Origin of the sequence: Kribbella sp. NPDC051137, from assembly GCF_040682535.1 — a bacterium.
In the GTDB taxonomy this organism is placed as follows: domain Bacteria; phylum Actinomycetota; class Actinomycetes; order Propionibacteriales; family Kribbellaceae; genus Kribbella; species Kribbella karoonensis.
The window spans coordinates 869,233-923,153 of the sequence record NZ_JBFBBI010000002.1 but is presented as its reverse complement, the minus strand read 5'-3'; the positions used below and the strand labels follow the sequence as shown (position 1 = coordinate 923,153).

59 protein-coding genes and 1 pseudogene (1 of these 60 running past the window's edge) are annotated in these 53,921 nt (G+C 67.6%); 30 read left to right on the top strand and 30 right to left on the bottom strand.

Annotation, left to right across the window (positions count from 1 at the left end; genetic code table 11):
- Positions 1-1,714, bottom strand: the 5' portion of a protein-coding gene (locus AB0M51_RS11945) for a DUF4838 domain-containing protein (RefSeq protein WP_344187821.1). 581 nt of this gene lie to the left of the window's left edge; the window shows 1,714 of its 2,295 coding nt (coding positions 1-1,714); its start codon is at positions 1,712-1,714; the stop codon falls past the left edge of the window.
- Positions 1,715-1,879: 165 nt separating this feature from the next.
- Between AB0M51_RS11945 and AB0M51_RS11940 the strand changes: the two genes are divergently transcribed.
- Positions 1,880-2,749: a MurR/RpiR family transcriptional regulator gene (locus AB0M51_RS11940; protein WP_344187822.1), complete on the top strand. Its 870-nt coding sequence runs from the start codon at positions 1,880-1,882 to the stop codon at positions 2,747-2,749.
- Positions 2,750-2,772: 23 nt separating this feature from the next.
- On the opposite strand, the gene AB0M51_RS11935 is transcribed toward AB0M51_RS11940, so the two are convergent.
- The 5 genes from AB0M51_RS11935 to AB0M51_RS11915 are packed head-to-tail and all read right to left on the bottom strand — an operon-like array spanning position 2,773 to position 10,761.
- Positions 2,773-6,594, bottom strand: a complete 3,822-nt coding sequence (locus tag AB0M51_RS11935) for a polysaccharide lyase family 8 super-sandwich domain-containing protein (protein WP_344187823.1) — start codon at positions 6,592-6,594, stop codon at positions 2,773-2,775.
- On the bottom strand, positions 6,591-7,682 hold the full coding sequence (locus tag AB0M51_RS11930) for a glycosidase (RefSeq protein ID WP_344187824.1): 1,092 nt from the start codon (positions 7,680-7,682) through the stop codon (positions 6,591-6,593). Before AB0M51_RS11930 ends, AB0M51_RS11935 begins: the two co-directional genes overlap by 4 nt.
- A 20-nt stretch (positions 7,683-7,702) precedes the next feature.
- On the bottom strand, positions 7,703-8,518 hold the full coding sequence (locus AB0M51_RS11925; protein WP_344187825.1) for a carbohydrate ABC transporter permease: 816 nt from the start codon (positions 8,516-8,518) through the stop codon (positions 7,703-7,705).
- A gap of 34 nt (positions 8,519-8,552) precedes the next feature.
- Positions 8,553-9,458 (bottom strand): sugar ABC transporter permease, encoded by a 906-nt coding sequence (locus tag AB0M51_RS11920; RefSeq protein ID WP_344187826.1) that lies wholly within the window; start codon positions 9,456-9,458, stop codon positions 8,553-8,555.
- A gap of 4 nt (positions 9,459-9,462) precedes the next feature.
- On the bottom strand, positions 9,463-10,761 hold the full coding sequence (locus AB0M51_RS11915; RefSeq protein WP_344187827.1) for a sugar ABC transporter substrate-binding protein: 1,299 nt from the start codon (positions 10,759-10,761) through the stop codon (positions 9,463-9,465).
- A gap of 65 nt (positions 10,762-10,826) precedes the next feature.
- Here AB0M51_RS11915 and AB0M51_RS11910 point away from each other — a divergent pair, with 65 nt between their 5' ends.
- A complete protein-coding gene (locus AB0M51_RS11910; protein ID WP_363749187.1) occupies positions 10,827-12,014 on the top strand; it encodes a LacI family DNA-binding transcriptional regulator in 1,188 nt (395 codons plus the stop codon).
- A 128-nt stretch (positions 12,015-12,142) separates the two neighbouring features.
- Complete coding sequence (locus tag AB0M51_RS11905; RefSeq protein WP_344187828.1) at positions 12,143-13,930, top strand: ABC transporter substrate-binding protein; 1,788 nt, start codon at positions 12,143-12,145, stop codon at positions 13,928-13,930.
- Positions 13,931-13,945: 15 nt separating this feature from the next.
- Here AB0M51_RS11905 and AB0M51_RS11900 read toward each other — a convergent pair whose 3' ends face one another.
- Together AB0M51_RS11900 and AB0M51_RS11895 are read right to left on the bottom strand one after the other, a co-directional pair.
- Positions 13,946-14,260 carry a chorismate mutase gene (locus AB0M51_RS11900; protein WP_344187829.1) on the bottom strand — a complete coding sequence of 105 codons (315 nt, stop codon included), beginning with the start codon at positions 14,258-14,260 and terminating at the stop codon, positions 13,946-13,948.
- Positions 14,247-15,260 (bottom strand): WYL domain-containing protein, encoded by a 1,014-nt coding sequence (locus AB0M51_RS11895; protein WP_344187830.1) that lies wholly within the window; start codon positions 15,258-15,260, stop codon positions 14,247-14,249. Before AB0M51_RS11895 ends, AB0M51_RS11900 begins: the two co-directional genes overlap by 14 nt.
- Before the next feature lie 63 nt (positions 15,261-15,323).
- On the opposite strand from AB0M51_RS11895, the gene AB0M51_RS11890 reads away from it, so the two are divergent.
- The 4 genes and pseudogenes from AB0M51_RS11890 (at position 15,324) to AB0M51_RS11875 (ending at position 19,077) form a co-directional block, all read left to right on the top strand.
- Entirely contained in the window at positions 15,324-16,046 is a 723-nt protein-coding gene (locus tag AB0M51_RS11890) for a 4a-hydroxytetrahydrobiopterin dehydratase (RefSeq protein ID WP_344187831.1), read from the top strand.
- A 95-nt stretch (positions 16,047-16,141) separates the two neighbouring features.
- A complete protein-coding gene (locus tag AB0M51_RS11885; RefSeq protein WP_344187832.1) occupies positions 16,142-17,749 on the top strand; it encodes a hypothetical protein in 1,608 nt (535 codons plus the stop codon).
- Positions 17,750-17,804: 55 nt separating this feature from the next.
- Positions 17,805-18,395: pseudogene (locus AB0M51_RS11880) on the top strand (alpha/beta hydrolase); the annotation flags it as partial.
- Position 18,396: 1 nt separating this feature from the next.
- Positions 18,397-19,077: a winged helix-turn-helix transcriptional regulator gene (locus AB0M51_RS11875; protein ID WP_344187833.1), complete on the top strand. Its 681-nt coding sequence runs from the start codon at positions 18,397-18,399 to the stop codon at positions 19,075-19,077.
- A gap of 16 nt (positions 19,078-19,093) precedes the next feature.
- Here AB0M51_RS11875 and AB0M51_RS11870 read toward each other — a convergent pair whose 3' ends face one another.
- Positions 19,094-19,798 carry an NUDIX domain-containing protein gene (locus AB0M51_RS11870; RefSeq protein ID WP_344187834.1) on the bottom strand — a complete coding sequence of 235 codons (705 nt, stop codon included), beginning with the start codon at positions 19,796-19,798 and terminating at the stop codon, positions 19,094-19,096.
- Positions 19,799-19,865: 67 nt separating this feature from the next.
- Here AB0M51_RS11870 and nadA point away from each other — a divergent pair, with 67 nt between their 5' ends.
- Genes nadA through AB0M51_RS11855 form a run of 3 tightly spaced genes read left to right on the top strand, consistent with a single transcriptional unit; the run spans position 19,866 to position 22,685 of the window.
- A complete protein-coding gene (gene nadA, locus AB0M51_RS11865) occupies positions 19,866-20,846 on the top strand; it encodes a quinolinate synthase NadA (protein WP_344187835.1) in 981 nt (326 codons plus the stop codon).
- Positions 20,843-22,354: an L-aspartate oxidase gene (nadB, locus tag AB0M51_RS11860; RefSeq protein ID WP_344187836.1), complete on the top strand. Its 1,512-nt coding sequence runs from the start codon at positions 20,843-20,845 to the stop codon at positions 22,352-22,354. The genes nadA and nadB overlap by 4 nt, the downstream gene beginning before the upstream one ends.
- A gap of 40 nt (positions 22,355-22,394) precedes the next feature.
- Positions 22,395-22,685 carry a DUF1330 domain-containing protein gene (locus AB0M51_RS11855; protein WP_344187837.1) on the top strand — a complete coding sequence of 97 codons (291 nt, stop codon included), beginning with the start codon at positions 22,395-22,397 and terminating at the stop codon, positions 22,683-22,685.
- On the opposite strand, the gene AB0M51_RS11850 is transcribed toward AB0M51_RS11855, so the two are convergent.
- Genes AB0M51_RS11850 through AB0M51_RS11840 form a run of 3 tightly spaced genes read right to left on the bottom strand, consistent with a single transcriptional unit; the run spans position 22,682 to position 26,041 of the window.
- Positions 22,682-23,416: a succinate dehydrogenase/fumarate reductase iron-sulfur subunit gene (locus tag AB0M51_RS11850; RefSeq protein ID WP_344187838.1), complete on the bottom strand. Its 735-nt coding sequence runs from the start codon at positions 23,414-23,416 to the stop codon at positions 22,682-22,684. The two genes, AB0M51_RS11855 and AB0M51_RS11850, sit on opposite strands and share 4 nt — an antisense overlap.
- Positions 23,413-25,341: a fumarate reductase/succinate dehydrogenase flavoprotein subunit gene (locus AB0M51_RS11845; RefSeq protein ID WP_344187839.1), complete on the bottom strand. Its 1,929-nt coding sequence runs from the start codon at positions 25,339-25,341 to the stop codon at positions 23,413-23,415. The genes AB0M51_RS11850 and AB0M51_RS11845 overlap by 4 nt, the downstream gene beginning before the upstream one ends.
- A 1-nt stretch (position 25,342) precedes the next feature.
- Positions 25,343-26,041: a succinate dehydrogenase cytochrome b subunit gene (locus AB0M51_RS11840; RefSeq protein ID WP_344187840.1), complete on the bottom strand. Its 699-nt coding sequence runs from the start codon at positions 26,039-26,041 to the stop codon at positions 25,343-25,345.
- 83 nt (positions 26,042-26,124) lie between these two features.
- Here AB0M51_RS11840 and AB0M51_RS11835 point away from each other — a divergent pair, with 83 nt between their 5' ends.
- On the top strand, positions 26,125-27,054 hold the full coding sequence (locus AB0M51_RS11835) for a LysR family transcriptional regulator (protein WP_344187841.1): 930 nt from the start codon (positions 26,125-26,127) through the stop codon (positions 27,052-27,054).
- 13 nt (positions 27,055-27,067) lie between these two features.
- On the opposite strand, the gene AB0M51_RS11830 is transcribed toward AB0M51_RS11835, so the two are convergent.
- Complete coding sequence (locus AB0M51_RS11830; protein ID WP_344187842.1) at positions 27,068-28,120, bottom strand: LacI family DNA-binding transcriptional regulator; 1,053 nt, start codon at positions 28,118-28,120, stop codon at positions 27,068-27,070.
- Between the two features lie 114 nt (positions 28,121-28,234).
- Between AB0M51_RS11830 and AB0M51_RS11825 the strand changes: the two genes are divergently transcribed.
- From AB0M51_RS11825 to AB0M51_RS11810, 4 genes are read left to right on the top strand one after another with little or no spacing between them, the layout of a single operon-like run.
- Entirely contained in the window at positions 28,235-29,611 is a 1,377-nt protein-coding gene (locus AB0M51_RS11825) for an extracellular solute-binding protein (RefSeq protein WP_344187843.1), read from the top strand.
- Complete coding sequence (locus AB0M51_RS11820) at positions 29,589-30,464, top strand: sugar ABC transporter permease (protein WP_344187844.1); 876 nt, start codon at positions 29,589-29,591, stop codon at positions 30,462-30,464. The genes AB0M51_RS11825 and AB0M51_RS11820 overlap by 23 nt, the downstream gene beginning before the upstream one ends.
- On the top strand, positions 30,461-31,285 hold the full coding sequence (locus AB0M51_RS11815) for a carbohydrate ABC transporter permease (protein WP_344187845.1): 825 nt from the start codon (positions 30,461-30,463) through the stop codon (positions 31,283-31,285). Before AB0M51_RS11820 ends, AB0M51_RS11815 begins: the two co-directional genes overlap by 4 nt.
- A gap of 5 nt (positions 31,286-31,290) precedes the next feature.
- Positions 31,291-32,202: a zinc-binding dehydrogenase gene (locus AB0M51_RS11810; RefSeq protein WP_344187846.1), complete on the top strand. Its 912-nt coding sequence runs from the start codon at positions 31,291-31,293 to the stop codon at positions 32,200-32,202.
- A 113-nt stretch (positions 32,203-32,315) separates the two neighbouring features.
- On the opposite strand, the gene AB0M51_RS11805 is transcribed toward AB0M51_RS11810, so the two are convergent.
- Together AB0M51_RS11805 and AB0M51_RS11800 are read right to left on the bottom strand one after the other, a co-directional pair.
- Positions 32,316-32,852, bottom strand: coding sequence for a GNAT family N-acetyltransferase (locus tag AB0M51_RS11805; protein WP_344187847.1), 537 nt, complete (start codon positions 32,850-32,852; stop codon positions 32,316-32,318).
- Between the two features lie 55 nt (positions 32,853-32,907).
- Positions 32,908-33,567 (bottom strand): hypothetical protein, encoded by a 660-nt coding sequence (locus tag AB0M51_RS11800; RefSeq protein ID WP_363749178.1) that lies wholly within the window; start codon positions 33,565-33,567, stop codon positions 32,908-32,910.
- A gap of 98 nt (positions 33,568-33,665) precedes the next feature.
- Between AB0M51_RS11800 and AB0M51_RS11795 the strand changes: the two genes are divergently transcribed.
- Together AB0M51_RS11795 and AB0M51_RS11790 are read left to right on the top strand one after the other, a co-directional pair.
- On the top strand, positions 33,666-34,445 hold the full coding sequence (locus tag AB0M51_RS11795; RefSeq protein WP_344187849.1) for a GNAT family N-acetyltransferase: 780 nt from the start codon (positions 33,666-33,668) through the stop codon (positions 34,443-34,445).
- Positions 34,446-34,449: 4 nt separating this feature from the next.
- Positions 34,450-35,088, top strand: a complete 639-nt coding sequence (locus tag AB0M51_RS11790) for a TetR/AcrR family transcriptional regulator (RefSeq protein WP_344187850.1) — start codon at positions 34,450-34,452, stop codon at positions 35,086-35,088.
- Between the two features lie 27 nt (positions 35,089-35,115).
- Here the strand turns inward: AB0M51_RS11790 and AB0M51_RS11785 are convergent, their stop codons facing one another.
- A complete protein-coding gene (locus tag AB0M51_RS11785) occupies positions 35,116-35,742 on the bottom strand; it encodes a TetR/AcrR family transcriptional regulator (RefSeq protein WP_344187851.1) in 627 nt (208 codons plus the stop codon).
- A gap of 131 nt (positions 35,743-35,873) precedes the next feature.
- Between AB0M51_RS11785 and AB0M51_RS11780 the strand changes: the two genes are divergently transcribed.
- Genes AB0M51_RS11780 through AB0M51_RS11765 form a run of 4 tightly spaced genes read left to right on the top strand, consistent with a single transcriptional unit; the run spans position 35,874 to position 38,438 of the window.
- Positions 35,874-36,317 carry a DUF5709 domain-containing protein gene (locus AB0M51_RS11780; protein ID WP_344187852.1) on the top strand — a complete coding sequence of 148 codons (444 nt, stop codon included), beginning with the start codon at positions 35,874-35,876 and terminating at the stop codon, positions 36,315-36,317.
- The gene (locus tag AB0M51_RS11775; RefSeq protein WP_344187853.1) at positions 36,314-37,309 is read left to right on the top strand and encodes a GNAT family N-acetyltransferase; all 996 of its coding nucleotides are present in this window, start codon (positions 36,314-36,316) and stop codon (positions 37,307-37,309) included. Before AB0M51_RS11780 ends, AB0M51_RS11775 begins: the two co-directional genes overlap by 4 nt.
- Positions 37,302-38,075 carry an SDR family oxidoreductase gene (locus AB0M51_RS11770; RefSeq protein WP_344187854.1) on the top strand — a complete coding sequence of 258 codons (774 nt, stop codon included), beginning with the start codon at positions 37,302-37,304 and terminating at the stop codon, positions 38,073-38,075. Before AB0M51_RS11775 ends, AB0M51_RS11770 begins: the two co-directional genes overlap by 8 nt.
- A gap of 60 nt (positions 38,076-38,135) precedes the next feature.
- Positions 38,136-38,438 carry a DUF427 domain-containing protein gene (locus AB0M51_RS11765; protein ID WP_344187855.1) on the top strand — a complete coding sequence of 101 codons (303 nt, stop codon included), beginning with the start codon at positions 38,136-38,138 and terminating at the stop codon, positions 38,436-38,438.
- Between the two features lie 21 nt (positions 38,439-38,459).
- On the opposite strand, the gene AB0M51_RS11760 is transcribed toward AB0M51_RS11765, so the two are convergent.
- From AB0M51_RS11760 to AB0M51_RS11750, 3 genes are all read right to left on the bottom strand, one after another.
- Positions 38,460-39,128 carry a sigma-70 family RNA polymerase sigma factor gene (locus AB0M51_RS11760; RefSeq protein ID WP_344187857.1) on the bottom strand — a complete coding sequence of 223 codons (669 nt, stop codon included), beginning with the start codon at positions 39,126-39,128 and terminating at the stop codon, positions 38,460-38,462.
- Positions 39,129-39,273: 145 nt separating this feature from the next.
- Complete coding sequence (locus AB0M51_RS11755; protein WP_363749173.1) at positions 39,274-39,894, bottom strand: NAD(P)-binding domain-containing protein; 621 nt, start codon at positions 39,892-39,894, stop codon at positions 39,274-39,276.
- 47 nt (positions 39,895-39,941) lie between these two features.
- A complete protein-coding gene (locus AB0M51_RS11750; protein ID WP_344187859.1) occupies positions 39,942-40,271 on the bottom strand; it encodes a hypothetical protein in 330 nt (109 codons plus the stop codon).
- A 336-nt stretch (positions 40,272-40,607) separates the two neighbouring features.
- Here AB0M51_RS11750 and AB0M51_RS11745 point away from each other — a divergent pair, with 336 nt between their 5' ends.
- A complete protein-coding gene (locus tag AB0M51_RS11745) occupies positions 40,608-41,033 on the top strand; it encodes a hypothetical protein (protein ID WP_344187860.1) in 426 nt (141 codons plus the stop codon).
- A gap of 49 nt (positions 41,034-41,082) precedes the next feature.
- Here the strand turns inward: AB0M51_RS11745 and msrA are convergent, their stop codons facing one another.
- From msrA to AB0M51_RS11710, 7 genes are all read right to left on the bottom strand, one after another.
- Entirely contained in the window at positions 41,083-41,544 is a 462-nt protein-coding gene (gene msrA, locus AB0M51_RS11740) for a peptide-methionine (S)-S-oxide reductase MsrA (RefSeq protein WP_363749476.1), read from the bottom strand.
- Positions 41,545-41,627: 83 nt separating this feature from the next.
- Positions 41,628-42,098, bottom strand: a complete 471-nt coding sequence (gene msrB / locus AB0M51_RS11735; protein ID WP_344187862.1) for a peptide-methionine (R)-S-oxide reductase MsrB — start codon at positions 42,096-42,098, stop codon at positions 41,628-41,630.
- A 103-nt stretch (positions 42,099-42,201) separates the two neighbouring features.
- Positions 42,202-42,435: a hypothetical protein gene (locus AB0M51_RS11730; protein ID WP_344187863.1), complete on the bottom strand. Its 234-nt coding sequence runs from the start codon at positions 42,433-42,435 to the stop codon at positions 42,202-42,204.
- Positions 42,436-42,520: 85 nt separating this feature from the next.
- Positions 42,521-42,901 (bottom strand): nuclear transport factor 2 family protein, encoded by a 381-nt coding sequence (locus AB0M51_RS11725; RefSeq protein WP_344187864.1) that lies wholly within the window; start codon positions 42,899-42,901, stop codon positions 42,521-42,523.
- A 174-nt stretch (positions 42,902-43,075) separates the two neighbouring features.
- Positions 43,076-43,768, bottom strand: coding sequence for a ferredoxin reductase (locus AB0M51_RS11720; protein ID WP_344187865.1), 693 nt, complete (start codon positions 43,766-43,768; stop codon positions 43,076-43,078).
- A gap of 26 nt (positions 43,769-43,794) precedes the next feature.
- Positions 43,795-44,391 (bottom strand): sulfite oxidase-like oxidoreductase, encoded by a 597-nt coding sequence (locus AB0M51_RS11715; protein ID WP_344187866.1) that lies wholly within the window; start codon positions 44,389-44,391, stop codon positions 43,795-43,797.
- Positions 44,391-44,888 carry a DNA starvation/stationary phase protection protein gene (locus AB0M51_RS11710; protein ID WP_344187867.1) on the bottom strand — a complete coding sequence of 166 codons (498 nt, stop codon included), beginning with the start codon at positions 44,886-44,888 and terminating at the stop codon, positions 44,391-44,393. Before AB0M51_RS11710 ends, AB0M51_RS11715 begins: the two co-directional genes overlap by 1 nt.
- A gap of 136 nt (positions 44,889-45,024) precedes the next feature.
- Between AB0M51_RS11710 and AB0M51_RS11705 the strand changes: the two genes are divergently transcribed.
- Positions 45,025-45,435, top strand: a complete 411-nt coding sequence (locus AB0M51_RS11705; protein ID WP_363749475.1) for a nitroreductase family protein — start codon at positions 45,025-45,027, stop codon at positions 45,433-45,435.
- A 14-nt stretch (positions 45,436-45,449) separates the two neighbouring features.
- Complete coding sequence (locus AB0M51_RS11700; RefSeq protein WP_344187868.1) at positions 45,450-46,580, top strand: beta-propeller fold lactonase family protein; 1,131 nt, start codon at positions 45,450-45,452, stop codon at positions 46,578-46,580.
- Positions 46,581-46,674: 94 nt separating this feature from the next.
- On the opposite strand, the gene AB0M51_RS11695 is transcribed toward AB0M51_RS11700, so the two are convergent.
- Entirely contained in the window at positions 46,675-47,124 is a 450-nt protein-coding gene (locus AB0M51_RS11695) for a hypothetical protein (RefSeq protein WP_344187869.1), read from the bottom strand.
- Between the two features lie 36 nt (positions 47,125-47,160).
- Positions 47,161-47,472 carry an STAS domain-containing protein gene (locus tag AB0M51_RS11690; protein WP_344187870.1) on the bottom strand — a complete coding sequence of 104 codons (312 nt, stop codon included), beginning with the start codon at positions 47,470-47,472 and terminating at the stop codon, positions 47,161-47,163.
- Between the two features lie 179 nt (positions 47,473-47,651).
- Here AB0M51_RS11690 and AB0M51_RS11685 point away from each other — a divergent pair, with 179 nt between their 5' ends.
- The 4 genes from AB0M51_RS11685 (at position 47,652) to AB0M51_RS11670 (ending at position 50,877) form a co-directional block, all read left to right on the top strand.
- Positions 47,652-48,353 carry a response regulator transcription factor gene (locus AB0M51_RS11685; RefSeq protein WP_344187871.1) on the top strand — a complete coding sequence of 234 codons (702 nt, stop codon included), beginning with the start codon at positions 47,652-47,654 and terminating at the stop codon, positions 48,351-48,353.
- On the top strand, positions 48,350-49,717 hold the full coding sequence (locus tag AB0M51_RS11680) for a HAMP domain-containing sensor histidine kinase (protein WP_344187872.1): 1,368 nt from the start codon (positions 48,350-48,352) through the stop codon (positions 49,715-49,717). The genes AB0M51_RS11685 and AB0M51_RS11680 overlap by 4 nt, the downstream gene beginning before the upstream one ends.
- Positions 49,714-50,307, top strand: coding sequence for a GerMN domain-containing protein (locus tag AB0M51_RS11675; protein WP_344187873.1), 594 nt, complete (start codon positions 49,714-49,716; stop codon positions 50,305-50,307). The genes AB0M51_RS11680 and AB0M51_RS11675 overlap by 4 nt, the downstream gene beginning before the upstream one ends.
- Positions 50,308-50,544: 237 nt before the next feature.
- Entirely contained in the window at positions 50,545-50,877 is a 333-nt protein-coding gene (locus tag AB0M51_RS11670; protein ID WP_344187874.1) for a hypothetical protein, read from the top strand.
- A 21-nt stretch (positions 50,878-50,898) separates the two neighbouring features.
- Here AB0M51_RS11670 and AB0M51_RS11665 read toward each other — a convergent pair whose 3' ends face one another.
- Positions 50,899-51,474 carry a hypothetical protein gene (locus AB0M51_RS11665; protein ID WP_344187875.1) on the bottom strand — a complete coding sequence of 192 codons (576 nt, stop codon included), beginning with the start codon at positions 51,472-51,474 and terminating at the stop codon, positions 50,899-50,901.
- Positions 51,475-51,759: 285 nt separating this feature from the next.
- Between AB0M51_RS11665 and AB0M51_RS11660 the strand changes: the two genes are divergently transcribed.
- Positions 51,760-51,927: a hypothetical protein gene (locus AB0M51_RS11660; protein WP_344187876.1), complete on the top strand. Its 168-nt coding sequence runs from the start codon at positions 51,760-51,762 to the stop codon at positions 51,925-51,927.
- A gap of 89 nt (positions 51,928-52,016) precedes the next feature.
- Here AB0M51_RS11660 and AB0M51_RS11655 read toward each other — a convergent pair whose 3' ends face one another.
- Positions 52,017-52,778: an SDR family oxidoreductase gene (locus tag AB0M51_RS11655; protein WP_344187877.1), complete on the bottom strand. Its 762-nt coding sequence runs from the start codon at positions 52,776-52,778 to the stop codon at positions 52,017-52,019.
- A 101-nt stretch (positions 52,779-52,879) separates the two neighbouring features.
- Between AB0M51_RS11655 and AB0M51_RS11650 the strand changes: the two genes are divergently transcribed.
- Positions 52,880-53,710, top strand: a complete 831-nt coding sequence (locus AB0M51_RS11650; protein WP_344187878.1) for a helix-turn-helix transcriptional regulator — start codon at positions 52,880-52,882, stop codon at positions 53,708-53,710.
- Positions 53,711-53,921 lie beyond the last annotated feature (211 nt).

The window sequence follows — 53,921 nt, the reverse complement described above, 5'->3', positions numbered from 1 at the left end:
GGGCCAGCCGGTGCGTGGTGTCCGGGTCCCAGTCGATCCCGTGCGCCTTCGCGTACCGGCCGAACTCGTCCCGCCGGATCAGGATCTGGAAGTCGACCCCGAGCCGTACGCCGGCCAGGTGCGCGGACAGCACCCGGTCGTCCTGCACCAGCGCCTGCGCCTTGTCCAGCAGTACGTCGGCCGCGGTCAGCGACTCGAAGTTCAGGTACGGCGAGTTCTCCGGCACGAAGCACGTCAGCCGGGTGTTGGTGGAGGCGACGGCATCGACCATCAGCTTCATGTAGTCGTACAGCGGCCCGGCCGCGGGACCGTAGTACCCCTGGAGGAACTCGCGGATCAGCGCGTCCGGGTCCTCGGCCGGGTTCCACATCAGCCGGGACAGCACCCAGATCCGCAGATGCGCGAACTCGGCGCCGCGGACGTTCCACGCGCCTTCGCCGAAGTACCCCTGGATCGACGGGATCTTGGCGAACTCCGGGAACGACTCGCACATCGCCCACCAGTTCGGGAACGGCTGCGGGTAGGCGTGGAAGTCGCAGAGGTAGTCCCAGATCACGATGTTCTTCGCGATCCGGCCCCACTCGCGGATCCCGGCGTCGACATCGGCGTTGCCCGGGCCCATCAGCGACCTGCCGAAGTCGGCGAGGATCGGCGCGACCGTCATCACCACCGCGTCGTGCACCTTCATCCCGGTGGGCGGCGTGAAGCTCCAGGTGTACGCCTCGGTCTCGAGCATCGCGTCCGGGATCTGCTTGGTGACCCGGGTCGCCAGGTCGTTCATCATGTCGACGAGCGGCGCCGACCAGGCACCGCCGTGCAGATCGGCGAACTCCTTGCTGGCCGGGTCGATCGTCCACGGCTGGTCGTTCTGCGCGAACGCCGCGGTCGGCGGCTCGCCGTTGGCCGTCCGCTGCCGGATACCCGCGATCAGCCGGTCGGCCGCGGTCGCCCGGGTGGTGCCGTCCATCATCGCGAGCTGCCCGCCGGACGCCCACTTCGACTCGGGCAGGATCGTGTTGAAGAACTCCGGCTTGTCCTCCGGCCAGTACCGCGACCAGGTGTCGATCCCCGGCGTCCGTGGCAACGTGTCGAACTCGTCCTGGCCGCGCAACCCGTTCAGCAGGTTGTGCTGCCGGTACGCCGCGTCCTTGCCGTCGCCGGCGGCGTACTCCCGGAACCGGAACCGCGGGACCTGGTCCCCGTTCAGCGCACTCACCGCGAGCGCGAGCGTCGGCGACTTCGGGATGCTGGTGAAGTCCGGTGACCACCAGCGCACGCCGCACAACCGGTCGAGCACCCAGTAGACGCCGTACAACGTGCCACGCGGGATCGGCCCGGTGAGGTAGATGGTCTGGCCAACGGTCCGGAGCGCGAAGCCGTCGTCGCCGAGCTTCTCGTAGTCGAGGCGCAGCCCGGCGGTCAGTGGGTTCTCCCGGCCGAGCACGATCAGCCGGTCGCCGCCACCCGGAGGCTGCGCGCCGACCAGGATCGGCAGACTGACACCGGTGATCGCACCGATCGTCTCCGCCAACTCCCGCGCCGCCTGCCGAGTGACCGGTCCCTCCCCCGGCCCGTGGTAGATCTTGTACTTCGGCGCCCCCTTGTGCACCAGTTCCAGCGTGGGCGATCCGGCGTACGCCGTCCTGGGCACCATCGTCGCGGCGGCAGCGACGCCGCCTGCGGCCAGCACGGTGCGACGTGAGATGTTCGACATCACAGGTCCTTTCTGAGCGGACAGTCCATCGCAGGCCGCCGGTTCGCCTCCCGCGAATGTATGAGACAGAATCATTCATCTCAGACCATGAGTGTCAAGATCATGAGTGAAAATTTTCACTCAGCGCGCTTGACGGACCGTCTCATCCGCCGACACGATGACGACGTGAGCGTTCTGTCCCAGCTGGCCACCGCCGCCGACGACCTCCCCGAGGGGATGCGCCGGATCGCGTCGTACATCGTCTCCGACCCGGCCGGTGCCGTCGGCGCGACGATCAACGAACTGGCCGATCTCAGCCACACGTCCCCGGCGACTGTGAACCGGTTCTGCCGGCGGCTCGGCTACACCGGGTACGCCGAACTGAAGGTCGCCGTCGCCACGGACAACGGCCGCGCCGAACAGGCCAACTGGCAGCAGGCGATCGGCTCCGAGGTTCAGCCCGGCGACTCCCTCGAACGCACCGCCGCGGTGATCGCGGGCGGCGACATGCTGGCGATCCAGCAGACCGTCGACCAACTCGACGTCAAGACCCTCGCCGCCGTCGTCCACGCCCTTGCCGCGGCCCGCCGCATCCACCTGTACGGCGTCTCCGGCAGCTCACTGGCCGCCGCCGAGATGCGGCACCGCCTGAACGTGATCGGCCTGCCCGCCTGGTCCTGGTCCGACGTCCACGACGGCCTCGGCGCCGCCGCCGCACTCGAACCCGGCGACGTCCTGGTCGCCTTCTCGCACAGCGGCCGCACGCACGAAGCCGTCCAGGTCCTGCAGACCGCGGCGGCCGCCGGAGCCGTCACCGTCGCCATTACGAACTCCACCGACAGCCCCTTGGCGGCCGCCGCCGACCATTGCCTCCTCACGGCCGTCAACGAGGGCTCCCTCTTCCGCTCCCAAGCCCTCGCCGCCGGCCACTCCCAACTATTCCTGGTCGACCTGATCTTCGTCGCCGTGGCCAACCACAGCTTCGAGCGCTCCCTCGCCACCTTCGAAAAGGTCGCCCACGCGGTCCAGCCCCATCTGGTCGACCGCCGCCGCTGACTGCGTCCAGCGCACGGCCGCAGTCAGGAGTTGTGTTGTCTGGCCAGGTGCCGCATCGCTGCGGCAAGCGACGCGGTGGCGTTCTCGACCTCCGCCTGTGTCGAGTCCGTCGAGCGCAGTGTCGTCTTGGCGGCCTCCAGTGCCGGGAGCAGCGGCCGCCAACTCGCCGGTGTGTAGAGCTCGCTGTCGAGAGTGTTCGCGCGGTCGATCAGGTGCTCGAGCTTCGACGTCGCGACGGTGAACGTCACCGGGCACAGGACGTACTCGTCGCCCTTGGCGTGGGTGAACAGGAGCGAGGTCGACCCCGAGTCTCCGGTGGTGAGGTCGACGGCGATGCCGCCGTCGGCGCCGACGCGGGGAGTGCCGGAGACCGACGCCACGGTCTCGTCCAGCGAGGTGACACCGACTTCGTCGTCAGGATCCCGGGGCGAGATGGTGCCCGTGACAACTGTCTTCCGGCGCGGGTCCACCCTGAACGGCGTTGCCCCGCAGCGCAGGGTGTACCCGCCGTACACCTCGAACTCGAAGATCGACAGCCCGTACTGCGTGGCCGGCAGGCCGACGATGCGAACGTAGCGGGCCACCGACTGGCCGAAGTCGACGACGTTCCGCAACTCCGCCGACGACTTCTGCACCCGCGCCAGCACAGTCCAGTCCTGGCCGTTGACCGATCCCTCGATGCGATAGTCGTTCGAGGTCGCCGCTTCCCAGGCGACGACGACCTGGTTGACCGGTTGCTCCTTCCCGAGATCGACCTGGAGCCATCGTTCGGTGGTGTACGGCGCTGCCTGCCGTTGCGACGCCCACCGCGTGGTCGGGTTCCCGTCGTTCGCATTGGCCGCGTTCAGACTGGCGTTGTAGGTCGAGTCGGCGCTGACCGGCCGGTGCAGCGCGAGGTTCTCACGGCCGCCGGACGAGGGTGGTGCGTCGGTGATCCGCTCGTCGTCGAACACTTCCAGTTCCCACAGCGACACGCCGTACTGGCTGGTGCTGCGCTGACGCGACTGCATGCGGACGTACCGTGCGGTCTCGTCGACCTTGACGAGATCCGTCCCCCCGTCGGAGCCCGCGCCGCTGGTGGCGTACGCGTCCCGCCAGGTCTGACCGTCGTCGGACACCTGGATCGCGTACTGCTTGGCGTACGACGCCTCCCACCACAGCCGGACCGTACGGATCCGTTGCACCGAGCCGAGATCCACCTGTACCCACGCGGTGACGGACGAGTTCGCACTCCACCGCGTGTCCATGCTTCCGTCGGTGACGCTTCCAGCGGTGCCGCCCGACGAACCAGAAGCCTGGACGGGCTTGCCCAGCGCGCGGTTGATGCTGGTCTCGGTCCCGAACTCCTTCACGGAGTACCCGCGGCCCGTCGTGCTGTCGATCATCAGCAGCCGGACGTAGGTGGCCGGCGTCGGCGCCGTCGTCAGGTCGACCCGTCCGCCGCTGCCGTCCCGGACGAACCGTTGGTCGGTCCACGTCTTGCCGTCCAGGGAGGTCTGGAGCAGATAGCGCTTCGCGGCATCGTCACCCCAGGAGATCGATACGCCGGTCAGGAACGATCCGGATTCGAGCTCTTTGCTCAGCCACGCCGACCCGTCTCCCGCCGAGTGCCAGGCCGTCCCTTCGTCCTGGTCGCCGGCCAGGGCGGCCTTGCCATCGGCCGTCGACGTGCTCGCGGTGTAGTCGGAGTTCTCCCCCGGCACCAATGCCGCGGTGACGGTCCGGCCGAGGTTCGGACCGGAGCCGAGCGCGAAGCTGCCGTGCGCGGTCTGCTTCGTGTCGTGGAGAGTGACGTTGACGATGAGTCCTGGCCGGCTGGGGTTCGCGACGCTGACGACCGGAGTTGCACCGGACTCGTCGAGGATCACGATGCTCGGTTGGCTCACCTCGAGGCTTCGCCCCGCCCCTAGCTCCAGCCGTCCCGGACGGTAGAACGTCGCCATGGTCCGATGCAGCCCGGAATGCTGGACAGCCTGGACGTCGGTGTCGTTGCGCAGCACCTTCACCGCCGGGTTCGCGGCGTACGCCTGCACCTGGTCGGGCTTCTTCCCGGGCAGTACGACGTACTCGTAGCCGGCGTCCTGCGGTTTGACCCCGTGATCGACGTACAGCGTGAACGCCTGCCGGCTGACGGGGTCCTGGTCGAGCCAGCTGCCCGTTTGGTTCTTGTTCGCGACGTGCACGCCCTGCTTGGCCGGGAACACGTACCCGACCTCGTCGTTGTAGGCCCAGGAAAGGTTCTCGACGGAGTCGGTCCCGGCCGGCACCGGCTTGCCGTCGGCCGACGCGTTGCCCTTCGCGACGGCCTGGTTCACGGTGGTGTGGATCGGCGCGCCGGAGGTCGACGTGATGCCTGAGCCGAGCGCGACCATCTCGTCGTCGAAGTAGTAGTAGCTCTTGTTCGCCTTCGTGGCGGCGCGATCGAGGCTGTACACGCTTGCGCCGTAGGTTCCGTCGGAAACTCCTCCGGTGAAGGCTCCTCCGTTCCCCGTCGAGCCCTGGGTCTGCTCCTTGACGTACGGCGCGGTCACTCCGGGATAGTGGAACCAGTCGAAGGCCGGTGCGAGGCCGGAGTACTCGTGGTTGTTGACCTGGATCGCGGTCGCGCCGGCGCTGTTCCAGACGATCTCGTTCCCGACCTCCGGACGGAACGTGGAGCGGTACTCGCTGCCGACGGTCCGGCTGGAGTTCAGCCGGGTGAAGATTCCGTAGCCGTCACGCAGGTGGGACGAGAACTCCGAGCGCCAGAAGTACTTGTCCCCCACCAGCCCGTTCGACCGGGTCTTGCCGAGGATACTGTCCAGCAGTCCGCGGTACGCGCTCGCGTACAACGGATCGGTGCGGACCATCTTGGTCAGCGGCTCGATGAACTCCGAGCTCTGGCTCGTCACGCCGGCGATGGTCTTCGGCGGCCGGTAGCCCAGGTACAGCATGCCGATCTCGCCGCGGATCATCCACCGCGTCCCGTTGACGATGTAGTTGGCGATCGTGTCCAGGTTGTCCCGGCTGAACGCGAACCCGGTGCCGCGCGCCGCGTCGGCCCAGAGCGCGACGTTGACGAACAGGATCATCCCGTAGCCCTCGCTGTACAGCTGGGCGCCGTGGGCCCAGAAGCTGGCGTCAGGCTGAACCGCCTCGTGGACAGCGCCGGAGTTGTCGACGGTCACGGTCTGCACCATGGTGTCGAATCCGGCGCGGATGTTCGCGTCGTTGTGGGTGGCGAGTGCCTCGAAGAGGTAGTTGGTGGTCCGCCAGGCACCGTTCGCGCCGACCGGATCCAGCTTGCCGGTGTTGTGCCGCAGCGCGACGTCCAGCGCCTCCGGGGTCAGCACGTCGCCGACGAAGATGGAGATCCGGCCCATGGCGATCGACTCGCCGATCTCGGTCTCCCACCAGTTCTTGTTCTTCGGGTCGGCGACGTCCCAGTACTTCAGTGCACGCTCGAGCGCGTTCAGCACGACGGGGCTCTGATACCCGCTGGCCTTCGGGTCACGGTAGGCCTGGGCCATGGCGAGCATCCGGTACAGCGCGATGTACGCCGACCACACCGCCCCGTTCGCCGAGCTCGTCGTGTCCGTGTAGTCGACATCGGACCACGAGCCGTCGGCTGCCATGGATTCCGCGTACTGCACGGCCTCGGACATCCGGCCGAGGTAGATCCCGTTGGCGATCCTGATCTCGTCACCCTGGTCCAGGTAGTACTCCTGGAGGCGCGAGACGATCGTCGCGACATCGTTCTTGCCCGACGCCGCCGAGGCCGCCGACGCCGGCGGGACGGCCATCAGGCCGCTACCCACGACCACGACGGTCAGCGTCATGGCAATCAGGAACCTGAGGTGTCTCATGTCCAGCTCCCTTTCTGACAGTGTTCGAGTTCGGCGACGCCGATCCGGGAGTCGGCCATGCCGTAGAAGACGAAATGCCGATCGCCGATCTTCTCGACCGCTGTGGGGAAGACGACGTTGCCCAGCGTGCCCTGCAACTCCTCGTCGGTCTCCGGTACCAGGAGCGGCTCCGGCGTCCGGGCCAGGACGCGCCGCGGGTCCGCGGGGTCCAGCAGCATCGCACCGGCCGTGTACCGCGCGCCGTGCGCGAGCTCGAAGCCCTTCACCGCCGCTCCGGTCACGCCGTGGTGCAGGACGAGCCAGCCTTCGGGTACCCGCACGGGCGGCGGCCCGGCGCCGATCTTCGACGCCTCGAACGGCATCTCGGGCGCGGCCAGCAGGTCCGACCCGTGCACCAGGGTCAGCATGGTCAGATCGCGCGCCGCCCGGTCCAGGTCGACGTACCCGATCCAGATCGACGGTCTGTCGTCGTCGATGCCGGCCGGCGTCGGTGCACCCGCGCCGGGGCGCAGCCAGTCCAGGTCCCACATCGGCCGGTGCAGCAGGGCGAGCGCCGGCCGTCCGTCCGGTCCGGGGACCGCCTCGGGGAAGAACGTGATGTCCTTGTTCGCGAACAGATTGAGGTCGGTGTCCAGTTCAGGCTGGTAGGCGAACCGGATCGGCCCGAGACGGTGCCAGTCGACGGTGTCGCGCGAGACGGCGAGGGCCGGGCGCGGGCCGAGCGGCCCGTACGCGACGTACGTCATGACGTACAGCGCGAGTGGTGCGACATAGGTGATCCGCGGGTCCTCGACGCCCGCGTTCAGCCGGCCGTGTTCCCAGCCCTGGTCCGGGGCGAGGGCGACCCCGAGCCGTTCGACCCCCACCGGTACGCCGTCCTCGACGACGACCCGGGCCCGGCCGATGCGCGACACGTTGCCCTGCGCAACGAGGCGGGGATAGAGGTACAGCTCGCCGTCGCTCCCGCGCGCCGTTCCCGGGTTGAGGACACCCTCGACCTCGAGCGGGTTGCCCGGCTCGGGGCGCATGATCGGGCCGAGCCGGCGCAGCCGGTACGGCACCGTCGAGACATCGGAGATCTGGGTCATGACCTGGCTTTCGGTAGAGGTCAGCCTTTGACGGCCGAGCCGAGGTTGGCGGAGGTGAAGTGCCGCTGGAACAGCACGAACAGGACGACAGCCGGAATCGCGAGCACGCACGCCCCGGCGAGGACGGCGCCCATCGGGTTGGCCTGGAAGGTCGAGTTCGCCTGCGAGAAGTTCGCCAGGCTCACCGCGAGCGGCTGCATCGAGGCGTCCTTGGTGACCAGGAACGGCCACAGGAACTCGTTCCACGGACCGATGAACGTCACCAGCATCGCTGTCAGGATCGCAGGCCGGACCAGTGGGACCGCGACCGAGATCAGGATCCGCACCTCGCCCGCCCCGTCGATCCGGGCAGCGTCGAACACGTCCGGCGGGATCTGGCGGAAGTACTGCCGGAAGATCAGCACCGCGACCGAGTTGACCGCGAACGGCAGGATCATCCCGAAGTAGCTGTCGGCGAGGCCGAAGTAGCGGACGACCATGACGTACAGCGGGATCATCAGCAACTGGAAAGGGATCGCCTGGACCAGCAGGACCAGCGCGAAGACCAGACCCTGACCACGGAACGACAGCACGGCGAGCGCGTAGCCGGCGAGCAGACCGAACACGAGCGTGAGACCGACGACGCCGGCGGTCATGATCAGGGAGTTCAGCAACGACCGGATCAGGTTGATCGAGCCGTCGACACCGGCGAAGTTGTCCAGGGTCAGATTGCGCGGTAACGGCAACAGTCCGAGGATGCCGGTGTCGCGCCTCTTCTGCAGCGCACCGATGATCAGGTAGTAGAACGGCACCAGCGCGAGCAACGCACCGAGCAGCAGGACAACGAAGCGCAGCACGGCCGCCGGAACACTACGCCGTCGGTTCAGCACGTCAGCGCCTCCCCTCGGTCACACGCCGGGAGACCAGCGTCAGGATCATCACGCCGGCGACCAGCAGCATGCCGATCGCCGCGGCGATGTCGGGCTGTCCCTGCTGGATGCCCTTCTGATACATCAGCAGCGCCGGCGTCATCGACGCACCCCGCGGTCCGCCACCGGTGAGCAGGTACGGCTCGGTGAAGATCTGCCCGGTGGTGATGATCGCGAGCAGGACGATCAACGACGTGACCGGCCGTACGCCGGGCAGCGTCACCGCGCGGAACCGCTGCCACCGGCCGGCGCCGTCCATCTCCGCCGCCTCGTGCAGTTCCGCCGGGACGTTCTGCAGCGCCGCCAGGTAGAGCAGCACGGAGAACCCGAGGTTCTTCCAGGTCACATAGACCGCGATCAGCGGCATGATCAGGCCGCGGTTCGCCAGCCAGCTGGGATCCGGGGCGAGGTCGCCGAGCGCCTTGTTCACCACCCCGTTGCTGTTGAACAGGAAGATCCACACGGCGAGTGTCGCGACCGACGCCGTGACGTACGGGATGTAGTACGCGACCCGGAAGAACGCCTTCCAGCGCGTGACGGCGTTGAGCCCGGTGGCCAGGAGCAACGCCAGTACGACGGTCAGGGGGACGTTGATCACCAGGAACAGCAGCAAATTGCCGAAGGCCTGCCGAACCGCGCGGTCGCCGATCACCCGGCGGAAGTTGTCGAACCCCACGAACGGATGCGGCACCCGAACCCCGGGCGCGGTGAAGAAGAAGTCGTGGAACGCCATCCAGACCCCGAACCCGAACGGAACCAGGAGCACCGCGACAACGAACGCCGTGTACGGCGTGCTGAGGACCAACCCGAGCGGATGTTCTCCGAGCAGGCGCTGCAGCCGGCGGCCGGGACGGCTTGCGGCAGGCAATGCCCTAGAGCCCATCGATCGTGCCGGCCGCGTCGCCGAACGTCTTGGGCAGATCGCCCTTGCCGGACTGGACGGCACTCGTCCACGCGTCCCGGAACGTCTGCATCCGCTCGGTGAGCGAGTCGACGTTCGGCACATCGACCGCGCGCGGGACCGCGGCCGCGAACGGCTCGAAGAAGGCGTTCTTGCCGAGGAAGGCGGCCGCGAGCTCGGGTACGTCGGTGCGGGTCGGGAACTGCCCGGTGGTCTCGAGGAGCGCGAGGTCGTTCTGGTCGTTCGTCGCGAACTTCGTGAACTCCCACGCGGTCAACTTGTTCTTACAGGCGGTGAACAGGCCGATGTTCTTGGAGTCGGCGAAGGTCGACGTCGCATCCGCCGCCTTGCCCGCTGCCGTCGGGATCGGCACGACGCCGTACTTCACCTTGCCGTCGAACTGCGCCTTGCCCCACGGGCCGGCGACTCCCATCGCCGCAACACCGTCGGCGAACGGTCCCGCCCACATGTCGCCGCTGTAGGCCTCCGCGGAGGCGTACCCGTTCGCGTACAGGGTCTGCCAGAACTTCAGCGTCTGCATACCCTGCTCACCGGTGAACGTGGCCTTCCCGTCCTTGATCAACTGGGTCCCGCCGGAGTTCGCCAGGTAGAACGGGTAGAAGTCGAAGTTGACGTTCGTGTAGTCGGCCGTCGCGGGCGGGTAGATCGCGACGTCCGCCGCGCCCGAGTCCTTGATCGCCTTCGCGGCGGCGAGTACGTCGTCGTACGTCGCCAGCTTGGGGTGCGCCGGGTCGAGGCCGGCCTTCTTGAAGACGTCCTTGTTGTAATAGAGCATGAACGGGTTCGTCTTCCAGGGAACCTGGTACAGGCCGTGGTCCGGGCTGCGGAAGCCGTCCGCCGCGGCTCCGGAGCGGGCGGTGATGTACTTCTCGGCGTCGTCGAAGGTGCTCGAGAGATTCACCAGGCCGCCCTGCTTCTGGAACGCCGGGACGGCCGCGGGTGCGGTGTTGAAGACCAGGCAGGGCGCGTTTCCTGCCGTGATCGACGCCCCGATGACGTCCTCGGACGACTTCCCGGCCGGGATCGCCTGCGCCGTGACCTTCTGGTCCGGGTGCTGATCGTTCCAGGCCTTCACGACCTTGCCCGCCCAGGTGATCTCCTGCTTGTTGGTCGAGTACCAGATGTCGATCGGTCCGCTGGTGAGCGCGGTCGCCGTCGCGCCGCCGGAGCTCCCGGACCCACACCCCGCCAGCGCCAGTACCGCCAGTACCGCCAGCGTCGCTGTCGCAGCAGTCGCCACACGCCTCATCGCGCCCATCTCCTCGCCCGGACCCCCGGGGCCCGCTTGTCGTCATCGGGATTAAACCGGTTTGAATGATGTGGGTCAATAGGTTGCGGCGCGCCAGGCGACGAGCGCAGCCGGACCGGAATATCGTCATCAAACCGGTTTACACCGACTATCCTTGCGAGGTGAGCACAGCGGAGCCATCCCCCACGTCGACCGCCGGAGTCGAGTCCAGCCCGTCCAAGCGGGCGACGATCGGCGACGTGGCGGCAAGAGCCGGGGTCTCCAAGAGCACGGTGTCGTTCGTCGTCAACGGGCGTCCCGGCGTCAGCGCGACCTCACGGGACCGGGTCCTCCGCGCAGCCGCGGCCCTCGGATGGCAGCCGAGTGCCCGGGCCCGCGCGCTGTCCCGCAACCGGACCCAGGCTGTCGGGCTGGTGATCCGCCGCGACCCCGAACTCCTGAGCACCGACCCGTTCTTCCCGCAGTTCATGGCAGGCATCGAGATCGGGCTCGCCGCGCGCGAGTACTCCCTGGTCCTGCAGGTCGTCGGCGACGAGCAGTCCGAGCGTGCCGCCTACCGGCGGTTCGCCCGCGAGTCCCGGGCCGACGGCGTGTTCCTCACCGACCTGCGCATCCACGACACCCGGCCCGAGGAGCTCCGCGAACTCGGGCTGACCGCCGTCATCGTCGCTCCGGAAGGCACGGAACCCGGAGGCGATCCCACGATCGGGATGAACGACGACGCCGGCGTACGGCGCGCCGTACACCATCTGCACTCCCTCGGGCACCAGCACATCGCGCACGTGATGGGCACCGCGGGCTACGTCCACACCGAGGCCCGGCGGCGCGCCTGGCAGGGTGCTCTCGAAGAGCTCGGGCTACCGATCGGAACCGTCGTCACCGCCGACTTCACCGGTGCGTCCGGCGCTCGGGCGACCCACGAACTGCTCGATCTCCCGCAGCCCCCGACCGCGATCGTGTACGGCAACGACCTGATGGCGATCGCCGGCATCTCGGTCGCGGCAGACCGCGGTCTCCGCGTGCCGGACGACCTGTCCGTCGTCGGCTTCGACGACATACCGCTCGCGCCGTACACCGTCCCGCCCCTGACGACCGTCCGGCAGAACGTCGTCGCCTGGGGAACGGCCGCCGCCCAGACCCTGGTCGCACTCGTCGAAGGCAAGCAACCTCCCCCGGTGGACCTCCCCCCGGTCGAGTTCATCGTCCGCGGCAGCACGGGCCGGACCAGCACGCGAGACACCGGCTCCCGGTAACGGTTGTCATGACTCCGTCATGTCGCGGCGGGTGCCGGGTGACAACTCCTTGACGGTTGCGTGACCGGGGTTCCGGACTGGGCCGGAAGTCTTAGCTTCGGGGCTTATCGAGCCCTGGAGGAGGACCAATGGCCAGACGACGGCTGGCGGCAGTCACCCTTGCCGCCGTCGCGAGCATCACGCTCGCGGCTTGCAGCAGTGGCGGAACAACACCGTCCGGATCCGGCACGGCCGGCACCCCGGTCGCCGGTGGCATCCTGAACATGCTCGGATCCCAGGACGTCGACTACATGGACCCGAACATCAGTTACTACTCGGTGGGCTACCTGAACCTGCGGCTCTGGAGCCGTCAGCTGCTCACGTACCCGGCGGAAGCCGGCGGCAAGAACACCAGCCCGGTCCCGGACATCGCAACACAGGTCCCGACCGAGGCGAACGGCGGGATCAGCGCCGACGGCAAGACGTACACGGTCCATCTCCGCCCGGGGGTCAAGTGGAGTACGTCGCCGGCCCGCGCCGTCACCGCGGCCGACGTGGTGCGCGGCGTCAAGCGGACCGCGAACCCGGTCCAGCCGTTCGGCGGTACGCCGGACTTCGCCGACCTGATCGTCGGGTACAAGGCGTTCTCCGACGGTTTCGCGAAGGCGCCGAAGACGGTCGCCGGGATCAAGGACTACATCGAGAAGACCCCGCTGCCGGGGGTGGTCGCCACGAACGACAACACTGTGGTGTTCCACCTGACCCAGGCGGCCAGCTACTTCACCGACGAGATGACGCTCCCGGCCCTGTCCCCGGCTCCGATCGAGTCGCTCGACTACCTGCCGGCGAGCACCGAGCTCGGCAACCACTTCCCGTCCGACGGTCCGTACAAGGTCGACTCCTGGGTCCCGACCAAGTCGATCAAGTACTCCCGCAACCCGGCCTGGGACGCGGCCTCCGATCCGGTCCGCAAGGCGTACGTCGACAAGGTCGTCGTCACCGAAGGTCTCACGCAGGACTCGGTGCAGCAGCAACTGCAGACCGGTACGCCGAGCGCGGACATGGACTTCGACCTGGCACCGCCGGCGTCCCAGATCCCCGCCCTGCAGGCGAAGAAGGACCCGAACCTGACGATCGGTGACACCGCCAGTTCGAACCCGTTCATCCTGTTCAACACCGTCTCGCCGAACGAGAACGGCGCGATGGCCAACGTCCAGGTGCGGCAGGCGCTGAGCTACGCGATCAACCGGGACAACATCCTGCAGGTGCTGGGCGGCAAGACGCTGAACCCGCCGCTGACCCATGTCCTCCCGGACGTGATCACCGGCTCGAAGCAGCTCGACCCGTATCCGTACAACCCCGACAAGGCCAAGCAGATGCTGGCCGCCGCGGGCTACCCGCACCTGACGCTCAAGTTCCTGTACCGGAACGCGACCGAGGGCAGCAACAAGACCTTCCAGACCGTCCAGCAGGATCTCTCGAAGATCGGCGTCAAGGTCGTCGGCGTACCGTCGCCGAACTCGGACTTCTACGTGAAGTACCTGCAGGTCCCGAGCGTCGCCAAGCGCGGTGTCTGGGACATCTCACTGGCCGGCTGGGGCGCTGACTGGTACGGCAACGCGGCGCTGTCGTTCTTCAAGCCGCTGTTCTCGGGCGAGCCGTCGTTCCCGCCGGTCGGCAGCAACTACGGCCTCTACAACGATCCCGAAACCAACAAGCTGATCCAGCAGGCCCTGGAGGCGCCCACCGCCGACGCCGCGGCCCCGATCTGGGCCAAGGCCGACGCCCGCGTCATGGGACAGGCAGCGTTCTACCCACTGACCAGCAACAAGCAGGCCAACTACCACGCCGCACAGGTACAGAACGCGGTCTACGTACCCAGCCTGCAGAACTACGACCCGACCAACGTCTGGCTGACCAAGGACAAGCAGGGCTGATCTTCCTCAGTTGCCTCAGTTGCGGCCGACCTCCGCGTCGGCCGCAATCTGCTCGTGGTGCCGGATGACCTCGCTGATGACGAACCCGAGCAGCTTCTCGGCGAACGCCGGATCCAGCTTCGCACTCTCCGCCAGCCGCCGCAGCCGCGCGATCTGAGCGGCCTCCCGGTTGGGGTCGGCCGGCGGCAAATCGTGCTCGGCCTTCAGCCGCCCGACCTGCTGCGTGCACTTGAAGCGCTCGGCAAGCATGTGAACGACAGCCGCGTCGATGTTGTCGATACTGTCCCGCAGCCGCTCAAGCTCTTCCTGTACGGCGTCACCCCTGGTCATGCCGGACAGCATAAGCTCCGAGGGTCGTGGACCATTTCGGGGCGTGGGCCTCGATCAGGCGGTGGCCGATGCGCACCAGCTCGGCGCGTACGGAGGCGGGTTCGAGGACTTGCACGCCGGCGCCGAGGTAGATCAACTCGCACGCCGCCTCGTGCACCGAGGTGAAGGTCGCGGTGAACCGGCGTGCCGTTCCGGGCCCGCCGTCGACCGGCCGGAGATGCGTGTCCTCCGAGAGCGCCAGGTGGACCCGGCCGAGATCCTCCGAGCGGACCTGGAACACCACCTCGACGCGGTAACTCGAGCACGGCACATGCCGGCGATTGACGTCCTCCCACGCCCGGATGAGGTCGAAGTCCTCGGGGCGCTCGACGGGTTCGGTGGTGGCGTCGGCGTTGGTGGCCCAGGAGACGCGAAAGGTTCGCAGACCCGCGTCCGCGCCGGCAACGAGGTACCAAATGCCGCTCTTGGACACCAATCCGTACGGATGGACGCGGTGAACCGCCGCATCGGCTCCGGGCGGGGCGTAGGTGAGGTCGACCTGGAACCCGGCGATCACCGCGTCCCGCAACGGAACGAGCGTGGCAGGCGCGGGTTGTGCTGGACGCCCCCACCGGGTGGGGTCGATGTGGATGGCCCGCCGGGTCCGGTCGGCCTGCTCGCGGGTGGTGGCCGGGAGTGCCGCGAGCAGCTTGCGGACCGCCGAGGTGACGCCCTGTTCCAGTCCGAGACCTGCCAGCAGCTCGGGGCCGGTGACCACGAACAGTGCTTGCGCCTCCTGCGCGGTCAGTGTCGAGAGGTTGATCGCGGGACCGTCGAGCAGCGCCCATCCGCCACCGCGACCGCGTTCGGAATACAGCGGCAGGCCGGAGAGCAGCAGCGCGTCCAGGTCACGGCGGATCGTTCGCTCGGAAACCTCGAGACGCCGCGCCAGCTCGGGCGCGGTCAGTTTCCGGTGCGCTTGCAGCAGCAGCGCGATGGCCACCAGGCGCTCGGCGCGCATAACCGCAAATTAGCAGAGAAACAGGACAGAGGGGTGGCCGGTTTTGTTTCGTACGGTCGGTCTATGACTACTCAAGTGCTGACCGGGCAGCAGATCGCCGCCGCGGGGCTGGACGGGTGGGCCCTGCTGCTGTCGTTCGGGCAGGGCGGCCTGGAAACCCGGATCCACACCGAGAACTTCACCCAAGGGTTGCGACTCGTACAGTCGATCGGACGGGCTGCTGAGGCGCTCGGTCACCACGCCGAGCTCGACCTGCGGCCCTTCCAGATCGACGTACGGCTGTCCAGCCGTGACGGGGGCGGCGTCACCGAGACCGACGTGATCCTGGCTCGCCAGATCGGCGAACTGGTTGCCGCCGAGGGCGCTGAGCTCGAATGCGGCAGCATCACCCGCATCGAACTCGGCCTGGACACACCGGCGTACGACAAGATCGCGCCGTTCTGGGCGGCGGTGCTGGACTCCCATCACGTCATCGGCACCGAGGCCTGGGGGGACGTCGGTGACCCGCGGACGGGGCTTCCGATGCTGTGGTTCCGGACCGCCGACTCGACCCAACGGGCGTGGCATCCGCACGTGTGGGTCGACCCGGGTCAGGTTCGACCACGGATCGACGCGGCACTGGCCGCCGGCGGCACACTCGTCAGCGACCGGGGCGCGCCGTCCACGTGGGTGCTGTCCGACCCTGACGGCAACCACATCTACCTGTGCACGTGGCAACCCGGCGACAGCACCCTGTGCGATTCGCAGTACCGCCCCGGAGGAACCAACTGGACCGACCGAAGCTGACGCTTGGCCGACTCCGGTCATCACACCGCCTGTGAACAAGGACATCTCGATAACATCAGTCGCCCGCCGGCACGACGGCCTGAGCGAAAGGCACCATGACAGAGACACCGCAACCGCGGCTCGGCGTCCAAGGACCGGTGGTCGCCTGGCAGGACCCGTGGGCCGGCGACGCCTCGGACGCGATCATGCGTACGGGAACCGGGATCCCGATCGCCTCGCAGGACGGATGGGTACCACCCGAGGCATTCCTGGGACTGCTGAAGGAACTCGGCGCCGACTTCTACCTCCACCACGTGATGCCCGATCTTGAGGGCCAGCAACAACTCGTCGACGACGTCCGCGACGCCGGGCTCGAGGTGGTGCTGGGCAACGAGTACGGCAACGTGAACGGTCCGTACGTACCCGGCACCAACAGGTACGACGTACCGGATCGAGCACTGTCCGGGGCCGCCGACGTCCTGGCGGGCGTGCTCTACGACGAACCGGAGCATCTCCAGATCAACGCCGCGCAGTACCGCAAGGACGACTACCTGCCGCATTTCGGGTCGACCGGCGGTCTCGATTCCGCTGCCGCCACAGAGCACCTGGTGAAGGTCATCGCCGACCGGGTGCGGAAGATCCAGTCCGTGACCGGAACCGCGACACCGGTCCTGGCCGAACACGTCTTCCCAGTGATGTTCCATACCTTCGCCCGGGCCGGTATGACGCCGTGCCCGAAGGTGATGAAGGAGTCGTTCCAACCGCTGCAACTGGCCACCGCCCTCGGCGCCGCGCTGCAGTACGGCCGCGAGTTGTGGATCTGCGCCGATCTCTGGGGACCCGACATCGGCCCGTGGTTCACCCGCGCTCCCGGGTTCCCCGGCCACTCTCCCCGGGAGTATTCCGCGGCACTGTCGATGGCGTACGCGTTCGGGCCGACGCGGCTGTTCACCGAGGCCGTCGACGTGCTGGCGCGGTACGACGGCCGCGGCTTCCGGCGTACCGAGTTCGGCGAGGTGTGGCATGAGTTCACGAGTCGCTACGTCCGCGACCACCCGTTGCGATGGACCTTTCGCGACGCCCGTCCGAGCACCGTCCTGATTCACGCCGAGGACAGCAACTTCGGACGCGGCGTCCGCCCGTTCGGCGATCGGGATCGCTCGGCGGACGAGCGGTCCGACAGCATCTTCCACGCCTGGCACCTACTGAGCCACGGCAGCATCCCGCGGCACGGCACCTGTATGCACATCGAAGGATTCGAGTCACCCCGCGCCCGGCTGAACGACGTCCCCCGGTCGCAGTTCCCGCTGACCGCCGCCGTACCGGAGCCGACCACCGCCCACCCCCTGTTCCACTCGCTGCACAACACCGTCGTCTACGACGAAACGGTGGGCGCTGACCGGCTGGGTGAACCTGAACTGATCGTTGTCGCCGGCAGCCGGCTCCCCGAGGACACGCTCCGGCTGGTGCGGCAGCGGGCCGAGACCGGCGCAACGGTCGTCGTACCTGACTGGCTCACGAGCCGCGAGTGGACGCGCAGTGAACGCGTCGGCGCGGGTCGGTGGATCGTCACCGACCAACTCGACAGCGAGAACGTCGCGGACACGGTCAGCCCGCTGCTCGGGCAACCAGGCATCTGGACACAGCGGTTCGCCTCCACCGAACTCCGGTTCACGAGAGCCGCCGACGACCCGACCGCACTCGACCTCGAAATCATCAATTAGCTTCCTGTTTTGAATCTATTACTTCAAAAACAGGAAGTAGCTCCTCGGCGCCGGGGCGCGCACCGTGATTCCCGACCTCAACGCACCGACGGATCGCGGACTCCACGACGACGCCGCGACCGTCATCGCCGCTCTCGACAAGCTCGCGCGCGAGGACGACGTCGTACTGGTAGGGCACAGCTACGGAGGCCTGGCTGTGCGGGAGGCGGCGGACGCGCGGGCCGACCTCGTGCGGCAGGTCGTCTTGGTGGACGGCTGGGCGGCTCCCGACGGCGCGAGCCTGTTCGACCTCGCGCCGAGCAGCTTCGAGAAGGCCATGCGGGCGTCGGCCCACACGAACGGGGACGGATCGCAGATACCGGCGCCGCCGCCGGCCGCGTTCGGTGTCGTGGACTCCGACGCTGCCGCCTGGCTCGCGGAGCGTCTCGTTCCGCAGCCGTTGCGGACGTTCAGCGAGGCGACCCGGCTCGGAGGGGGCGTGGACCGAGTCCCCGGGACGGCCGTCTGCTGCACGCCGCCGACGTACGACTTCCTGGGCTTCGGCCAGTCGGTCGGCTACCGCACGGCAACGATCGAAGGACCGCACGGCGTGATCCTCACCGATCCCGAAGGAGTCGCGCGGTCGCTGCTGGAAGCGGCAGCCTGAGGTGGAACAACGAACCTACAACCAGTACTGCGCGACCGCGCGGACGCTCGACCTGATCGGGGAACGCTGGACCCTGCTGCTGATCCGCGAACTGCTCACCGGCCCACGGCGGTTCAGCGACCTCCAGGCAAGCCTCCGTGGACTCGGAACAGGGCTACTCGCCGCTCGCCTCAAGTATCTGGAGCGCGAAGGACTGGCCTACCGGACCACACTTCCGGCACCCGCGCGTACGGCGGCGTACGCGCTCACCCCGGCAGGTGAGGAACTCGGGCCGGTGGTGCTGCAACTGGCGCGCTGGGGCCTGAAGTGGGCGATGGGCGAACGTCAGGCCGATGAGACCTTCCACCCCGGCTGGGCTGTGCTCGGGCTGCAGGCGTGCTTCGACGCGCAGAACGCGGCTGATCTCCGCGCCGTGTACGAATTCCGGGTAGAAGACGAGATCCTCCACGCCACTGTCGACAACGGCACCCTCGAAACCCAGCACGGACCGGCCCAGCGCCCGGACGTCGTCATCACGATCAGCGAGGACACCTTCGTCCACGTGACCGAAGGCCGCCTCACCCTCGCCGACGCCATCAAGACCGGCACCGCCACGGCCACTGGCGACCGGGCCGCACTTCGCAGCCTGAAGGGCTTGTTCCGCCTGCCCACGCCCCAGAACAGACACGAGACCACGGGGTGAGGACGGCGGCGATCGGTCAGCGGCGTGGGCGTAGGACGGCGAAGGGGTCTGTGACGGTCAGTTCGTGGGCGACGAACTTGTAGACGGTGGCCGGGCGGCCGCCTGACTGCCCGTGGGTTGCGGTTCGTTCGGTCGGGACGATCACGTCCCGCCTGGTCAGGACGCGGGTCAGGTTCGTCGCACCGAGCTGGTAGCCCAGCGCCGCGCTGAACAGGTCGCGGAGCTCCGCGATGGTGAACTCGGGCGGGGCCAGGGCGAATCCGATGTTGGTGTAGGACAGCTTCGCGCGGAGCCGCGCCACTGCCGCTTCGATGAAGAAGTGGTGGTCGAACGCCGTACCCGGCAACTCGTCCACCCGGTGCCAAGCGGTGTCGGCCGGCAGGTTGGGCCGTACGTCGGACGGGACGAGACCGAGATAGGCCGTCGCCAGGACACGGGCACGCGGATCACGATCGATCGCACTGTGGGTAGCGAGCTGCTCCAGGTGGGCGACGTCCCGGACGTCCACCTTCGCCGCGAGGTGACCGGTGATCGCTTCCCGGAGCCGTTCGGTGGGTTCGACGCCTCCCCCTGGCAGGGCCCAGCGGTGCCGGAACGGGCTCCGGCCACGTTTCCACAGCAAGACACAGAGGGCGTCGTCACGGACGGACAGGACGACGGCGAGTACCTCGTGAGGATAACTGGGGACGTTAACCGGATCACCTTTCTTGGCTTCGGGCATGCCGGCGATGATACCGTCACCCTAGTTATCGACTCATAGGCGAAAACCTCGACCAAGGGGACCCACCATGGACGTTGCTCACGACCTGACCGGGAGCTGGCAGGACGAGGTACGCCGACTCGCCCGGGCACGAGATGCCGTGATCCTGGCCCACAACTACCAGGACCCACTGATCCAGGACGTCGCCGACCACGTCGGCGACTCGCTCGCGTTGTCCCGGATCGCCGCCGGCACCGACGCCTCGACGATCGTCTTCTGCGGCGTGCACTTCATGGCCGAGACGGCCAAACTGCTCAGCCCGGACAAGACCGTCCTGATCCCCACCGCTCGGGCCGGCTGCTCCTTGGCGGACACCATCGACGCCGATCAACTGCGAGCCTGGAAATCGCAGCATCCCGACGCCGTGGTTGTTGCCTATGTCAACACCAGCGCAGCCGTGAAGGCCGAGGCCGACATCTGCTGTACGTCGTCCAACGCGGTGGAGGTGGTGAACTCCGTCCCCGCGGATCGACCGATCCTGTTCCTGCCCGATCAGTTCCTGGGTAACCACGTACGGCGGCAGACCGGCCGGGACAACATCGAGGTCTGGATGGGTGAGTGCCACGTGCATGCCGGGATCACCGCGGCCGAGCTGCGGACCCAGGTCGCGGCCGACCCTGAGGCCGAGGTCCTGGTACATCCCGAGTGCGGCTGCGCGTCGTCCGCGATCTGGCTCGCCGGCGTCGGTGATCTGCCGGCAGACCGGACCCATATCCTCTCCACCGCCGGCATGCTGGACGCCGCCCGCGACATGACCGCGAAGACCGCGCTGGTCGCAACGGAGATCGGCATGCTCCACCAACTCCGCAAGGTGAACCAGCAGACCTCCTTCGTCCCCGTGAACCCCAAGGCCTCGTGCCGGTTCATGAAGATGACCACGCCGGACCTGCTGCTGCGGTGCCTGCGCGAGGGGCGCGACGAGGTCCAGCTTCCACAAGACATCGTCGAGCGTGCCCGGCGTTCGGTCGAACGCATGGTTGCCATCGGCAAGCCGGCAGGTGCTCGATGACCCTCTCGGCCGACGTCGTCGTCATCGGTTCCGGCGTCGCGGGTCTCTCGACCGCGTTGGGACTGGCAGCCACTCGCAGTGTGCTTCTCGTCAGCGCCGGCGACGGGAGCACGCCGTGGTCACAGGGCGGGGTCGCGGCCGCGTTCGGAGACGACGATCCTGACGAGCACCTGCACGACACCGAGATCGCGGGCGCAGGGTTCTGCGATCCCCGCACTGTCAGGATGCTGGTGGAGGAGGGTCCTCAGCGAGTCGCCGAGCTGATCGCGCAAGGTGCACGCTTCGACCGCGACGCGGACGGATCCCTGTCGAGGACTCTCGAGGGTGGCCACAGCCGTCCCCGGGTGGTGCACGCGGGCGGCGACGCCACCGGCGCGGAGATCCATCGCGCGCTCCGGAGCGCCGTACAGCGCACAGGCGTTCGGACGGTCGAGGGACGCGTCACCGGCCTGATCAAGTCCGACGACGGGCATGTCGTCGGCGTCCTCGTCGACGACGGCGAGGGAGTCGAACAGGTCGACGCACGGGCCGTCGTACTGGCAACCGGTGGCATCGGCAATGCCTACCTGACGAGCACCAACCCTCCCGCCGTGAGCGGCGACGGACTTGCCCTCGCACTCCGGGCCGGTGCCTCGCTGGTGGACATGGAGTTCGTCCAGTTCCACCCGACCGTGCTCTTCACCGGCGCAAGCGGCGGCCAGCTGCCGCTGGTGACCGAGGCCGTCCGCGGCGAGGGCGCCGTACTGCGCGACAACGACGGCCGGCGGATCATGGCCGGTCTGCATCCGCGGGCGGACCTGGCACCGCGGGACATCGTCGCGCGGGCGGTGGAGGCGACGATGCGCCGCGACGGAACGGACCACGTCTGGCTGGACGCCACGGCGATCCGGCCGGACGTCCTTCGGCGGCGGTTTCCGACCGTGTTGGAGTCCTGTGCACGGATCGGCGTCGACATGCTGACCGACCAGATTCCGATCGCGCCCGCGGAGCACTTTCTCTGCGGCGGTATTCGCACCGACCGCGACGGCGCGACCGACGTACCAGGTCTGTACGCCGTCGGCGAGGCCGCGGCAACCGGCGTACATGGAGCCAACCGGCTCGCGTCCAACTCCCTGCTGGAGGGGCTGGTGTTCGGCCGACGGGTCGCAACGGCGCTGACTCTCGAACTCCGGCGGGCCACCACTGGCCGGTCGCAGACCGTACTGCTCGGCCGCGACCACGAGCCGGAGCGGATCCGCGAGGTGCTGACTCGGTCCGCCGGCATTCGTCGGGACGGTTTACAGCTGGAGACAGCGGCTGAGGAACTCGAGCCGCTCGGCAGCGGCCCGTTGGCGACGGTCGCGCGAGCCGTTGTCGCCGCGGCGAGCACGCGGCGGGACAGTCGCGGCTGCCACTGGCGATCGGATCACCCGCACCCCGACGAACAGTGGAGCGGTCACCTCGCCGTACGCCTCGATCACGACGGCCGTCCGGCCGTCCAGCAGCACGATCTCGCGGCAGCCCACTGATCTTCTTCCGACGCACACTTTCCGAACACTGGAGGTTCTCGTGGCCAAGGGCTACTGGGTCAGCGTCTATCGCAGCATTTCCGACCCCGACAAGCTGGCTGCCTACAACGAACTGGCCCGTCCGGCCGTCGCGGCCGGAGGCGGACGGGTGTTCGTCCGCGGCGGGCGGGTAGTTGCCCACGACGACGGCATCGCCGAGCGCGTTGTCCTGATCGAGTTCGACAGCTTCGAACAGGCCGTCGCAACGCACGCGAGCGAGGCCTACCAGCAGGCGCTGCTCGCCCTGTCCGACGGCGTCGAACGCGACTTCCGCATCACCGAAGGCCTCTAGCGCGACGCGCGCAAGAACTCGCGGTTGAGCCTCGCGATGCTGGCGAAGGGGATCCCCTTCGGGCACGCGTCGACACACTCTCCGGTGTTGGTGCAGCCCCCGAATCCTTCGGCATCCATGGCGGCGACCAGGTTCCGTACTCGCTGTTCACGCTCGGGAAGGCCCTGTGGCAGGACGTTCAAGTGCGCCACCTTCGCCGAGGTGAACAGCATCGCCGACCCGTTCGGGCACGCCGCCACGCAGGCACCGCAGCCGATGCAGGCCGCGTTGTCGAACGCGACCTCGGCATCGCTCATCGCGACCGGCGTCGCGTGGGCCTCCGGCGCACTGCCCGTCGGTGCGGTGATGTAGCCGCCGGCCTGGATGATCCGGTCGAACGCGGACCGGTCCACCACCAGGTCCTTGACCACCGGAAAACCCTTGGCCCGTAGCGGTTCGACATCGATGACGTCCCCGTCGCGGAAGGCGCGCATGTGAAGCTGGCAGGTCGTTGTCTGCTCGGATCCGTGCGGTCTTCCGTTGATGACGACTCCGCAGGCACCGCAGATGCCTTCCCGGCAGTCGTGGTCGAACGCGACGGGTACCTCGTCGCGGGCGATCAGGTCCTGGTTGAGGACGTCGAGCATCTCCAGGAAGGACATGTCCGGGCTGATGCCGTCCACGGCGTACGAGATCATCCGTCCCGGGTCCTCGGGGCCGGACTGGCGCCAGATGCGGACCGTGAGTTTCACGTGTAGCTCCGTTGCGTCGGATGAACATGGTCGAAGATCAAGTCCTCGTGGTGCAGCACCGGGGTGTCGCCGTACTCCCAGGCGGCGACGTGTCCGAAGCGCGCGTCGTCCCGCTGCGCTTCGCCGGAGGCGGTCTGGTGCTCTTCCCGGAAGTGCCCGCCACACGACTCCTCGCGCACCAGGGCGTCCAGCAGCATGAGCTCGGCCAGCTCGAGGAAGTCCGCAACCCGATTGGCCTTCTCGAGTTCCTGGTTCAGCTCCGCCCCTTGCCCGGGAACGCGGACCGACCGCCAGAACTCCGCCCGCAGCTCAGGCACCTGTTTCAAGGCGGACCGCAGCCCAGCGGCGTTGCGTGACATCCCGCACTCGTCCCACAGCAGGAGACCCAGTTCGCGATGGAACGAATCGACCGTGCGCGTCCCGTTGATCCCAAGGAGACGGTCCAACCGGGTCCGTACCTCGTTCTGCGTCTGGATCAGGGACGGATGACGCGCGGCAACCTCCTCGAGCGTGTTGCTGCCGATGTAGTCGTTGATCATCGTGGGAACGACGAAATAGCCGTCCGCCAGACCCTGCATGAGCGCCGACGCACCCAGCCGGTTCGCGCCGTGGTCGGAGAAGTTGGCCTCCCCGATCACGAACAGTCCGGGAACCGTGCTCTGCAGGTCGTAGTCGACCCAGAGACCGCCCATCGTGTAGTGGATCGCCGGATAGATGCGCATCGGCACCTGATAAGGGTCCTCGGCGGTGATGCGCTCGTACATCTCGAACAGATTCCCGTAGCGCGCCTCGATCGCGGGCCGGCCGAGCTCGCCGATCGCGTCACTGAAGTCCAGGTACACGCCCAGTCCACCGGGGCCGACGCCGAAGCCGGCGTCGCAGCGGTTCTTCGCCGCCCTCGACGCGATGTCCCGCGGCACCAGGTTGCCGAAGCTCGGGTACATCCGCTCCAGGTAGTAGTCGCGCTCGTCCACCGGGATCCGGCCGGGCTCGCGGGTGTCCCCCGGCCGCTTCGGCACCCAGATCCGGCCGTCGTTGCGCAACGACTCACTCATCAGGGTCAGCTTCGACTGATGATCGCCGGAGCGCGGGATACAAGTGGGGTGGATCTGTGTGAAGCAAGGGTTCGCGAAGTACGCTCCTCGGCGGTGTGCGCGCCAGATCGCGCTCGCGTTCGAGCCCTTCGCGTTCGTCGACAGGTAGAAGACGTTGCCGTAGCCACCGGTCGCCAGTACGACGGCATCGGCCAGGTGCGTGCTGACCCGTCCCGTAATCAGGTCGCGTGCGACGATCCCGCGGGCGCGCCCGTCGACGACGACCAGGTCGAGCATCTCGGTACGCGCATGCATCTCCACCCGGCCGGCGTCGATCTGCCGCGACAGCGCCTGGTAGGCGCCGAGCAGCAACTGCTGACCGGTCTGACCGCGGGCGTAGAACGTGCGTTGCACCTGTACCCCGCCGAAGGACCGGGTGTCCAGGAGGCCGCCGTACTCCCGTGCGAACGGGACACCCTGGGCGACGGCCTGGTCGATGATCTGTGCGGAGATCTCCGCCAGCCGGTACACGTTGCTCTCCCGGGAGCGGAAGTCTCCGCCCTTCACCGTGTCGTAGAACAGCCGGTAGACCGAGTCGCCGTCGTTCCGGTAGTTCTTCGCCGCGTTGATGCCACCCTGCGCGGCGACCGAGTGCGCCCGGCGCGGCGAGTCCTGGAAGCAGAACTGTGCGACCCGGTATCCCTGCTCGGCCAAGGTCGCACCGGCCGACGCGCCGGCGAGCCCGGTACCGACGACGATGACCCGGTGCCTACGCCGATTGGCCGGGTTCACCAGCTTCGCCCGGAACTTCCGTTCGTCCCATCGCCGTTCCAGCTCGGTGTCCGGCGCCTTCGTGTCGGCGATGGGGGAACCAACGACATACTCCGTCATTTCAGGCAACCAATCCGGTCATCACACCGATCGGGACGGCCAGGAATCCGGCCGTGATCACGACAGCCAACCCGCGGCCGACAGCTCGGGTCACCGGGCCGGCGATTCCGAGTGTGCGGGCCGCACTGGCGAAGCCGTGGTTCAGATGAAGGCCGAGCATCACCAGAGCCACGATGTAGACCAGGTTGACCCACCAGACACCGAAGTCGGCCACGACGTTGTGGTACGGCTGGTCCGCGACGTAGTCGCGGTTCGCCACACCTACGGTCAGGTCCAGGATGTGCCAGACGACGTACACCACCAAAGTGGCGCCGCCCCATCGCATCGTGCCGGTCACGGAGCGGCCGCGGATCCGCTGACGGTGGACGTACCGGACCGGCCTCGCGCGCCGGCTCCGGAGGGACAACTGGACGGCAGCGGTGATGTGCAACGCGGTCGCGACGACCAGGCCGGCACGCAGGATCCACAAGAACACCCCGGCCGGAAGCACCGGTTCACCGATCGTGCGCAGCCAGGCCGCGTAGTCGTTCATGGCGGCGGCACCGAGGAAGACCTTGAGGTTCCCGAGCATGTGTGCGAACAGGAACGCGACCAGAGCCAGGCCGGTCACTGCCATGACCGCCTTCTTCCCGATCGTCGAGGACCAGAGCCGGCCGGCCGACGTTCGCTTTCGAGGCTCTACCGCCAGATCCGTGGACACGTCCTCGACGGTATGCCGATCGATGATCAGAGGGCAAAGAGCAGTTCGATCTCAGTACGATAGACGCTGCCTATGATGGCATCATGCAGCTCCACCAGCTCGCCTACTTCGTCGCCGTCGCCGACACCCGGCACTTCACCCAGGCCGCCGAGCTCATGCGGGTCGCCCAACCGTCCATTTCGCAACAGGTGCGTGCCCTCGAGCGTGACGTCGGTGCCGAACTCTTCCATCGCATCCGGGGAAACCTGTCGCTGACCGAGGCCGGCGAGACACTCCTGCCGATCGCTCGGCGCATCCTCGCGGACACCGAACTGGCGTACCAGTCCGTCCGGGAGCTCGACATGCTGGCGCGAGGCCGGGTACGCCTGGGCGCCACACCGAGCTTGTGCACCGGGCTGTTGCCGACGATTCTGGCCGGCTTCCGCACCGCCTATCCCGCGATCGACCTCGTACTGCGCGAGAGCGGCTCACGGGATCTGCAGAACGACGTGGCGGAAGGGACGCTGGACCTGGCGATGATCGTCGACTCCCGGCTGCACGAGCAGCGCCTGCTCGCCGCACAACCGCTGTTCATCGAGGAACTCGTCGTGATCTCGGCGAAGCACCGACCGGCACCGGTACGGCGATCGAGAATGCGGATCCGCGACCTCGAGAACCGGCCGCTGGTGATGTTCCGCCGCGGCTACGACCTGCGTGACGCCACCGTGGACGGCTGCCGCTCCGCAGGATTCGAGCCGTCGTTCGCGATCGAAGGCGGTGAGATGGACGCGGTCCTGGAGTGCGTGGACGCCGGCATGGGGATCGCCATCGTGCCGAGCACCGTGGTCAAGGACCGGTTCCGCGTCACGCGATTCGAGGCACCCGGACTCAGCCGGGTCGTTCGCCTCGCCTACCGCGAAGACGTCAAGCCGACCAGAGCAGTACGAGCGCTGCGCGACGTGATCACCGACCACCTGGGCGAGAAGGCAACCCTCCCCCGCGGCACCCAGTCCCTGGTGAAGAAGCCGAGGTAGCTGGAAGGCCGCCCTAGTGGTGTGGCGTGGCCGGGCGGGTGCTCTCGCGTACGACGAGGCTGGGCTGGAGGACCACCTCGTGGTCGGGCGGTAGTTCGCCGGCGAGAATGCCGACGACGAGGCGGACGATCTCCTGCCCGACCAGCTCCAAGGGCTGATTGATGCTGGTCAGTGCGGGTTGCGCCATCAGGGCCGGAAGACTGTCGTCGAAGCCGACGACCGACAGGTCGTCGCCGATGCGCAGCCCGCGACGCGTCGCCTCGTGGTAGCAGGCGATCGCGAGGAGATCGTGCGACGCGACGACAGCCGTCGGCGGCCGCTTTCCCCCGAACAACCTTGCTGCGACCTCGCGCGCCTGCCCCAGAGACTCGGCAGGTCCACGGACAACGCGCCCGCGAACGCTCAGGCCGTGGTCCTGTACGGCGGACTTCCACCCGCGGAACCGGTCGTCGACGGTGGCGCGGTCCTCAGGCCGTCCCAGGAACGCGATCTGCCGATGCCCGAGTTCCACCAGGTGGTCGACGGCCGCCCTGGTGCCGGCGGCACCGTCCACATCGACCCAGGCGCTGGCGTGCTCGCGCCCCCAGATCCGGCCGAACGACACCGACGGTACGCCGCGTTCGGCCAGCCAGGCGGGCCGCGGGTCGTCGTAGACCGGGTCTGACAGCACGAACGCGTCGACGGCGGCAGTCCGGATGAGCTCGTCGTACACCTCGAGCTCCTCACCGTCGTCCTCGGCGGCGCAGAGCAGGATGTTGTAGCCCTGCCGGCGCGCCGTCCCCGCGAGCGCGTGCACGAACCGGTCCAGCACCGGACTCGGTACGCCGTGCGGCGTCGGCTGGATGCGGTAACCGATGGTCCTGGTCGCCTGGGTTCGAAGTGAGCGCGCGACGCGATTCGGCCGATAGCCGAGCTCGTCGATCGCGGCCCGCACCTTGGCGAGCGTCTGCGGCGCCACGCGCTGCGGCATGTTCAGCGCGTAGGACACGGTCTGCCGCCCGACCCCTGCCCGCGCCGCCACCATCGCGAGTGTCGGCGGCTTCGCCGAACGTTCGATCTCCTCCACCGGTCCCTCCTTCCGAGGCCAACCTATCCCGAAGTGTTGACAGCGCCGCCGATCGGTTTCTACCTTGTGGATCGTTCCACATGTGGAACGATCCACACAACCGGAGGCAGCAACATGAAAGAGCAGCGACGGAGGCTCGGAGCAGGTGCAGCGATCCTGGCGGCATCTTTGGCCGTCGGAGCGTGCAGCTCGTTGACACCGGGCAGCAGCAGTGCCGGGAAGCCGGATCAGCCGGCCACGATCAAGAAGCTGACGCCGGACGAGGTTCGCGCCCTGGGCGACGTGACGCTGACGATGACCGACTTCGACCCGGCCGGGCAGGGACTCGGCGCGGCCCTCGACAAGCTCGTCGCCCAGTTCCATGCGGCGTACCCCAATGTCACCGTGCACCGTACGTCGAAGGACTTCAACAGCTACAGCAAGACGATCAAGCTGACGCTGTCCGAGGCCGACGCACCGGACATAGCGCAGGCCAACGTGGTGATGGCCCGCACCCTGGTGCCGGCCGGACTGGTCCGGCCTCTGGACGGGTACTACGACGCGTACGCGTGGAGGAGCCGCTATCCGTCGTCAGTTCTCGACCTGCTCCGCGCGAAGCCCGACGGCAAGACGCTCGGCGACGGCAAGTACTGGGGCCAGGCGATCGGCGGGAACATGGTCGGCGTCTACTACAACGCCGCGACACTGAAGAAGCTCGGCCTGAGCGTCCCACGGACGTACGGCGAATTCGAGCGCGACCTGCAAGTTGCCAAGGACAACGACGTACTCCCGGTCCAACTCGGGAACCTCGAACAGTGGCCGGCCAACCATGTGTTGTCCACCCTGATGAACGTCACCGAGGACCCACAGGTCGTCCGGGACTGGATCCGGGGCAAGCCGGGTGCGACCTTCGAGACGCCGGGCATCGTGGCGGCCGCGCAGACGTTGCGCGACTGGGAGCAGAAGGGCTATCTGCCGGCCAATGCCAACGGCGTCACGAACGACCGTTCGATCGCGGACTTCGGCGCCGGACAGGGCCTGTTCTACATCACCGGCTCGTGGCAGATTCCCAGGATCTCGGCCGCGCTGAAGGACGACGGAGGCTTCTTCCTGCTGCCACCGAAGACCGCCGGCGGGCCGGCCGCGGCCACCGGCTGGCTCGCGAATCCGTACACCATCTCGGCGAAATCGCGGAAGGCGGATCTGGCGGCGTTCTTCCTCGACTACCTCGGCGGTCCGGCCGGCACCACCACAGCGGTGGCTGGAGGATTCCTTCCGTTCGGCGACCTGCCGGCCGGCTTCCGGCAGTCGCGGACCGCGAGCGACGTGACGGCAGCCTGGCGCGCCGCGATCAAGGACAACGGTCTTGTCCCCTATCTCGACTTCGCGACACCTTCCCTGGGCGACGCCGCCTTCCCCGCCATCCAGTCCGTCATGGCCGGCAAGCTCCAGCCCACGGCCTTCGCCCACACTGTGCAGGAGAACTGGAATGACTACCACTCCGGGTCGTGACGCACCACCTGGCGAACCACGACGGATCGCATACCTGTACCTGTTGCCCGGCCTGCTGCTCACTTCTCTGTTCGTCCTGCTCCCGCTGATCCACACCGGTTGGCTGTCGCTGTTCCAGTGGGACGGCGCGTCCGTCGGGCAGTGGGTGGGCCTGGCCAACTACGAGAAGATCTTCGCCGCCGCACGACTGCGCGAACTCTTCCTGCACAGCGCCGTACTGATCGTCTTCTACTCGGTGATTCCGGTCGGCCTCGGCTTGTTCATCACGGCGCTGATGACGCGCCGGCCGGTGCGCGGGATGACGGCGTACCGCACCGTGCTGTTCGTACCGCAGTCGGTGTCGCTCGTGGTGATCGCGGTCGCCTGGCAATGGATGTACGCGCCGAACGGCATCGTCAACGCGGTCCTGGGGACGCGTCGGGCGTGGCTCGGCGACTTCGGGTGGGCGTTGCCGGCCATCGGGCTGATCGGGTCGTGGTTGCTGACCGGGCTGTGCCTGGTCCTGTTCGTCGCAGGTATCCAGAAGATCGATCCGGAACTGTACGCCGCGGCGCGGATCGACGGCGCCTCACCGGTCGACGAGTTCCGGTACGTCACGCTGCCCGGGCTGCGGGCGGAGATCTCGGTCGCGGTGACGCTGACCGTGGTCGCCGGTCTACGGAGCTTCGACCTGGTGTACGTACTGACCAAGGGCGGACCGGGTACCTCCACGTCGGTGCCGGGCCTCGAGATCTTCGAGCGCGCCTTCAGCCGCGGGCAGGTCGGTTCGGCGTCGAGTCTCGCCGTCGTCCTGACCGTCCTGATCTTCGCGATCACCGCGTTGATCGGCCGACTCTCGAAGGAGCCCGCATGAGGAACGGAACCGCGTCCCGCGTCGGCACGCACGCGTTGCTGTTGCTGAGCGGCGTCCTGGCCGTCCTGCCGTTCGTCAGCATCGGACTGATCTCGCTGTACCCGCCGGACCAGGCGCCGACCGGGCTCGCGTTGCCGCACACGATCAACTTCGGCAACTACGCCCGCGCGTGGAATGTCGCGAACTTCTCGACGCTGTTGCGATCCAGCGGGATCGTCGCGCTCGTCGTCGTACCGCTCGCCGGCCTGATCTGCATCCTGACCGGCTACGCGTTCGGGACGATGCGCTTCCGCTGTATGAAGCCGCTGTTCGTACTGTTCCTGGTCGGGCTGCTGATGCCGTTCGAGGCGACGATCATCCCGCTGTACTACGACCTGCGCGCGATCGGACTCAGCAACACGTACCCCGGGCTGATTCTGCCGGAGGCTGCGCTGTTCGTGAGCTTCGGGACGTTCTGGATGCGGGCGCAGTTCCTGTCCACGTCCCGTGCGCTCGTCGAGGCGGCGCGCCTCGACGGAGCGAACTCCTGGACGACTCTCTGGCGGATCCTGGTCCCGGGCGCGATGCCGGCGATCACCACGATGACGGTGCTGTTCTTCATCTGGAGCTGGAACGAGTTCCTCCTGGCGCTGGTCCTGGCGTCCGACCCGTCCGTCCAGACCGCACCCGCCGGCCTGGCGTTCTTCTTCGGAGAGCACGTCACCGACGTGCCCGGACTGGCAGCCGCGGCGTTCATCGTCACCACACCGGCCCTGATCGTGTACGTCCTGCTGCAGCGGAGTTTCATCCAGGGCGTGACCTCAGGAGGAGTCAAAGGATGAGTTCAATGACAGCAAACCGACAGTACGAACTCGTCGCCTCGCGCCGCGGACGGGTCACATCGACCGAGGTGCCTGCGCCCGGCGCCGGGCAGGTCCTGGTGCAAGTCCATGCCAACGGCCTGTGCGCGAGCGATCTGTCGCAGTGGCGCGACGGCCAGGGCACAATCGGCCACGAGCCGGTAGGCACTGCCGTCGAGATCGGTGCCGGCGTCGAACTGACCCTCGGATCCTCGGTAACAGGTCGCTTCGTGGGCTCGTACACCGACTTCGTCCTCGCCGAACCGGCCGACATCGTGCCGCTGCCGACGGGGGTTCCGCAGGATCTGGCTCTCGGTGAGCCACTGGGCTGCGTCGCCGAAGCACTTCGCCGCGCACCGATCCGGCTCGGCGAGCGAGTGGTGATCATCGGGCTCGGATTCATGGGACTGTGCATGGCCCAGCTACTGGCCTGCACGCCCGCGGCCCGGCTGACAGGCATCGACCTGCGCGACGACGCGCGCGCGACCGCGGTCGAGATCGGCGTCGTCGACGCCTACTCACCGACGGGACTACCTGCCGGGCTGTCCGACGTCGACCTGGTCATCGAGGCGTCCGGAAGTCAGGCCGGGCTGGACCTGGCCACCGAACTCGTCCGCCCGCACGGCCGCATCTCCGTCCTCGGCTACCACCAGGGAACCCGGCAGGTGGACCTCCAGGCCTGGAACTGGAAGGCCATCGACGTCATCAACGCCCACGTCCGCGACCGCTCCCTGCTCCGGACCAGCATCGCGGCCGGACTCGACATGATCGCCGCCGGCCGCATCGACCTGACCCGGCTGGTCACCCACCGCTTCCCACTGGAACGAACAGACGATGCCTTCACCTTGCTCGAGAAGAAGCCCCCCGGCTTCGTCAAAGCAGTCATCGAGCTCTCCTGAGGCAGCCGGTCAGGAACGGGGGCAGGCACAGGTTGAACCACCGTCCGGTCTCCCCCCGCAAACAGTGGTCCCTGGAAGGCTGTGACATGGCAGCTTCCAGAGCTCGAAGTACTTCAACTGCTGACTGTCGTGACCCGGCTCGGGCGTTCGAAGATCAGCTCGAGGCCGTCCTCCTCGTCCCACTGCTCGCCGTTCTCGACGAAGCCGAAGCCCGCGATGGTGGCCAGCGACGCCTGGTTGGTGGGGCTGATCGTGGCCCGCACCGTCCGTACGGCGGGTTCGGCGGCCGCATGCTCCAGGAGGGCGGTCAGGATCGACCGGGCGTGACCTCGTCGCCGGTACGGCGGGTCGACCGTGTAGCCGATCTCCACCATGCCGTTTGCGTCCGGTGGACCGTGGAAACCGGCATAGCCGACGACGACGTCATCGACCACGGCCAGCTTGACGAGCCACCCGAAGGCGCTGGGATCCCCGGCCAGTTGATCGAGACGGTACTGCCAGAGCCACTTGGCCCGGTCGGAGAGGAATTCGTCGCCGAGGGCGAAGCCGAGCTCCGCCTCTGCCGCGGGGCGGTCGCCGGCCAGCAACGCGCTCAGCGCCGTACCGGTCATATCGACGAAACGAACTGCCGGGGAGATACCAGTTGCCATGGCCCCATCCTCGACCTCGGCAGTCCGTCGAACAAAGGCATTAACCGGTGACCGGTCAGGTGAACCACTGGCAGTACTCGCAGTCGGCGGCGTCGGCGGCCAGCGGCCAGGTCGACCTTGCTTCGAGGGAGCGGGCGATCCGCGCGGCTTGCGCGTCGTGCCACTGCTGGAAGTAGTCGTACCGTTCGGATCGTACGTACGCCCATTGACCAGCCTCGGCGCGCACGAAGTAGTGCACCTCACCGTGGGCACCCTGCGCCTTCCACACGTCGGAATCCAGCACGGCGCACCCGGTGACCGAACCGTCCGTGCGGTCGGTGAAACCGGTGCACGGTTCCTGGTCGTCGGCGAGCCTGCGGGTCGTGACGTTGACGTCCGCGGACCGTGAGCCACCTACCGCCTGCACGGTCACGACGTAGTCGATGCCCGCATCCGAGTAGCGCACGCCCGACCAGGACGCGTCGTCGAGGCGAGGCTGCAGCGGCCGCGCGACGACCGCTTCGATCCGCCGCTGTTCGGCGGACACGTTGACCAGCTTCATCACGATCGGCAGTCCGGCCAGAACCACCGCACCGGCCGCGATCACGACCACCGCACGCGCGGGCCGACGCCGACCGCCGGTCCGGCGGACGTTGCTGAAAACAACAGCTCCGGCGAACACCATCGTCGCAACCAACCCGAACGGCGCGACCAGCCCCGGACCCGCGAGATACACCTGCGGACGCTGTCGAAGGGGTACATTAATCCGGCAATGGACTATATAGTCCACTATTGATGGCGGCGACGCCGACAAACAGCACACGGGAAGCAGTGATGACTGATCAGGTTCTTCGGGCCGAAGGAACGGGTTTCTACCTCACCGGCGGTGAGCTGGCGGTCACCGGTGCCGCCGAGCAGACGATCGCGGGCGGCCGGCCCGTGGACTTCAGTGTCACCGCGGGCCTGTTCGGCGATCCCGAGATGGATGTGGTGCTGGCGAGCTGGAGCACCGAACAGGCTGATGGCGCGCGATCACAGGATGGCTGTACGGTCCTGCCGTTGCGGACGCAGCCGTTGGTGCTCAGCTCGCTTCCGAGCAGTGTGCGGGTGCAGTTGCGCACAGCAGCGGAACTTCACGACGCGGAAGGAACCTGGCGGGTCGTCCTGCATTTCCGCAATCACTCGGGATCGGGTCTGACCTGGCAGGCGACCCTTCCCGCCGAAGCATTCGAAGCAGGTTGGCTCGCTCCCTTGGCCGACCTGATGACGATCGACAGTGTCGACAGTGCGGACAGGAGCCCGACCGCGCCGGCGGTGAGCGTGGTCCACCATGCCGACGACGAGTACTACGAACTGCTCGTGGACGGCGAACAGGCCGGACTCCTCGTGTACCACGTGATCGGCTCGCGGCTGTCGATCACCCACACAGTGGTCGAACCGACCTACCGCGGCCGCGGACTTTCGTGGACGTTGGTGGGCGGCGCACTCGACGACATCCGGACGAGATCGCTGGAGGTGTCGAACTACTGCCCGGTCGTGGACCACTTCGTCCAGAAGAACCCACAGTACGGCGACCTGCTCCGGCCGGTCCGGGCCGCCCGTCAGAGTGAGTGACGTCATGTCGGACCGCAACCACCTGAATGGTTCCGAAGCAACGTCTGCCCGAACCGAACGCGGCCAGCAGACTCGCGAGCGCATCCTCGACTCGGCCGCCAGGCTCTTCTACGTCAAGGGCGTCGGCTCGACCACGCTCGACGACGTACGCGCGGCGAGCAGCACCAGCAAGTCGCAGCTGTACGACCACTTCCCGGACAAGACCACGCTCATTCACGCGGTGATCGACGTACAGTCACGATCGGTGCTCGCCCGCGAAGCAGGCCGCCTGAAAGGTGTACGGAATCTGTCCGGGCTGCGGCGGTGGCGGGATGCCCTCGTCCAGTCGAACATGCTCCACGACGGTTCGTACGGATGCGCTCTCGGCGCCATGTCCAGCGAACTGTCCGACAACGACGAACGGTCCCGCGAAGCACTGGCCGCTGCGTTCCGGACCTGGCAACAGCTGCTCGTCGAGACCTTGACCCGGCTGCGCGATCTCGGCGTCCTCACCAGCGACTTCGACCCGCGCAAACTCGGGACCGGCCTCCTCGCCGCCTTGCAGGGCGGATACATCCTTGCCCAGAACGGACACAGCCCTGAACTGATGGCCGACGCGCTGGACATGGCGCTGGACCGCATCGAAACCTTCGCCGACCGCTGAAGATCGGGTCCGGCCGAGCGCTCCCTGCTATTCGGCGGCGTACGCGCGGACCGAGTCCATCGCCAGCGTGAGCGCGACCTCCATCGGCCCGGGGTCACGGGCCGCCTGGGCGAGCACATATCCGCCCTGCAGTGCCGCCATGATGCCGGTCGCGAGCTTCCTCGGCTCGGCGTCCGCAGTCAGCGTGCCGTTGGTCTTCATCCGCTCGAGCGCGTCGGTCAGCAGCGAGATCCAGGCGGTCAGGTGCGCGTCGAGATCGATGCGGGCGGCTTCGTCATGGTCGGAGAGCTCTGTCGACAGCGCGCCCAGTTCGCACCCCATGGCGCCACGGCGAGCCGTGACCCGCTGAAGGATGGCCCGGCACCACCGATCGAGCCCGCTGAACGAGTCGACCCGGCGGAAGTACTGCTCCTCGCGCTCGAGCACCCGGCTGCCCCGCAACGCGATCACCGCCTGGACCAACGCGGACTTGTCGCTGAAATGCCGGTAGAACTGTGACTTGCTCGTCCCGCTCGCCGTCGTGACGTCGTCGAGCGTGGTCGCCGCCGCGCCCTTGAGCCCCATCAGCTCATCGGCGGCGGCAACGATCCGGGCTCGGGTGGCCGCGCCGCGAGCGGTGAGGCGGCGATCGAGCTCGTTCACGGTCTCGGACACAGGACGAGCTTATCGTTTCGGTCACGAACAACGGGTGCGCACGACTGGAAACCGGCGTAAGTATCGGCGCTCCGGCCGCCACCAACCCTCCTGAGAGCCCGGCATGTCGCCGGTTGCCGGTAGGAGGACGAATGAGCGAGGTCAGCCGGGAGTATTACGGCAGTTACAGCGTGGACGACGAGGACCAGTTGCAGTCCTCCGACACGCTCGACGGGCGTGGAGTGGCCGATCTGCTCGACGAGGGCTACTCGCCGCCGGAGAAGTGGTCGGCCGGTGAGGGGTTCGGTACGACCGCGGCGGAGGCGCTTCGCGGTGAGACCTTCGAGCAGCGGCTCGCGCAGGAGGAGCCGGACATCGATCCGTACGCCGTACCGCCGGAGGACGTGGACGGCCCGGAGATCGGCAGAGATCGCGCCGGCCGGCTGGTGGCTCCGGACGAGGGGTCGCACTTCGACCTCGAGGAAGAGCTCGTCGCCGCCGACGTCGGCATCGACGGCGGCGCCGCGAGTGCTGAAGAAGCGGCGATCCACGTCGTGGACGACGAACCGTTCGAACTCGACGAGCTCGACTCATGAGAACGCTGACGAACGACCCCGCCCGCAGCCTGACCGTGCTCGAGAACGACGAACTGCGAAGGTACGAGCTACTCGCCGCGGGCACGACGGTAGGAACCCTCGACTTCCGCCTCCTCGGCCGGCGACGTGTCCTCGGGCATACCGAGATCGCGGCCGATCAGCGCGGCCGCGGACTCGGGACAGCACTGATCAAGGCGGTCCTGGACGACCTCATCACCACGGGCGTCCGGGTCACGAACTACTGTCCCGCGGTCGAGCGTTTCCTCCAGGTCAACCCGGAGTACGTCGTCGTGCTCGATCCGGCCCACCCGCCGGTAGCGGCGGACCACAAGCAGCAGGCCCCGCTGCAGCAGCTCGTCCACGCACAGCACTCCAGGCTCAGAGAACTCGCTGCGCGCTCCCAAGATCCGAACGTCGACCGATTCGAACAGCGTCGCATCATGGACCAGTTCACGGCCGTCGCCGCACAGCATGCAGCGGCCGTCGCCGACGTACTGCTCGCCGCCGCCCGGACGTCCGCCGGTGAGGATGCCGCGGTCCTGCTCGGCAATCTCAAACAGCTCGAGCAGGCGCTGCGAGTGCTCAAGGGCAGGGCGTACGGCGACGCACGCTTCCTCAATCTCAGCGCCGCCAAGACCTGGCAAGAAGCCGAACGCCTCCTGACCGAGCACGAATCGACGGAGGCGCGGATCGTGTCCGGTCTCGAGCAGCTCCACGGCACCGACCACGCGACCGACCTGGCCCGCACGCTGGCGCAACGGCAGTGGAGCTCGCCGACGCGACCGCACCCCAACTCGCCGCACACCGGTGTCGCCGGACGGGTCGCGCGTCAGCTCTGGCGGATCGCCGACTCCACGTGGGACGAGCTGGAAGGACGCGGGCTCCCGACCGAACCGGTCGAGCCCGTCAATCAGCACTCGGCCTTCTCCCATTACCTGTTCGGGACCCCGGACGACGGCACCACAACTCACCAAGGAGAAACTCATGAATGACTACTTCGAAGGGCGCAAGCTCATCGTGGTCGGTGGAAGCAGCGGGATGGGCCGGCAGACGGCACTGGACGTCGTCGCGCGTGGCGGCGAGGCGGTGATCGTCGGGCGTCAGCAGGACAAGGTCGACGCGACGGTCGCCGAGCTCGGCAAGAACGGCAAGGCCTGGGGCATCACCGCGGACCTGGCCGATCGCCGGCAGGTCGAGGAGGTGCAGCACCAGCTCGCCGCCGAACACTCCGACGCGACGCTGCTGGTCAACGCGGCCGGGTTCTTCATCCCCAAGGGATACCTCGACTACAGCGGCGAGGACTACGACTCGTACCTGGAGCTGAGCCGGGCCACCTTCTTCCTCACGCAGACCGTCGTACGGGGAATGCAGGCCGCGGGTTCCGGCGGCGCGATCGTCAACATCGGCAGTATGTGGGCCCATCAGGCGATCGCCGCGACGCCGGCAACCGGCTACTCGATGGCGAAGGCCGGCCTGCACGCACTGACACACAACCTCGCGATGGAACTGGCGGCCGACGGTATCCGCGTCAACGCGGTGGCTCCCGCGGTGGTGGCTACGCCGTTGTACGAAGGGTTCGTTCCCGCCGACAAACTCGAGGAGACCGTGAAGAGCTTCGACGGCTTCCACCCGCTGGGACGGGTCGGAACCGCCCAGGACATCGCGTCCTCGATCGTGTTCCTCCTCTCCCCGGAGGCCGGCTGGATCACCGGCGCGATCCTGAACGTCGACGGCGGCGTCATGGCCGGTCGCAACTGACAACTCCGGCGGCCGCACTCGGACGAGCGCGGCCGCCGGACCGTTCTGAAAGGAATCACAGTGCGTGCATCGATCGACGGCGTTCTGATCGCCGACGCTTCCCCGGAACACATCATCACGATCGAAGGGAGCCACTACTTCCCTCCGGACTCACTGACCATCGGGACCTTGAAGGAGAGCCCGACTCCCTACGTCTGCCCGTGGAAGGGGGCGGCTCGTTACTACAGCGTCGAGACACCGCACCACGAGTACGTCGACGCGGCCTGGAGTTATCCGCATCCCAAGCGATCCGCGATCGAAACGGTCGGACACGATTTCACGGCGTACGTGGCCTTCGACACCACCCGAGTAGCCCTCGAGTAGACCGCCAGGTCCTACTGCCGGTCATGCGACCTGCTGCTCCGGCAGGTAGCCGGCTTCGACCAGAGCTGTCCGCAGCTTGCGGCGGGCATCGAACATCGTCTTGTAGATCGCGTTGTGCGTCGATCCGAGCTGATCGGCGAGCACATCCGTCGGCATCCCGTTCAGCACCAGCGCGACGAAGACCATCCGCTGCTTGGCGGTCAGAGTCTCGTTGACGGCGCGATGTACGGCCTGCATGAGATCCCGGCTCTCGGCATGCGCTTCCGGCTCGATGCCGAGCCGGGCCGGCAAACGCTCCCAGTCCTCGTCGTCGAACGCGACGCCGCCGCGCTGCCAGAAGTGCCGGTTGACCTTGGCGGCCACGTCGAAGATCACGAACTTGTACGCCCACGTGGTGAACTTGCAGTCGCCGCGGAAGGTGCCGACCTTGCCGCAGATCGTCAGGAGCGCGTCCGCGGCGGCCTGGTGGGCGATGTCGTCCAGCTCCGGGCCGCCGAGCCGCAGCCGGGCGGCACGGCGCCCGGCCTCGGACCGTGCCGCCCTCAAGAGAACGTCGTACAGGCGACGACTCGCGGCTTCCCACCGATCCCCGTCGCTACTCAGGTCGCGAACCCAGAGCTGGTTCTCCCCTGCAACCTCTGGAGAGACGACCCGCACCTGCGTCAAGGACTCGGAACTCTCTCTCTTCATTGGACTCTCCCGCGATCAGCACACCGACCGATGGTCGATAACTTGGACTATATAGTCCATTAGACGCTTCGTCCAACCTGTGCAATCGCCCGATTCAATAGGCGACTACCGGTCAAGGGATTTCGTCAAACAGGTCTAGATCGTCCTATTCGACGGAGGCGCAACGCTCGAGCCGTAGATCCAGACCAGCCAGGGGACCACCGGGCTGCTGCAAGGCGCTGCCGGTCGCCAAGCCACCCAGGTCAACGGATGCGTAGCCGATGCCGTCAATGAGGGCACCGACCTCCGTTCTGGCGTCCGCGTCGTCACCGGACAGGAACATCACCCGCCGCCCGGTCGTGGTCACGGGAGGCAGGGCCAGCACAGCTGCAGACAACGTACAGAAAGACTTGACCACCCTCGCGCCGGCAGCGGACGCCTGCACGACCTCGCTCGACGTGAGGCTGCCGAAGTCACGTGATTCCGGTAGTCGCAGGCGGCTCGCAGGTGCTGTGGCGTCCACGAGGATCCGACCGTGCCATGGGGGCAGTTGCTCGAGCAGCGGAATGACCACCGGCCAGGGGATCGCGAGCACGACGAGATCCGCAGCCGCGACTTCGCTCGTCTCGAGCGCGCTCACCCTTGGCCCGAGCTCCTGCACGAGGGATTCCAGGGTGGCCGGCCCACGGCTGTTGCAGAGTACGACGTCCTGGCCCGACGCGACGACATGCGCGGCCAGAGCTCGCCCCACCGCACCTGAGCCCACGATGCCGATCGTCGCCGCCATCCATCCCCTCCCGATTCCCCCTCCACCGGAGGGCCGTGCGCTGGTCGCTACTCGTACCGGCCGTCGAATGTCACGCCGTCGTTGAGCCCGGTGAACCGAAGTCCGACGATCCGCGTGTCCTCGACGATCCAGCGAAGCGCGTAGCAGGCCCGGTACGACGGCGGCCAGAACGAGCAGAACCACCCCTGGTCGTCGACGTACCACTCCCCCGCACTGTCGCCGCCGCGCTCGGTGTAGGTCGTCTTCCCGTCGCCGGCGAAGACCTGGGCCGCCCCGTCGGCGTACACCAACCGTCCGGCGGTCACAGCCTTCGGGATGTCAGCAGCCGCGACCGCCGCGCCGTCCTCAGCCCAGATTCCCTGCAGTACGTGAGTCATCGCGACCAGCACCTTCCATTGACACCATACTGGACCATCTAGTCCTTGTTCTGAGTGCAGCAACCTTCTCATAATAAGACTACCTGCGACAGCATGTGGGCGATAAGAGGACGATATAGTTCTTTCATCCCAACTGATGACCCGCACTCAGAGGTGCACGCCATGGCTGACCAGCAACTCCCCACAGCGGTCGAGTGGTTCGACTCGCGGACGGGGATCCTCCGATCGGGCGCGAAGAAGGACGGGTCAGGACGCCGAGTGGCGCTCCACGAACCGGCGGAGAGACGGACACCTCGCTAGGCCTCCACCAGCTCCGATGTCTTCTGAAGGAACACCATGATCCCGGACCAGCCCACCGACGAGGCCACCGTGCCTTGCCTCGATTCACCGCAGCAACTGGCCGAGTGGGCCGACAGTCTCGTCGCCCATCACCGGCGGCACCTGGACTCGAAGACAGGACCTGTCCGGCACACGTCCCCTACTCATCCTGCCGGCATCGATGCCTTGTCCGCCGCCCGGACGCTTCGGATCTGGGATGACCTCTCGGCCGGATTCACCAGCCTCCAGCGCAACAATCTGCTGGTCTGCGGCGCCGATCCGGCAGCGTTGGCCACAGCCTTCGCGGCCGCGCTCCAAGGCGGCTACCTCTTGTCGCTGACGACCCGCAGCATCACCCCACTCGAGATCGCCGCCGAGATGGCGCTGGCACAGGTCGCGAGGAGCTTGGTCAGCGAGTCTCCGCGGGACCCCGGCAAAGAGTGAGGGCGTGCCCACCGCCTCAGCGATGGACACGCCCTCAGGTGTCAGGTACTTACGCGGTGCCGCGACGTGGGAGAACCCAGTTCGGCCTGGCGAAGTGACAGGTGTAGCCCGCCGGGTAGGTCTGCAGGTAGTCCTGGTGCTCCGGCTCGGCCTCCCAGAACGGACCCGCAGGCTCGATCGTCGTCACAGCCTTGCCCGGCCACAGCCCGGACGCATCGACGTCCGCGATCGTCTCGCGGGCGGTCTTCTCCTGCTCAGGCGTGAGCGGGAAGATCGCCGACCGGTAGCTGGTACCGACGTCGTTACCCTGCCGATTCAGCGTCGACGGGTCGTGGATCTGGAAGAAGAACGCCAAGATGTCGCGGTACGTCGTACGCGCCGGGTCGAAGACGATCTCGACCGCCTCCGCGTGCCCGGGGTGGTTGCGGTACGTCGCGTGGTCGTTCCGCCCGCCGGTGTAGCCCACGCGCGTGTCGAGGACGCCCGGCTGCTTGCGGATCAGGTCCTCCATACCCCAGAAGCACCCTCCGGCCAGAACCGCCGTCTCGGTGCCGGGCTTACGGGTGATCTCTCCCGTGTCGTGAATTCCACTGGTCACGATGCGTGCTCCTCCGTGCTGGTGGCCTCGAACAGTGACCGGTACTCGCCGTAGCCCTGTGCCTCGAGCTCGGCCACCGGGACGAACCGCAGTGCGGCGGAGTTCATGCAGTATCGCTGACCGCCTGCGTTGACCGGGCCGTCGTCGAACACGTGACCCAGGTGGCTGCCGGCTCCGGTGGACAGTGCCTCCGTGCGGATCATCCCGTACGTCCTGTCGGTCTCCGTCCGGACGGCGTCCGCCGCGATCGGCCGGGTGAAGCTCGGCCAACCCGTGCCGCTGTCGTACTTGTCGACCGACGAGAACAGGGGCTGTCCGGAGACGACGTCCACGTAGATCCCGGCCTCGTGGTTGCCCCAGTACTCGTTCCGGAACGCGGGCTCGGTGCCGCCCTCCTGAGTGACCCGGAACTGCTTGTCGGTGAGGCGACTGAGCGCCTCCGAAGTCTTCCGGTAGTCGTGAGACACGATTCCTCCCTCTCTGACGCCGCTGGCTGCGCCGTCACCATGCACAACATCACAGGTGGTTGATTTGGTCCCGCGTTCCGCGGAACCAGCTGTGACCGCGGTCTCACTTCGGAGGGAGTTCGTCTTCCTGCACCAGGGCCAGTAGCCCCTCCACATCCTCCGCACACGGTCCACAGGCCGCCAGGTGTGCAGCCACCCCTGGATATCGCTCGGTGGCGTCGACGCCGGCGGCCAGCAACTCGGCGTACAGGTGCATGACGGCCATGGCCGCATCGCACCCGACGTCGCCCGGGTCGGTGGCCAGGAAGCGCTCGAGCCTCTCTCGCGACCCGGTCATGACCGTTCACCTCTATCTGTCTGTGATCAGCAGCCCGTTCTGATAACTGTTAGTGGTCGCCTGACTCGGAATCTTACGCGCAGCATCAGGGAGCGATCTCGAGCCGGGTGATGAGGCCGTCGGCGAGCTTGAAGCGGTAGATGAGATCGACGACACCGCCTGGGAAGTCGCCCTCGAGGTGGTTGGTGACGACGTAGTGGCCGTCGTCGAACTTCTCCACGTGGGTCGCCGTGACCGTGTAGGTGTACTTGCCGGACTCCGCTTCGCGCCAGTGGTGGATCTCGTCGTGACCGGTGTAGGTCTTCTCGTTGTCGATCACGGTGGCATCGGGCGCGAAAGCCGCGAGCAGGTCGTGAGCGTTCGCCTTGTGCTGCGGATCCGCTTCACGCAGGAACCTCATGATCGCGTGCGGCAGCTGCATGGCCAGCTCGTCCGCGGTCGGGTCGGGCGGGGTCTGGATCGTCATCTGGTGCCTTCCATTGGAGGGGTTGAAACAGCAAGGAGCTATGCCGGCGGCGGCATCGGCACTGCGATTCCTGGCGCATCGATGCAGTACATGCCGTGCCGCTCGCTGAGCATCAGCAGGATCGTGTCGCAGTCCCTGCACCGGGCGACCGTGCCGGGCCCGGACGCGCGTACGTCACCTTCCTGTCCCGCCGAAGCGTTCTGTCCGGATCCGTCCGGGGTCGTGTCCCAGAGCCACCAGGCCCGCCGCTGCCGTCTCGACGAACGCGGTCGGCCCGCAGATATAGGTGAGCGGGTCTTCCGTGACCGGCCACGCGGTCGTCGACAAGAGCATCGGATCGATACGCCCGCGATAGCCCTGCCAGTCGTCCGGAGCGTCGCGGGTCAGCGTGATCGAGACCTCGACGAGGTCGTCCGCGGCCAGCTTGCGGAGTTCTTCACGGTAGATCAACAGCTCGAGCGAGCGTGCCGAGCACAGGAGACGGACAGGCACGCTGCTGCCGCTCGCTCGGTGATGCCGCAGCATCGACCGGAACGGGGCCAGTCCTGATCCGCCGGCGACCAGGAACAACGGTCCACCGGACTGCTCGTCCCAGGCGAAGTACCCGCCGACCGGACCCCGCAACTCGAGTTCGTCGCCTGGCCGCAACTCGTCCACCAGGTACGGCGACACCTCGCCGTCGTCGAGTCTCTCGACGGTCAGCGACACGTACGCGTCCTCAGGCGCCGACGCGATCGAATAGCTCCGCTCCGTCTGGTACCCGTCGGGTGCCGTCAGGCGTACGTCGACATGCTGGCCCGCGCGGTGCCCGGGCCAGTCCTGCAGTTCCAGCGTGATGGTCTTCACCCGCGGTGTCTCGACGGTCATCGAGACCACCGTTCCGGTCTGCCAGGTCAGTCGCCCTGGTAGCGCTGCTCTTTCCACGGGTCTCCATAGTTGTGATAGCCGAACATCTCCCAGAAGCCGGGCTGGTCCGCAGCACGCAACTCCAGACCGCGGATCCACTTCGCGCTCTTCCAGAAGTACAGATGCGGTACGAGAAGTCGTGCCGGGCCGCCGTGTTCAGGGTCGAGCGGCTGTCCGTCGTACTCGTCGACGATCCAGGCCTTCCCGCCGCGCAGATCCGCCAGCGGGACGTTCGTCGTGTAGCCGCCGTCGCAGAACGCCAGCGCATGCGATGCCTGGGTCGGCGCGGCATCGAGCAGGGTATCGAGCGAGACACCCGACCAGGTCGTGTCCAGCTTCGTCCACTTCGTCACACAGTGGATGTCGACGGTCACCTTCTCGTGCGGCAACGCCCGGAAGGCCTGCCACGACCACGAGACCGGTCGATTGACGAGTCCACGGATCATGAAGTCCCACTTGTCCAGTGGCGTGTACGGCGTCGGTCCGGCCGACAGCACCGGGAAGTCCCGGGTCACGTACTGCCCGGGCGGAACCCGCGACGACTCCGCCGGACGCCGGCCGACGAATCCCCGGCTGACCGCCATCAGGCCTTCTCACCGAGCTGAACACGCAGCAACCACTGATGCTTCTCCAGCGTCGCGACAACCCTGACCAGTACGTCCTGTGTCACCAGATCCGCGGCGCCGACCGAACCCAGCCGCTCACGGATCCGCTCCGCCACGGCCGCAACCCGCCGACCCAGCTCCCACACCACTGCATGATCAGGCAGCGACCCCACCCGGACGGGTTCGACCCGCGATCCGGCGGCCACCGCCGAGCTCTGTCCATCGGGTACGACGCCCAAGGTCACCGCACGCTCGGCAACGACATCCGCGAGTTCGCGCCACTCCCCCACCAACTCGTCGAGGAACACGTGTACGCCGTGGGCAGCCGCTCCGACGACGCTCCAGTGCAGCTGCTTGCCGAGCAGCGACAGGTCGATCAGGTCTTGGAGCACGACCTGGAGCTCCGCGCCGACTGCCGCGCGCTCATTCGGGTTCTCCAACGGCGGCAAGTGCACCGAGTTGGCAACAGATTCCATAGTCATACCTCTCTGGTGTCACGGCGGCCACCGGACCTTTCCTCACCAGCCGGGCAATCGCAGCGGTAAGAACCAACCCGCTCCGGACACCAACGATGGGCACCACACCCGCTGACGCAACAAGAAGGCACGTCACATCCAGCCGACCCACTTCTACGTCATCGCCACACCGGAAGGTAAGCAGCAACTGGCGGACAACCTCGGCGAGCGGTTCCAGGACAACGCACCGGCGAAACAGGAGCTGTGGGAGTCGATGACCCGCGACTTCCTGAGCCTGCGCAACTACGGCTTCAAGGACGTCAACCACTGGATGGAGAAGCAGACCTACATGGCCTTGGGCCTGACGATGATGGCCGCCGCCGAGCTCGGTGTCGAGGCCATGCCGCTCGAGGGATTCGACCCGGCCAGCGTCGACAAGGCCTTCAAGATCCGCGAAACCGGACACTCCACCACAGTGTTGCTGGCACTCGGCTACCCGGACCCCGAGAAGCACTACAGCAACCCGATCTCCCGATTCGACAGCGACGAACTCTTCACCTTCGTCTGAGCACAGGAGAAACCATGAAAAACGCTCTCGCGATCGCGGCCGTCTCGGGCCTTGCTTTGTCGATCGGACTCGTCACGACCCCTGCCACCGCGTCACCTGCTTCGGTGTCCCAAGGCATGGTCTTCGTCCAGAACGACGATCCCGCAGGCGGCAACCAGGTCGTGGCCTACCAGCGCTCCGCCGACGGATCCCTGCACCAGGCCGGCACGTACCCGACGGGCGGCCTCGGCGGAAGCCTCGAAGGCGCAGTCGTCGACCGGCTCGCCTCGCAAGGGTCGCTCACCTACGACGAGGCACATCGCACGCTGTACGTCGTCAACGCGGGCAGCAACACCGTGACGGTGTTCGGGGTCGTCGGCGACCGGCTCGTCCGTCGCCAGGTCATCAGCTCCGGGGGTACGTTCCCCGTCAGCATCGCCATCCACGGCGCTGAGGTGTACATCCTGAACGCGCGCGCAGGCGGCGCCGTACAGGGGTATCTCAGCGTTCTCGGCCGCCTGGTTCCACTGCACAACGAACATCGCGCTCTCGGCCTTCCGGTCACTACGGGCGCGCAGGAGTTCACGCACACCCCCGGCCAGATTGTCGTGACTCCGGACGGTTCCTCCGTGATCGTGACGACCAAGGCGGCAGGCAGCAGCCTGCTCGTGTTCGGTCGCTACGGCCTCGCCCGGCTCACGAAGTGGCCCACCGTCGTCGACGACGCCGGCAACGTTCCGTTCGCCGCGGTCTTCGACCGCTTCGGCCACCTGGCCGTGGCGGAGGCCGGCACGAATGGGGTCGCGACGTACGCCGTCGATCGTGAACATGGCCTTCGCCTCCTGAACCGGACCGCGACCGGCCAGACGGCGACCTGCTGGATTGCCGTTGCTGGCAGCAACTACTACCTGTCCAACGCGGGCAGCAACTCGTTGTCCGGCTACCACGCGGAGCGCGACGGCTCACCTACCGCCCTCGGCAACACCGCGACAGGCGAGGGCACCGTCGACGCCGCCGTCACCCCGGACAACCGCTACCTCTACGTCCAGACCGGAAAGACCGGAGCTGTCGACGCCTTCCGGATCCAGCCCGACGGCTCCCTCAGCAAGCTCAGCACCACCGTCGTCCCCCACGCAGCCGGCACCGAAGGCATCGCGACCACCTGAGGACCCGCTCCCCCGACATGCGGCCCACCGCCGGCCCCGAGCGACCGGAGAACGACGGCCGTGCCTGCCGGTGCGCCAGAAGCGACGCGTGGGCTCAGTCCGCGGGCGCGTCGAAGTCGAGGTCGGCGGCGATGTCGAGGGCGATGATCGCGCAGTCGAGTGCTTCGAGTGTCGGATTCTCAACCGTCGGCTGACCGTAGATGCACAGGGCCTGGCGTCTGTCGGACGTTCTGCCGGCGATCTCGACGCCGCCGTCCTCGTCGTACAGCAGCGCCCAGCCCTGCTCCCCTAGGTGGGCGAGCGCATGTTCGCGATCGGCGCTGTGCAGCGACAGGTGTACCGGTCGCTCCGGATCGTGCAGTCTGTCCGACCAGGCCGCGTCGACCAGTGGGTCCCTCAACGCCTCGACATCGGTCCCGGGGCGCGGCGTCAGCAGATATCCGATCCCGGTGAGCGGGTCGAGGTAGGCGGTGTGCGCCGCGAACTCGACGATCGTGACGTCGACATACCTCGGTACGGCGTGTTCGTTGTCGCGGGGGTTCATGTCCTCAGCTGTTCTTGGTCGAACGGAGCTTCTCGATCAGGCGGCTTCGACGTCGAACACCCGGTCGAGGCCGGTACGACGTAGGACGTCGCCCATCTTCTTGCTCGCGTGCCGGATCACCACTCCGCCGCCCCGCCGCCGGCACACGCGGTGCGTGTCGAGCAGAGCGGCCAGTACCGTCGACGAGATCTGGTCGGCATCGGACAGATCCACGATCACCAGGCAGACCCCGTCCATCACCAGATCACGCAGGCGCCAGCGAAGCGCGGCCGGCCCGTCGCTGACGTCAGCTCCGGGGAGCGTCACGATCGCCCGCGGCGGCAGCGGGCTGTGGACGGTGTCGGTCATCGCGGATCCTTCCGGACATCTTTCCGGGCGTCGTAGTACCACTGTGGAGGTCCGACTTTGAGATCAGGGCTGCGCGCAGTTGACGATCGGATGACGTCGTACCGCGGCCCTTCTTTACGATCGGATGACATGACTGCCGGGGGCCCGGAAAAGCCGCGCCGAGTTGCGAGGATGTGACGATGTCGATGCACGTTCTGGTCGTCGAGGACGACGACCGTATCCGTACCGTGCTACGGCTGGCCCTGGAGGACGAGGGGTACCGGGTCGCCGAGGCCGCCGACACGCCCACCGCGCTCGAGCTGGCCCGCGCCGAGCCGCCCGACCTCATGATGGTCGACCTGATGCTCGGCGAGGTCGACGGATACACCTGCATCCGGGAGGTACGGCGGATCAGCGACATCCCGATCATCATCGTGAGCGCGCGTTCCGACACGCACGACATCGTCGCCGGCCTGGAGGCGGGCGCGGACGACTACGTCACGAAACCGTTCCAGGTCAAGGAGATCACCGCACGGCTGCGGGCGTTGCGCCGCCGGCTGCGGACGAGTACGGACCCGGTCGAGCCGGACATCGTCCTCGACCGGGACCCGGAGCACCACCTGGTGCTGTCCACCGCGCGCGGTGCCGCCGTACTCGACGGGAAGGACGTCCCACTGACCGTCACGGAGTACCGGCTGCTGGCCGAGCTCGCGCAGCCGACCGGGCGGGTGCTGAGCCGGCCGTCGCTGCTGGAGTCGGTCTGGGAGCACGGGTACTACGGTGACGAGCGGATCGTCGACGTCCACATCCGGAGGCTGCGCACGAAGATCGAGCGCGACCCGGGCAAGCCGCAGATCGTCGTCACGGTCCGCGGGATGGGTTATCGGCTGGATCCCCGATGAGGCTCGGGTTGCGGCGCCGGTTGACGCTCGCCTTCGGGTTGATGGCGTTACTGGTGTCGGCGGTGTTCGCGACCAGTACGTACCTGCTGGCACGCGGGTACCTGCTCGCGCAGCGGGAGCGCGTCGTACGGCACCAGGCGTTCGCGGACGCGATCTTCGTCCAGCGCCGGCTGGAGAGTGCGGGCGCGGACGTGTCGGACATCCTGACCGCGTCGGGTACGCCGGCCGGGCACACGATCATCCTGCAGTGGCGCGGGCAGTGGTACGCCTCGGCGCTGGATCAGGGGCGGGACGTCGTGCCGGCAGGTGTGCGGCAGCAGGTCGGCGACGGGCAGGCGGCCGTACAGCGGTTCCGGAACAGTGACGGTCCGGCGATGGTGATCGGCGTACCGGTGCCGGCCGTCGGCGCCGACTTCTACGAGATCGCACCGTTGACGGAGCTGGACGGGACGTTGCGGTTGCTGAGCAGCATCCTGATCGGCGGTGCGCTGCTGGCGACAACCGCCGGCGGGGTACTGGGCGCGTGGGCCAGCCGGTCCGTCGTCACTCCGCTCAACCGGGTCGCGGCCACGGCCGCCTCGATCGCCGGCGGTGAGCTCGACAGCCGGCTCGCGACGACCGACGATCCCGAGCTCGCGACGATCGTCGGATCGTTCAACAGCATGGTCGCCACACTCCAACAGCGGATCAACCGCGACGCCCGGCTCGCCGCGGACGTCAGCCACGAGCTCCGCTCCCCCTTGACCACCCTGGTCGGTAGCGTCGACCTCCTGAACGCGCGGCGCGACGAACTGCCCGAACGCTCGCAACGTGTCCTCGACCTGGTAACTGCTGACCTGCAACGCTTCCGGCGGCTGCTCGACGACCTCCTCGAGCTCGCCCGCGCCGATGCCGGCCTCGACCGACGACCGACGGCCCTCATCGATCTCGACGAACTGCTGCGACAGGTACTCGGCGAGGTCGGCTGCCAGCCGGCGGTCCTCGACGGGGCCGAGCAAGTCCTCGTTGCCGCGGACAAACCGCGGCTCAGCCGCCTGTTCCGCAATCTCTTCGAGAACGCGGAAACTCACGGCGGCGGCCTCACGAGCGTGCAGGTCAACCGCGCCGACGGCGACGTACTGATCCTGGTCGACGACTCCGGTGCCGGAATCCGGCCCGAAGAGCGCGAGCGCGTGTTCGAGCGTTTCGCCACCGGCGCCACCCAACGCCGTTCCTCGTCGGGCACCGGCCTCGGTCTGGCACTCGTCGCGGAAACCGCGGCCGCCCACGGCGGTGCCGTGTGGTGTTCCGCGGCACCCGGCGGCGGGGCCCGGTTCGTCGTACGACTCCCCGAGGCCCAGCCGCTGCCGGAGGCAACCTCATGAGAACCGTGTCGAAAGCGATCGCCGGCTTGCTCACTGCGATCGTGACGCTTGCGGCCTGCGGCGTTCCCGTCCAGTCCACGCCGGAGCCCGTCGAGCCCGGATCTGTGCCCTCTGAGCTCCGCGACGGCGGACAGACCCCGTCTCCGCAGCCGTCCGCGACGACGCACAAGCTCCCGCTGCAAGTCAACTTCGTCCGCAACAACCAACTGGTCAGCATCCGGCGAGAAGAGCCTGCCGGAACACCCGCCGATCGTCTCTCGACGGTGATCAAGGACCTGATCGCCGGTCCGACCAAGACCGAACAAGCCAACGGCATCACCACTGCCTTGCCGCCCGGCCTCACGCTCTCGATCGTGGAGCTGCAGGGCACCAGGGTCGTCCTCCAACTCTCCGGGGACACCGAGGGACGCTCGGCGACCGAGAACGTGCTGGCGGTCGGTCAGATCGTCCTCTCCGCGACCGCACTGCCGTCCGTCGACGAGGTCACGTTCTCCAGAGACGGAGTGCCGGTCGAGGCTCTGCTCGCCGACGGCGCGCTGACGACCGACGCGTTGACGGCAGCAGACTACGCATCGCTGCGCGCGCGGTGACCAACCAAGGCCTCGGCGGTCAGGTCAGCGGGCATGAATTGCATTCTGCAACAGTTGGTCTCGCCAACCCCAACCGTCTCGCTGCCTGGCCGGACTTGGCGACGACACTGCGGAGACTTTGAGATCGGATGACGTTCGGCACCGCCGGCGGGACGTATCCCGGTCTGTCGAGCTAGACAGGTGGCGAGAGGATCGTGGGAGCGGTTTCAGGCACAGGCGGGAGCAGTGGAGCTGAAGATGGGATCTCGCCGTACGATCCGCTCGATACTCGCCGCGGCGGCGCGATCGCTCACCCAAGGACGCCCCCGGACCCAGCCCGACTCGTCGAAGTACGGCGTACTGTCGGACTGGACGGACGCCGAGCTCTACAAGGTCTGGTGCGCGACCGCGGTGGAGCTGCTCAAGGCGTTGCGCACCGAAGAGGCCGACCACACCGGCACGGCCGCCGAGGCTCGCCGGTACCTGCTGGCCGAGATCGAACGCCGCCATCCCGCGGCAACGGCTTCCTGGCTCGCCTCCGACGCGATCCTGTACGGCGAACCGCCGAGGTTTCTGCTGCACGACAGCTGAGCACAACTCTCAATGATGCACTCACCGCTCGTGTCGCAGGTCGGCACTTACGTGCAGAGCCGTGATCGCGTGCTGCAGGTCTTCCAGCACCAGCGGACGACCGGCGCCGGGCCCGGCGCTCAGGCACATCGCCTGGCGGCCGTCGGCCGTGCGTCCGGCCGGCTCGATCAGGCCCTCGCTGTTCTCAAGCAACTTCCAGCCGGCCCGGTCCAGCTCATCGAGGACATGAGCACGGTCCGCACTGTGCAACGAGAGACCACCGGCAGGCCTGTACGTCTCCCAGCCACCCGACCAGGCGACCTCGAGAAACCAATCATCCGGAGCAACCACATCCGTCTCAGGTCGAGGCGCCACGAGCAGGCCGATGCCCGTCAACGGCTCCAGATAGGCCACGTACGCAGCGAACTCAGCCACCGTCACGACCGTTTCCGCTCGCACGCCGTCGAACGCGACACAGACGGTACGCCGACGCCCGACGATCTGCGGTTCACGACTCGGCGCAGCGTCTCCGGTCAAGTTCCGCCGGTAGTAGTACGTGAGCGCGGAGAGCGGAATCCTGCACGTCGACAGACTGTGGACACGCTCCGCCATCAACATCCTTCCGTTCGGGACTCCCCCAACCTTCTCCACCGCGCTTTGAGATCGCCCGATCACCCTCTTTACGATCCGATGACACCGAGCGGTCGCCACCGAGCCAAGTATTGATTGCGGCGGGCCGGCGACACTTTCGGCTCTGCGGCGTTGGCCCGTCGCATGCATGTGCAAGCAACCGGAGACGACACCTCGGCTGTTTCCGACCTCGGAAAGCTCATGGCCCGAAGCGCCGGGCACCTGAGATCAGTCTGCGGTGGCGATGTCACCGTCTCGATCACTCACGGAGACATGCTCGCCGGCGCCCGATCGTTGATGCACTCCACGGGCAGCCAGGACGCCGTCTTCGTTGTCGACCCCGGACGCTACCCCCAGTTCGCGATGCCCGAGTGGAGACACAAGCTGTCCACCTACCTGGGCGCCACACACGTGCACGCGGTCCAGCACGTCATGGACTGACCAAGGGCAATGCTTGAGATCGCTTGGATTTCGTGCCCGCACTGGGCCAATTTCTGGTCTCCGCCAAGGGATTGTCATCACGAGGCTGACTACCAGGGGATGATGCCGTAGCCGCCAGTACGGTCGGCGTTCCAGATGTAGCCCCAGTGGATGCCGTTCGGGCCGTCGTCCGGCAGGGTCGCGAGGTACACGCTTGGCTCCGCGCCTTCGGCCGCCGAGCGGAAGCCGCGGTGATCGTTGAAGTCCGTGGCGGTGAACCCGGGGTTGGCCGCGTTGACCTTGATCGACGTGTCCTGCAACTCCCTGGCGTACATCGCGGTGATCATGTTGAGCGCGGCCTTGGACGACGGGTACTGCATGGTCACCGACGTCTGGCGGAGCGGGTGCGCGGGATCACTCTGCGCGGTGATCGAGCCGACCTCGCTGGAGACGTTGACGATCCGCGCAGCCGGTGCGTGGCGCAGCAGCGGCAGCATCGCGTTGGTCACCGCGACCACGCCGAAGACGTTGATCTCATACACCGCACGCATGTCCTCCAGCGACGTCTCGCTCGGCAGGGAGCGTCGGCGGGCGACGCTCGCGGTGGCCGCGTTGTTGACGAGGATGTCGAGGTGGCCATACTCCGACTCGATCCATTCGGCCGCCTGCTGGATGGACTTGGCGTCGGTGACGTCGAGATGGAGAAAGTGGGCGTCCGCGCCGTCGTCACGCAGTGTCTGCTCCGCCTCGCGGCCGCGCCCGGCGTCACGCGCGCCGACCAGCACGGTCGTGTCCCGTGAGCCGAGCTGGCGTGCGGTCTCGTATCCGATTCCCTTGTTGGCCCCGGTAATGAGGGCGATCTTCGATGCCATTGCTTCACGCTACGGCGACCGCCCCGCTGCGGGGAGAGACCGGCGGAGCCTGGGACTGGCGATACCACCCTGTTGGCTGCGGTATGCGGCAAGGTAGACATATGACAACCGTGAACCGGGACGAGCTGGCGGCGTTCCTGCGGGCCAGGCGCGCCCGGGTATCGCCGCGAGACGCCGGGCTGCCCGAAGTGGGGCGGCGGCGGACGCCGGGGCTGCGCCGCCAGGAGGTGGCCCAGCTCGCCGGGATGTCCATCGACTACTACATCCGGCTGGAGCAGGGCCGTGGGCCGCGGCCATCGCGGCAGGTGCTGTCCGGGCTTGCCCGGGCGTTGATGCTCAGCGGGGACGAGCGAGATTACCTGTTCCGGATGGCGGGCGAGGCCGTGGCGCAGCCGGTCAGGCCCAGCCGCGAGACCACTCCCGGTATCCGGCACCTCCTGGACAGCATGCCGGTCACACCGGCATACGTGGTCGACGCCGCGTACAACGTCCTGGCCTGGAACGCCCTCGCCATCCACTTCATCGGCAACCTGACCGGGCACGCGGACCGGAACATGATCCGATGGACGTTCCGGCGGTCACCGGCCGACCTCGTGTGGGACGACGAGCACTTCCTGCGCTTCACCAGGTCCATGGTCGCCGACCTGCGGGCCAACTACGCCCGCTACCCCGGGGATCCCGAGATCGACAGCCTGGTCAGCGAGATGCTCGCGCTCTCCCCTCGGTTCGCGCAGATGTGGGACGAGTACGACGTGGAGGTCCGCGGGCCGATGCTCAAGCGTGTCAGCCACGCGCAGGCCGGGCCGCTGGAGTTCGAGTGCCAGGTCCTGCACATCGCCGAGACCGGCCAGCGCCTCATCACCTACTGCGCCGCTCCTGGTTCGCCAACAGAATCAGCGTTCACCCAACTGGCCCACACGGCGGGCTGTTGACGCAGATATTGAGACTTGTTGACGTTCCGTGGAGAGACCATCCTCCGGCTGGAGCCCTGCCGTTTCCTGCTCTAGCGTCGCACCAGGCCCGACAGACCTGGCGCGAACTCGGGCCGAGTGGACGCCCGGCCGGCGGCCGTTGAGGGGCGACCGCGGCCGGCGTCCACCAACCGGAACTCCGGGTCCACCCGGGGACGTTCGAGTGGCACAC

What these genes read in the sequence shown, in the direction of transcription:
- AB0M51_RS11935 (WP_344187823.1), bottom strand. Translation starts at nt 6,594, where the DNA reads ATGAGACACCTCAGGTTCCTGATTGCCATGACGCTGACCGTCGTGGTC.
- AB0M51_RS11930 (WP_344187824.1), bottom strand. Translation starts at nt 7,682, where the DNA reads ATGACCCAGATCTCCGATGTCTCGACGGTGCCGTACCGGCTGCGCCGG.
- AB0M51_RS11915 (WP_344187827.1), bottom strand. Translation starts at nt 10,761, where the DNA reads ATGAGGCGTGTGGCGACTGCTGCGACAGCGACGCTGGCGGTACTGGCG.
- AB0M51_RS11910 (WP_363749187.1), top strand. Translation starts at nt 10,827, where the DNA reads ATGATGTGGGTCAATAGGTTGCGGCGCGCCAGGCGACGAGCGCAGCCG.
- AB0M51_RS11905 (WP_344187828.1), top strand. Translation starts at nt 12,143, where the DNA reads ATGGCCAGACGACGGCTGGCGGCAGTCACCCTTGCCGCCGTCGCGAGC.
- AB0M51_RS11900 (WP_344187829.1), bottom strand. Translation starts at nt 14,260, where the DNA reads ATGACCAGGGGTGACGCCGTACAGGAAGAGCTTGAGCGGCTGCGGGAC.
- AB0M51_RS11895 (WP_344187830.1), bottom strand. Translation starts at nt 15,260, where the DNA reads ATGCGCGCCGAGCGCCTGGTGGCCATCGCGCTGCTGCTGCAAGCGCAC.
- AB0M51_RS11890 (WP_344187831.1), top strand. Translation starts at nt 15,324, where the DNA reads ATGACTACTCAAGTGCTGACCGGGCAGCAGATCGCCGCCGCGGGGCTG.
- AB0M51_RS11885 (WP_344187832.1), top strand. Translation starts at nt 16,142, where the DNA reads ATGACAGAGACACCGCAACCGCGGCTCGGCGTCCAAGGACCGGTGGTC.
- AB0M51_RS11870 (WP_344187834.1), bottom strand. Translation starts at nt 19,798, where the DNA reads ATGCCCGAAGCCAAGAAAGGTGATCCGGTTAACGTCCCCAGTTATCCT.
- nadA (WP_344187835.1), top strand. Translation starts at nt 19,866, where the DNA reads ATGGACGTTGCTCACGACCTGACCGGGAGCTGGCAGGACGAGGTACGC.
- nadB (WP_344187836.1), top strand. Translation starts at nt 20,843, where the DNA reads ATGACCCTCTCGGCCGACGTCGTCGTCATCGGTTCCGGCGTCGCGGGT.
- AB0M51_RS11845 (WP_344187839.1), bottom strand. Translation starts at nt 25,341, where the DNA reads ATGACGGAGTATGTCGTTGGTTCCCCCATCGCCGACACGAAGGCGCCG.
- AB0M51_RS11835 (WP_344187841.1), top strand. Translation starts at nt 26,125, where the DNA reads ATGCAGCTCCACCAGCTCGCCTACTTCGTCGCCGTCGCCGACACCCGG.
- AB0M51_RS11825 (WP_344187843.1), top strand. Translation starts at nt 28,235, where the DNA reads ATGAAAGAGCAGCGACGGAGGCTCGGAGCAGGTGCAGCGATCCTGGCG.
- AB0M51_RS11820 (WP_344187844.1), top strand. Translation starts at nt 29,589, where the DNA reads ATGACTACCACTCCGGGTCGTGACGCACCACCTGGCGAACCACGACGG.
- AB0M51_RS11815 (WP_344187845.1), top strand. Translation starts at nt 30,461, where the DNA reads ATGAGGAACGGAACCGCGTCCCGCGTCGGCACGCACGCGTTGCTGTTG.
- AB0M51_RS11810 (WP_344187846.1), top strand. Translation starts at nt 31,291, where the DNA reads ATGACAGCAAACCGACAGTACGAACTCGTCGCCTCGCGCCGCGGACGG.
- AB0M51_RS11805 (WP_344187847.1), bottom strand. Translation starts at nt 32,852, where the DNA reads ATGGCAACTGGTATCTCCCCGGCAGTTCGTTTCGTCGATATGACCGGT.
- AB0M51_RS11795 (WP_344187849.1), top strand. Translation starts at nt 33,666, where the DNA reads ATGACTGATCAGGTTCTTCGGGCCGAAGGAACGGGTTTCTACCTCACC.
- AB0M51_RS11790 (WP_344187850.1), top strand. Translation starts at nt 34,450, where the DNA reads ATGTCGGACCGCAACCACCTGAATGGTTCCGAAGCAACGTCTGCCCGA.
- AB0M51_RS11780 (WP_344187852.1), top strand. Translation starts at nt 35,874, where the DNA reads ATGAGCGAGGTCAGCCGGGAGTATTACGGCAGTTACAGCGTGGACGAC.
- AB0M51_RS11775 (WP_344187853.1), top strand. Translation starts at nt 36,314, where the DNA reads ATGAGAACGCTGACGAACGACCCCGCCCGCAGCCTGACCGTGCTCGAG.
- AB0M51_RS11770 (WP_344187854.1), top strand. Translation starts at nt 37,302, where the DNA reads ATGAATGACTACTTCGAAGGGCGCAAGCTCATCGTGGTCGGTGGAAGC.
- AB0M51_RS11760 (WP_344187857.1), bottom strand. Translation starts at nt 39,128, where the DNA reads ATGAAGAGAGAGAGTTCCGAGTCCTTGACGCAGGTGCGGGTCGTCTCT.
- AB0M51_RS11755 (WP_363749173.1), bottom strand. Translation starts at nt 39,894, where the DNA reads ATGGCGGCGACGATCGGCATCGTGGGCTCAGGTGCGGTGGGGCGAGCT.
- AB0M51_RS11750 (WP_344187859.1), bottom strand. Translation starts at nt 40,271, where the DNA reads ATGACTCACGTACTGCAGGGAATCTGGGCTGAGGACGGCGCGGCGGTC.
- AB0M51_RS11745 (WP_344187860.1), top strand. Translation starts at nt 40,608, where the DNA reads ATGATCCCGGACCAGCCCACCGACGAGGCCACCGTGCCTTGCCTCGAT.
- msrA (WP_363749476.1), bottom strand. Translation starts at nt 41,544, where the DNA reads ATGGAGGACCTGATCCGCAAGCAGCCGGGCGTCCTCGACACGCGCGTG.
- AB0M51_RS11730 (WP_344187863.1), bottom strand. Translation starts at nt 42,435, where the DNA reads ATGACCGGGTCGCGAGAGAGGCTCGAGCGCTTCCTGGCCACCGACCCG.
- AB0M51_RS11725 (WP_344187864.1), bottom strand. Translation starts at nt 42,901, where the DNA reads ATGACGATCCAGACCCCGCCCGACCCGACCGCGGACGAGCTGGCCATG.
- AB0M51_RS11720 (WP_344187865.1), bottom strand. Translation starts at nt 43,768, where the DNA reads ATGACCGTCGAGACACCGCGGGTGAAGACCATCACGCTGGAACTGCAG.
- AB0M51_RS11715 (WP_344187866.1), bottom strand. Translation starts at nt 44,391, where the DNA reads ATGGCGGTCAGCCGGGGATTCGTCGGCCGGCGTCCGGCGGAGTCGTCG.
- AB0M51_RS11710 (WP_344187867.1), bottom strand. Translation starts at nt 44,888, where the DNA reads ATGGAATCTGTTGCCAACTCGGTGCACTTGCCGCCGTTGGAGAACCCG.
- AB0M51_RS11700 (WP_344187868.1), top strand. Translation starts at nt 45,450, where the DNA reads ATGAAAAACGCTCTCGCGATCGCGGCCGTCTCGGGCCTTGCTTTGTCG.
- AB0M51_RS11695 (WP_344187869.1), bottom strand. Translation starts at nt 47,124, where the DNA reads ATGAACCCCCGCGACAACGAACACGCCGTACCGAGGTATGTCGACGTC.
- AB0M51_RS11690 (WP_344187870.1), bottom strand. Translation starts at nt 47,472, where the DNA reads ATGACCGACACCGTCCACAGCCCGCTGCCGCCGCGGGCGATCGTGACG.
- AB0M51_RS11685 (WP_344187871.1), top strand. Translation starts at nt 47,652, where the DNA reads ATGTCGATGCACGTTCTGGTCGTCGAGGACGACGACCGTATCCGTACC.
- AB0M51_RS11680 (WP_344187872.1), top strand. Translation starts at nt 48,350, where the DNA reads ATGAGGCTCGGGTTGCGGCGCCGGTTGACGCTCGCCTTCGGGTTGATG.
- AB0M51_RS11675 (WP_344187873.1), top strand. Translation starts at nt 49,714, where the DNA reads ATGAGAACCGTGTCGAAAGCGATCGCCGGCTTGCTCACTGCGATCGTG.
- AB0M51_RS11670 (WP_344187874.1), top strand. Translation starts at nt 50,545, where the DNA reads ATGGGATCTCGCCGTACGATCCGCTCGATACTCGCCGCGGCGGCGCGA.
- AB0M51_RS11665 (WP_344187875.1), bottom strand. Translation starts at nt 51,474, where the DNA reads ATGTTGATGGCGGAGCGTGTCCACAGTCTGTCGACGTGCAGGATTCCG.
- AB0M51_RS11660 (WP_344187876.1), top strand. Translation starts at nt 51,760, where the DNA reads ATGCTCGCCGGCGCCCGATCGTTGATGCACTCCACGGGCAGCCAGGAC.
- AB0M51_RS11655 (WP_344187877.1), bottom strand. Translation starts at nt 52,778, where the DNA reads ATGGCATCGAAGATCGCCCTCATTACCGGGGCCAACAAGGGAATCGGA.
- AB0M51_RS11650 (WP_344187878.1), top strand. Translation starts at nt 52,880, where the DNA reads ATGACAACCGTGAACCGGGACGAGCTGGCGGCGTTCCTGCGGGCCAGG.